The sequence below is a fragment of the Rhodobacter maris genome, assembly GCF_900217815.1.
GTDB lineage: Bacteria > Pseudomonadota > Alphaproteobacteria > Rhodobacterales > Rhodobacteraceae > Rhodobacter > Rhodobacter maris.
Genome location: NZ_OBMT01000008.1, coordinates 1 through 55,495, shown reverse-complemented (window position 1 = coordinate 55,495; position 55,495 = coordinate 1). Strand labels below are relative to the sequence as shown.

Below are 55,495 nucleotides of genomic sequence, written 5' to 3'. Positions count from 1 at the left end.
GGGGTTCGGCCGTATCGAGGTGGCGTCCTTCGTCTCGCCCAAATGGGTGCCGCAGATGGCCGATGGCGCGGAGGTTCTCGCCGGGATCCGCCGGGTGCCGGGCGTGCGCTATACCGCGCTCACCCCCAATCTGCGCGGCTTCGAGGCCGCACGGGCGGCGGGCGTCGACGAAGTGGCGATCTTTGCCTCAGCGTCTGAGGGGTTTTCGCGCGCGAACCTCAATTGTTCGATTGCGGAAAGTCTTGAGCGGTTCGACCCGGTGATGCGGGCTGCGGATGCCGCCGGTATTCCCGTTCGCGGCTATGTTTCGATGGTCACGGACTGCCCGTTCGACGGGCCGACGGCCCCTGCGCAGGTGGCGCGCGTGGTGGCGCATCTGCGGGTGATCGGGTGCCGGGAGGTCAGCTTGGGCGATACGGTCGGCCGTGCCCGGCCGGAAAGCGTGATCGCGATGCTCGCGGCCGTGGTGCAGGAAATGGAGCCCGCGCAGCTGGCCGGGCATTTTCATGACACCGGTGGCCGCGCGCTCGAGAACATCGAGGCAAGCCTCGCTTTTGGCCTGCGGATCTTCGATGCCGCGGTGGGCGGGTTGGGCGGCTGCCCCTATGCGCCCGGCGCCGCCGGCAATGTGGCAAGCGAGCGAGTCGCCGCGCATCTGCAAAAGCTGGGCTATGCAACCGGGATTAATGCGGCGAAGCTGGAGCGGGCCGCAACCTGCGCGCGCGCGCTCAAAGGAGGTTCGGAATGACCGAGACGATCCGGCTGGACCGCGACGGGCGGGGCGTTGTGACGCTCTGGCTTGCGCGCTCAGAAAAGCACAATGCGCTTGATGCGCAGATGATCTCGGAGATCACCCAGGTGATCCGGCATCTCGGTCAGGAGCAAAAGGTGCGGGCAGTCGTGCTGGCCGCGGAGGGGAAAAGCTTCTGCGCGGGGGGCGATCTGCGCTGGATGCAGGCGAATATGACCGCAAGTTCCGAAGAACGCGGCGCCTCGGCGCGGGCGCTGGCGGAGATGCTCGCCGCAGTAGATGCCTGCCCGAAACCGGTGATCGGGCGGGTGCAGGGCAATGCCTTCGGGGGCGGGGTGGGCATGATTTCGGTCTGCGATGTCGCCATTGCGGTGCCCGCGGCACGCTTCGGGCTCACCGAAACGAAGCTCGGCCTGACGCCGGCGACGATTTCTCCTTACGTCGTCGCGCGGATGGGCGCGGCAAAGGCGCGGCGGGTGTTCATGTCGTCGCGGCTCTTCGATGCGGCGGAAGCGGTGGCGCTCGATCTCATCGCGCGGGTGGTTCCGCCCGAGGCGCTCGACGCGGCGATCGAGGCCGAGGTCGCCCCCTATCTGGCCTGCGCGCCCGGCGCCGTGGCAGAGGCAAAAGCGTTGCTGCGCCTGCTTTCTTCACACCCCGACTCGGGCCTTCAGGAGGCGACGATTGCGGCGCTGGTGAAACGTTGGGAAAGCGACGAGGCGCGGGACGGGATCTCTGCTTTCTTCGAACGCACCCCCCCGCCCTGGGCGCTGTGACTCGGGGAAGCTCTTTATAAGCAATATTATTTTCAAAACCGGGTGATTCTGTGCGGTTTCCGCAGCGGCAGGAAGCCGAGACATGATGCCGCATTGCGGCAACAGGATGCCGCGCCCGCAGCCGATGCGAAAAACAGTGTGCATCGGTATACAAATTACGCTTTTCGCCCCGAAAACGGGCTTCGCTCGGTTGACCGGCATATGGGGGAAGGCTATTCCTCGCTGAGCCAGAACCCGCGCGCTTGTCGCGCCCAGAGGGAGCAAATTGATGCACGACGTGACCCTGCCTTCCATGTTGCGCGAATATCTTCCCATCCTCGTTCTGTTGGCCATGGCGATCGCGCTCGGGCTCGTTCTGATCCTCGCGGCGGCAGTGATCGCGGTGCGCAACCCGGACCCGGAAAAGGTCTCGGCCTATGAATGCGGCTTCAACGCCTTCGACGACGCGCGGATGAAGTTCGACGTACGGTTCTATCTGGTGTCGATCCTGTTCATCATCTTCGACCTTGAGGTGGCCTTCCTGTTCCCCTGGGCGGTCTCCTTCGGGGAAATTTCGATGACCGCCTTCTGGTCGATGATGGTGTTTCTGGGCGTGCTGACGGTAGGCTTCGCCTATGAATGGAAGAAGGGGGCGCTGGAATGGGCGTGATGACCGGGCCGAACACGGCCGCAGCCGATATGGACGTGGCCGCCGCGGCGCTCAACCGCGACCTGCAGGACAAGGGCTTCCTGCTCACCACCGCCGAAGACATCATCAACTGGGCGAGGAACGGCTCGCTGCACTGGATGACCTTTGGTCTGGCTTGCTGCGCGGTCGAGATGATGCATACCGCGATGCCGCGCTATGATGTGGAGCGTTACGGCTTTGCGCCGCGCGCCTCGCCCCGCCAATCCGACGTGATGATCGTCGCGGGCACGCTCACCAACAAGATGGCGCCCGCGCTGCGCAAGGTCTACGACCAGATGCCCGAGCCGCGTTACGTGATCTCGATGGGCTCCTGCGCCAATGGCGGCGGCTATTACCACTACAGCTATTCGGTGGTGCGCGGCTGCGACCGGGTCGTCCCGGTCGATATCTACGTGCCCGGCTGCCCGCCCTCGGCAGAGGCGTTGATGTATGGTATCCTGCAGTTGCAGCGCAAGATCCGCCGCACCGGCACGCTGGTGCGCTGAGGAGGACGGAGAATGAGCGAACTGCTGCAAGAACTCGCGGCGCATATCGAGCATCGGCGCGGCGATGATGTCGTGTCGAGCGTGGTGGCACATGGCGAGCTGACCGTGACCGTGACCCCGGCGGGGATCCTGCGGTTTGTCGAATTTCTGCGCGACGATCCGACCTGCCGGTTCTCAACGCTGATCGACATCACCGCGGTGGACTGGCCCGAGCGCCCGGCGCGGTTCGAGGTCGTCTGGCATTTCCTGTCGATGTGGCGCAACCAGCGCATCCGCGTGAAAGCGGCGGTGCGCGAGGATGAGATGTGCCCCTCGATCACCGATGCCTTCTCGGTGGCAAACTGGTATGAGCGCGAGATCTTCGACATGTTCGGGATCCTGTTCTCGGGCCACCCGGATCTGCGCCGTCTGTTGACCGATTACGGCTTCCGCGGCCATCCGCTGCGGAAGGATTTCCCCACCACCGGCTATGTCGAGCTGCGCTATGACGAGATGCTCAAGCGGGTGGTCTACGAGCCGGTGAAGCTGACGCAGGAATACCGGCAATTCGATTTCCTGAGCCCCTGGGAAGGCGCGCATTATGTGCTTCCCGGTGACGAGAAACAGGGCTGAGCCGCGGCAACGCCCGGGCGGTGACGGAGAAAGGTGAGGAGCATGGACGGCGACATCCGGCAGAATACCTACGACGACGGTTCGCATGACGTGCTGACCGGCGAGCAGCGCATCCGCAATTTCAACATCAACTTCGGCCCGCAGCACCCTGCGGCGCACGGGGTGTTGCGGATGGTGCTGGAGCTTGACGGCGAGATCGTCGAACGGGCCGACCCGCATATCGGCCTTTTGCATCGCGGCACCGAAAAGCTGATGGAAAGCCGCACCTATCTGCAGAACACGCCCTATTTCGACCGGCTCGATTATGTGGCGCCGATGAACCAGGAGCATGCCTGGTGCATGGCGATCGAGCGGCTCACCGGCACGCCGGTGCCGCGCCGCGCCTCGCTCATTCGGGTGCTCTTCTCGGAGATCGGGCGGGTTCTGAACCACCTTCTCAACGTCACCACGCAGGCGATGGACGTGGGCGCGCTCACCCCGCCGGTCTGGGGCTTTGAGGAACGCGAGAAGCTGATGATCTTCTACGAACGGGCTTGCGGCGCGCGTCTGCACGCGAACTATTTCCGTCCCGGGGGGGTGCATCAGGATCTGCCCCCCGCCTTGATCGACGACATTGAGGCCTGGGCGCATGAATTCCCGCAAAAGCTCGATGACATCGAGGGGCTGCTGACCGAAAACCGGATCTTCAAGCAGCGCAATGCCGATATCTGCATCATCACCGAGAAAGAAATCACCCAATGGGGCTATTCCGGGGTGATGGTGCGCGGCTCGGGTCTGGCGTGGGATCTGCGGCGCTCGCAACCCTATGAATGCTACGACGAATTTGATTTCAAAGTGGCCGTGGGCAAGAACGGCGACTGCTATGATCGGTATCTTGTGCGGATGGCCGAGATGCGCGAGTCGACCAAGATCATCCTCCAGGCGGTGGAAAAGCTCCGCGCGCCCGAAGGGCAGGGGGATATTCTCGCGCGCGGCAAGATGACGCCGCCGAAGCGGGGCGAGATGAAGACCTCGATGGAAGCGCTGATCCACCACTTCAAGCTCTATACCGAGGGCTTCAAGGTGCCCGCGGGCGAGGTTTATGCCGCCGTCGAGGCGCCCAAGGGCGAGTTCGGCGTCTATCTCGTCTCCGATGGCACCAACAAGCCCTACCGGGCCAAGATCCGCGCCCCGGGCTATGCGCATCTGCATTCGATGGATGCGGTTTCGAAAGGGCACCAACTGGCCGACGTTTCGGCCATCATCGGCACGATGGATATCGTGTTCGGGGAGGTCGACCGCTAATGCTGCGCCGCTTGCATCATGAACAACCCGCGTCTTTCGCCTTCACGCCCGCGAACCGCGCCTGGGCCGAAGCGCAGATGACGAAATACCCCGAGGGTCGCCAGGCCTCGGCAATCATTCCGCTCCTGTTCCGGGCACAAGAACAGGAAGGCTGGCTGACGAAACCCGCGATCGAACATGTCGCCGATATGCTGGGCCTGCCCTATATCCGCGCGCTGGAAGTGGCGACCTTCTACTTCATGTTCCAGCTCGCCCCGGTGGGCTCGGTCGCGCATATTCAGGTCTGCGGCACCACCTCGTGCATGATCTGCGGCGCCGAAGACCTGATTGCGGTTTGCAAACGCAAGATCGCCGCGGAGCCCTTCGCGCTTTCGGCGGATGGCAAGTTCTCCTGGGAAGAGGTCGAATGCCTTGGTGCCTGCGCCAATGCGCCGATGGCACAGATCGGCAAGGATTATTTCGAGGATCTGACCGAGGAAAACCTCGAGACCCTGATCGACGCGCTCGCCACAGGCCAGGCGCCGCGACCGGGCTCGCAAGCGGGGCGGTTCTCGTCGGAACCGGCGGCGGGCCTCACCTCCTGCGCAGAAACCGCGGGCGAGAAGGAAGCGGCGAACGGCTCGGTTGCGCGCGCGCTCGCCTTTGGTGACGGGATCAAGCGCATCGACGGCAGTGAAGTGCCGCTCAGCGCGCCCTGGCAATCCGGCGGGCGGCTCGGCCCGATCGGCATGATGGGCACCCGTCCAATGACGGCCGCGCAACGCGCCGCGGAAAAGGCTGCGGCAGAAAAAGCGGCGGCGGAAAAAGCCGCGTCCGAAAAAGCCGCAGCGGAGAAAGCGGCGGCGGAGAAAGCCGCGGCCGAAAAAGCGGCGGCCGAGAAAGCCGCTGCTGAGCTTGCTGCGGCAGAAAAGGCGCAAGCCGAGCAGCGCGCCGCTGAAAAAGCCGCGGCGGAAAAGGCGGCAGCCGAGCAGGCTGCGGCGGAAAAAGCGGCTGCGGAAAAAGCCTTTGCCGAGAAAGCCGCCGCCGAAGCGGCCGAGGCTGAAGCGATCAGCAAGGCGATGGTGGCCGCGCAGACCGGCACAGCGCTGGAGCCTGAGCCTGCCCCCGAGACGCCCGAACCGGAGATGCCTTCCGAACCGGCTTTCGCGCCCGCGCGCAAAGCCAAAGGCCCGGTGATGGTCGAGGTTGAGGCGGGCGAAGGGGTGCCGCCGCAGGGTCTTGATGCGCCGCGGGGCGGCATGGCCGATGATTTGAAGCAGATCGAGGGGATCGGCCCGGTTCTTGAGCGGATCTGCCACGATCTGGGCGTGTTCCATTTTGACCAGATCGCGCAATGGGGGGCCGAGGAAGTGGCCTGGATGGACACGAACCTGAAAGGGTTCCGCGGCCGCGTCAGCCGTGACAAATGGGTGGCGCAGGCGAAGATTATCGTCGCGGAGGGGCTCGCGCGCTTCCGCGAACGGGCAAGGACCAACGATTACTGAGTGGAAAGACCGGACTGACGACAGACTGAGACAATCAGATCAACACATCGGGCCGGGGTCGGCGTGAGGAGCGCCCTCCCGGTCCGGAATGAGGGAAAGGAAAGGCAAAATGTCGATGAACGACGCTGAATGCCAGACGAAAGCCCGCAAATTGGGAGCAATCCTCGGAGCCGTTGCGTTTTTTGCGCTGTGGCTGCTCGGCTCGACCGGAATCGGTGTTGCCCTTGTGGCCGGTGTGGTTTCCGCACTGATCCTGGCACGCACCGCCTGCTATGTGATGGGCTGTTTGCCCGAACCGAAAGTTCTCAGCCCCGAGGAGGCGCGCGCATTGCGCACGGCCACCCCGGCGGCCCCGCCCGTCGCCGCGAAACCAGCGGCTTCTCCGGCCGCCGCGAAGCCGGTGGCTGCGCCGAGCGCCGCGGTGAAACCCGCGCCAACGCCGCAGCCCGCCCCCACCCCGGCGGCGAAGCCTGCTCCGGCGCCCGCGCCGAAGGCCATGGCCGCTCCGGCTCCGATGGCCGCAAAACCGGCCCCGGCCCCAGCACCGGCGCCGAAACTGGAACCTGCCCCCGCGCCGAGCGCGGCAAAACCTGCGTCGGCTGCGCCGGTCGCGGCGACATCGGTTCCGAAACCGGTGACGCCCGCGGCCAAGCCCGCTGCGCCTGCCGCCCCCGTCGCTGCCGCCAAACCTGCGGAAGCGAAGCCGGTCGAGACGGTCGGCGCGGCCCCCACGGCACCGGTTGCGCCCAAACCCGCTCCGGGCGGAGGGGGGAAGCGGCGCGGCCGCAAGCACTGAGCGCCAGAGCCTCTGGCGCGCAATAAGACCCACCGGGCCGGTCCCGGCACGGTGGGGCGCAAAACCCGGGCTGTGGCCCGGTTCCGGTCGGATCTGATCCGCTCCGGGGGGATATATTCGCATCGGTGCGCCGGTGCGGCACAGGCCGGGCCCCGGCCTGTGCGACAACCGAGGGAGCAGACATGCTGAAAGATCAGGACCGGATCTTCACCAATATCTACGGGATGCACGACCGCTCGCTGAAGGGCGCGATGGCGCGTGGGCACTGGGATGGGACCGCGGCCCTCCTTGCCAATGGCCGGGACTGGATCATCGAGCAGGTCAAGGCCTCGGGTCTGCGCGGCCGCGGCGGCGCTGGCTTCCCGACCGGGCTGAAATGGTCCTTCATGCCCAAGCAATCGGACGGACGGCCCGCCTATCTGGTGATCAACGCCGATGAATCCGAACCCGGCACCTGCAAGGACCGCGAGGTGATGCGCCACGATCCGCATACGCTGATTGAAGGCGCATTGATCGCGGGCTTCGCGATGGGCGCCTGCGCGGCCTATATCTACATTCGCGGCGAATATGTGCGTGAAAAGGAAGCGCTGCAACGCGCCATCGACGAATGCTACGACGCCGGGCTGATCGGCAAGAACGCCTGCAAGTCGGGCTATGATTTCAACGTTTATCTGCATCACGGCGCGGGCGCCTATATCTGTGGCGAGGAAACGGCGCTGCTCGAGAGCCTCGAAGGCAAGAAGGGCATGCCGCGGATGAAACCGCCGTTCCCGGCGGGCTCGGGGCTTTATGGCTGCCCGACCACGGTGAACAACGTCGAGTCGATTGCCGTCGTCCCCACGATCCTGCGCCGCGGCGCGGATTGGTATGCCTCCTTCGGACGGCCGAACAACACCGGCGTCAAGCTCTTCGCCATGTCGGGGCATGTGAACACGCCCTGCGTGATCGAGGAGAGCATGTCGATCTCGATGAAGGAACTGATCGAGAAACATGGCGGCGGCGTGCGCGGCGGCTGGTCCAACCTGAAGGCGGTGATCCCCGGTGGCGCAAGCTGCCCGGTGCTTCCCGCACATCTGTGCGAGGATGCGATCATGGATTACGACGGCATGCGGGAGCTGAAATCGAGCTTCGGCACCGCCTGCCTGATCGTGATGGATCAGCAGACCGATGTGATCAAGGCGATCTGGCGGCTTTCCAAATTCTTCAAGCACGAGAGCTGCGGCCAATGCACACCCTGCCGCGAGGGCACCTCGTGGATGATGCGGGTGATGGACCGTCTCGTGCGGGGCGAGGCCGAGATCGAAGAAATCGACATGCTCTTTGACGTGACGAAACAGGTCGAGGGCCACACGATCTGCGCCTTGGGCGATGCCGCGGCCTGGCCGATCCAGGGGTTGATCCGGCATTACCGCGAGGAGATCGAAGACCGGATCAAGGCGCGCAAGAGCGGGCGCATGGGCGCGATGGCGGCGGAGTGAGCTGAGATGGCAGCGGTTTCGGGCAGCATTGGCAAGATCGGGGGCGGCGCCGCGGCGCTGGCGTTCGGGCTTGTGCCGGCTTTTGCCGAACCGCAGGCCAACAGCCTCGTCCATGAGGGGTATGTCCCCGCGCTTTCGCGCCATATCCGGATGATGGAAGGTGCGTCCGGGGCGGTCGTGGCCTATTTCAACGACATCATGACCGGTGGCGTGGAATGTCCCGAAGGTGCGGTCGGCAACGCGGGCTGCCTCTACTGGGACGGGTTTACCGCCTATTTTGAAGTGACGCTCGAAGGGGTGACAGAGACCGATGCGCTGGAGCTGAAAAAAGGCGTGATCTCGGCGATCGAGGCGGTCTGCCCCTCGGCGAAGGGGCTTGGCCTGAAGGCAAGCGACGTGGCCGAGATGGCGCCGCATTTCTACCGGATCGAGGCATTCTGCCCGGCGATCGAAACGCGGAGGGGCAACTGATGCGCGCTGCCCTCTTGATCCTGCCGCTCGCGGCCTGCGCCAGCCCGCCCGTGGGTTCCGATGCGGTGGGCCCGCTTGCCGCCGTGGCGGGCTATACGGGCAGCTTTGGTCCGCAGAACGAACTGCGGGTGCGCCGGAATGCCCCCCCCTTCAGCTATGACGAGGGGGCGGAAGCGAAACGCGCGGCGCAGGCGCTCTGCCGCGGCGCCGTGGCCTCCGGGCCGGAAGACAATTTCAGGGAGGGGCAATGGATCTTCCCGGGGGGCTGCGCATGAGCCCCGAAACCAGAATTCACCGCGCGGCGCCCTGCCGTGCCCGAGCCAAGTGACGGACGAGACCATGTCGAACAAGCGCAAGATCATCATCGACGGTATCGAGGTCGAGGTCGATCCCAGCCTGACGCTGATTCAGGCCTGCGAGCAGGCCGGGATCGAAGTGCCGCGGTTTTGCTACCACGAACGGCTCTCGATCGCCGGAAACTGCCGCATGTGCCTTGTCGAGGTGGTGGGCGGCCCGCCCAAGCCGACCGCAAGCTGCGCGATGCAGATCAAGGACTTGCGCCCCGGCCCCAATGGCGAGCCGAGCGTGATCAAGACCAATTCGCCGATGGTGAAAAAGGCGCGCGAGGGGGTGATGGAGTTTTTGCTCATCAACCACCCGCTCGACTGCCCGATCTGCGATCAGGGCGGGGAATGTGACTTGCAAGATCAGGCGGTGGCCTATGGCGCCGATTTCTCGCGTTACCGCGAGCCCAAGCGCGCCTCCGAAAACCTCAACCTCGGCCCGCTCGTCGCCACCTGCATGACGCGCTGCATCTCCTGCACGCGCTGCGTGCGCTTCACCTCCGAGGTGGCGGGGATCAGCCAGATGGGCCAGACCGGTCGCGGCGCCGACAGCGAGATCACCAGCTATCTGAACATGACGCTGGACAGCAACCTGCAGGGCAACATCATCGACCTCTGCCCGGTCGGCGCGCTGACCTCGAAACCCTATGCGTTCACCGCGCGCCCGTGGGAGCTGACGAAGACCGAGAGCATCGACGTGATGGATGCACTCGGCTCCAACATCCGCATCGACGCCAAAGGCCGCGAAGTGAAGCGGATCGTGCCGCGCAACCATGACGGCGTGAACGAGGAATGGCTCTCCGACAAGGGCCGCTTCATCTGGGACGGCCTGCGCCGCCAACGCCTTGATACGCCTTACATTCGCGAGAATGGCAAGCTGCGCAAGGCAAGCTGGGGCGAGGCGCTCGCCGCCGCGGCCCGCGCGATGAAGGGCAAGAAGCTGCTCGGCCTTGTCGGCGATCTCGCCTCGACCGAAGCCGCCTTCAGCCTGAAGACCCTGATCGAAGGGCAGGGCGGCAAGGTCGAATGCCGCACCGATGGCGCGCGGCTCCCGATTGGCAACCGCTCTGGTTACGTTGGCAATGTGGCGATCGAGGAGATCGACCGGGCCGAGGAAATCATCCTGATCGGCACCGATCCGCGCACCGAGGCGCCGGTGCTCAATGCCCGCATCCGCAAGGCCTGGGCGCATGGCGCGCTCGTGCGCGTGGTCGGCCCGGCGGTCGATCTGACCTATGACTATGAGCATGTCGGCACCGACCGCGAAAGCCTTGCGCATCTGCAAGCCTCCGAAGGGGCGATCGTGATCGTCGGGCAGGGCGCGGTCTCCGAGGCCGATGGCGATGCGGTGATCGCTCATGCGATGGCGCTTTCGGGGCGGATGCTGATGCTGCATACCGCCGCCGGGCGTGTCGGCGCGATGGATGTGGGCGCCGTGACGAACGGCGGCCTGCTCGCCGCGCTCGAAGACGGCGTCGAGGTGATCTACAATATGGGCGCCGACGAGGTGGAGATTACGCCCGCCGCTGAGGGCGGCCCTTTCGTGATCTATCAGGGCAGCCATGGCGACCGCGGCGCGAGCCGCGCCGACATCATCCTGCCAGGCGCCGCCTACACCGAGGAACACGGGCTTTTCGTCAATACCGAGGGGCGGCCGCAATTGGCCTTCCGCGCCACCTTCCCGCCGGGCGAGGCGAAGGAGAACTGGGCGATCCTGCGCGCGCTTTCGGCCGAGCTTGGTGCCGCGCAGGGCTGGGACAGCCTCGCCGGGCTGCGCCGGGCGATGCTCGCCGCCGTGCCGCATCTGGGCCAGGTCGATCAGGTGGTGGAGAACGCCTGGCAACCGATCGAGCGGCGCGAGATGGGCAAGGCGACGTTCCGGTTGGCGCTTGGCGATTACTACTTCACGAACCCGATCGCGCGGGCTTCGGTGGTGATGGCGGACTGCTCGGCGCTGGTGAAATCGCGCCGCGCGCCTGCGATGGCGGCGGAGTAAACGAGAATGCCGCGTGCCCTGATCCTTGCAGCCTGCGTTCCCGGCCTTCTGGCCGGGCTGGGCGCCTGCGCGCCCGCGGGCGCCGGGGCGGGGGCGGAGATCAGTTACGAGGGGGTCGAGACCCGGCTTCTCGACAATGATCTGGTGGGCTTCGACGTGGCGATTGGGGGCAGCCGCAACCGCGCCCAGGTCACCGCCTATGCCACCTGTGCCGCGGCGCAATATGCGCTGATCCGCGGCTATGGCTTCGCGCGCCATGTGCGCACCAATGTGACGCGCGCGGGCACCGGCCTGAGGGCCGATGCCATCTACCTGATTTCTTCCGCACTGCCCGAAGGGCTGCGGACGATCGATGCAGAAGTGACGGTCGCCGATTGCCGCGAGCGCGGCATTCCGACGGTTTGAAACGATGAGAGCAAGACGGGCTGAGGGACAACATGGCTGAGTTTTTCGCAACATCGCTGGGGACGGCCTTGCTGATGGTCTTGCAGGGCCTCGCGATCATCGCTTTCGTGATGATCGGGCTTCTGTTCCTCGTCTGGGGGGACCGCAAGATCTGGGCCGCCGTGCAGTTGCGCCGCGGCCCGAACGTGGTGGGCGCCTTCGGCCTGCTGCAATCGGTGGCCGATGCCGCGAAATACGTCTTCAAGGAGATCGTGGTTCCGGCGGGCTCGGACAAGTTCGTCTATTTTCTTGCGCCGATGCTGAGCCTCGTGCTCGCGCTTCTCGCCTGGGTCGTCATTCCGTTCAACGACGGCTGGGTGATGGCGGATATCAACGTCGCCGTGCTCTTCGTCTTCGCCGCTTCCTCGCTTGAGGTCTACGGCGTGATCATGGGCGGCTGGGCCTCGAACTCGAAATACCCGTTCCTCGGCTCGTTGCGCTCGGCCGCGCAGATGATCTCCTATGAGGTCTCGATGGGCCTGATCATCATCGGGGTGATCCTGTCCACCGGCTCGATGAACCTCTCCGCCATCGTCGAGGCGCAGCGCGGTTCCTTCGGCCTTCTGAACTGGTACTGGATCCCGCATCTGCCGATGGTGTTCATGTTCTTCATCTCGGCGCTGGCGGAAACCAACCGTCCGCCCTTCGACTTGCCGGAGGCGGAATCCGAACTCGTCGCGGGCTTCATGGTGGAATACAGCTCCACTCCCTATCTGCTCTTCATGGCGGGCGAATATATCGCCATGTGGCTGATGTGTGCGCTCACCACCGTGCTCTTCTTCGGCGGCTGGCTCTCGCCCATCCCCGGCATCCCCGATGGCGCTCTGTGGATGTTCGGCAAGATGGTGCTGGTGTTCTTCGCCTTCGCGATGGTGAAGGCCATCGTGCCGCGCTACCGCTATGACCAGCTGATGCGGATCGGCTGGAAAGTGTTCCTGCCGCTCTCGCTCGGCTGGGTCGTGGTCGTGGCGTTCCTTGCAAAATTCGAACTTTTCGGCGGCTTCTGGGCGCGCTGGGTGATTGGGGGCTGACAGATGCACGATCCGAAACGGGAAACGCTGACGCTGATGCTCGACGGGCGCGAGGTGCGGTTGGTGCCGACGATCATCGAAGGCTACGAGCTTGAGATCGACCGGCGCAACATCACCTCCTTCCTGTCGCATTCGCCGCCGATGCTGCGCGCGGTCGCCGCGCTCGAGGCCCATGGCACGTTTGGGGTGGGCGATCTGGAACTGGCGTCCGACCGCAAGAAATGGGTTCTTTCGGGCGGTTCGGACAAACCGGCGGAGAAAAAGTGATGGCTTTCGATTATGTTCGCGCAGCGAAATATTTCGTCCTGTGGGACTTCATCAAAGGCTTTGCGCTGGGGATGCGCTACTTCGTGGCGCCCAAGCCGACGCTGAACTATCCCCATGAAAAAGGCCCGCTCTCGCCCCGCTTCCGGGGCGAGCATGCGCTGCGCCGTTATCCCAATGGCGAGGAACGCTGCATCGCCTGCAAGCTCTGCGAGGCGATCTGCCCGGCGCAGGCGATCACCATCGACGCCGAGCCGCGGGAAGACGGTTCGCGCCGCACCACGCGCTATGACATCGACATGACGAAATGCATCTACTGCGGCTACTGCCAGGAGGCCTGCCCGGTCGATGCGATCGTCGAGGGGCCGAACTTCGAATATGCCACCGAGACGCGCGAAGAGCTGTTTTACGACAAGGCGAAGCTCCTTGAAAACGGCGCGCGCTGGGAGGCCGAGATCGCCCGCAACATCGAGATGGATGCGCCCTACAGATGACCGCGGATTTCCAGAAGCTTTTCAGCGCGATGCTCGAACAGGGGGCGGAGATGGCCCGGCTGTTCAACCCGGCTTTGGAGAGCTTCAATCCCAAGGCTTTCGAGAAGCTCTTTCCGACCATGCCGGCCGAGATGCTGGAAATGTGGTTTGGCAAGACCTTCAACCGGGACGGGCTCGATGCCCGCACCCGGCTTCTGGTCACGCTGGCCGGGCAGGTGACGCTCGGCGCGCAGGCGGAGGCGCCGATGCGGATGACCATTCGCCACGCGCTTGAGGCTGGCGCGACCGAGCGGGAGATCGCCGAGGTGATCTTCCAGATGAGCATGTTCGGCGGCGTGCCCGCCATGACCAAGGCGCTGGAGATCGCGCGCGAGGTCTTCGACGAGAAATCGGGAGAAAACACATGACGGTGTTCGTATTCGCCTTCTACCTCTTCGCCATGGTGGCGGTGGTGGCCGGGCTGATGGTGGTTCTCTCGAAGAACCCCGTGCATTCGGTGCTCTGGCTCATTCTCACCTTCCTCTCGGCGGCGGGGCTCTTCGTGCTGATGGGGGCAGAGTTCGTCGCCATGCTCCTGATCATCGTCTATGTCGGCGCGGTCGCGGTGCTCTTCCTCTTCGTCGTGATGATGCTCGATGTCGATTTTGCGGCACTGCGCGGGCAGATGGTGCGCTATGCGCCCTTCGGCGCGCTGATCGCGGTGGTGATGCTCGCCGAACTCGGCACCGGCTTTGCCGCCTGGCAGACCGCGGGCAAGGCCGCAGCGCTCCATGCTGCGCCGATTGCCACGGATGTGGAAAACAGCCGCGCGCTCGGCATGATCCTTTATGACCAATACCTCTTCCTCTTCCAGGGCGCGGGGCTGGTGCTCCTCGTGGCGATGATCGGGGCGATCCTGCTCACGTTGCGCCACCGCACCGACATCAAGCGTCAGAACGTGATCGCGCAAATGCACCGTGACCCGGCGCAGGCGCTGGAGATGATCGACGTCAAACCGGGGCAGGGGCTGTGAGAAAAGAACAAGCGAAAACGGGGTCGGGCCCGGAGGGAAAGCGATGACGATCGGATTGGAACATTACCTGAGCGTGGCGGCGATCCTGTTCGTCACCGGCATCTTCGGCATCTTCGTCAACCGCAAGAACGTGATCGTCATCCTGATGTCGATCGAACTCATGCTGCTCGCCGTCAACATCAACTTCGTCGCCTTCTCGACCCATATGGGTGATCTGGTGGGGCAGGTCTTCACCATGTTCGTGCTGACCGTGGCGGCCGCCGAGGCCGCGATCGGCCTTGCGATCCTTGTGGTCTTCTTCCGCAACCGCGGCTCGATCGCGGTCGACGATGTCAACGTGATGAAGGGATAAGGACCGATGACCACGATCATTCTTCTGGCCCCCCTTCTCGGCGCCATCCTCGGCGGCTTCGGCTGGCGCTTCATCGGCGAGAAGGGCGCGATGGTGCTCACCACGGGCCTGCTGTTCCTCTCCTGCCTCATGAGCTGGTATGTGTTCCTGACCCTCGGGCCGGAGACCCAGCATATCCATCTGCTCGACTGGATCCAGTCCGGCACGCTCGACACCGCCTGGGCGATCCGGCTTGATCGGCTCACCGCGATCATGCTGATCGTGGTCACCACCGTCTCCGCCTTCGTGCACCTCTACTCTTGGGGCTACATGGCGCATGACGACAACTGGGGCCACCATGAGAGCTACAAGGCCCGGTTCTTCGCCTATCTGAGCTTCTTCACCTTCGCCATGCTGATGCTGGTGACGGCAGACAACCTCGTTCAGATGTTCTTTGGCTGGGAGGGCGTGGGTCTCGCCTCCTACCTGCTGATCGGCTTTTACTACAAGAAACCCTCGGCCAATGCCGCGGCGATCAAGGCTTTCGTCGTCAACCGGATCGGTGACTTCGGTTTCTCGCTCGGCATCTTCGGGCTTTTCTTCCTGACCGACAGCATCTCGATGGACACGGTCTTTGCGGCCGGGCCGGAGCTTGCGCAGACGCAACTCCACTTCCTCTGGGCTGATTTCAACGCCGCCAACCTGATCGCGATCCTGCTCTTCATCGGCGCGATGGGCAAATCGGCGCAGCTCTTCCTGCACACCTGGCTGCCGGACGCGATGGAAGGCCCGACCCCGGTTTCGGCCCTCATCCACGCCGCGACGATGGTGACGGCGGGGGTGTTCCTCGTCTGCCGGATGTCGCCGATTTTCGAATATGCGCCTGAAGCCAAGATGATGGTGGTGTACGTCGGCGCGGCCACGGCCTTCTTTGCCGCGACCGTGGGGCTTGTGCAAAACGACATCAAGCGCGTGATCGCCTATTCGACCTGCTCGCAGCTCGGCTACATGTTCGTGGCGGCAGGGGTTGGCGTTTACTCCGCGGCGATGTTCCACCTGCTGACGCATGCCTTCTTCAAGGCAATGCTGTTTCTCGGCGCGGGCTCGGTGATCCATGCGATGCACCATGAGCAGGACATGCGCAACTATGGCGGCCTGCGGAAGAAAATTCCCTTCACCTTCGCGATCATGATGATCGGCACTCTGGCCATCACCGGCGTGGGTGTGCCCTTCGTGACGCTTTTCGATGTGCCGCTCGGCTTTGCGGGGTATCTCTCGAAAGACGCGATCATCGAGAGCGCCTTCGCCTCGGGCTCGGGCTTTGCCTTCTGGGCGCTCGTGATCGCGGCGGGGATGACCTCTTTCTACTCCTGGCGGCTCATTTTCCTGACCTTCTACGGCAAGGCGCGCGGCGATCATCATGCCCATGACCATGCCCATGAAAGCCCGCCCGTGATGCTCGTTCCGCTTGGCGCGCTCGCGGTGGGGGCGGTGCTCTCGGGGATGGTGTTCTACCCCTCCTTCTTCGGCGAGAAGGTGAACGCCTTCTTCAACCTGCCGGTGGCCGCTCATGCCACCGAGCACGGCAGCGAGCATGCTGCGGTGGCGCTCGAGCATACTGCGGTTGAACCTTCCGAGGCGATGGAGAACCAGGAAGCGGCTATGGCCGGTACCTCCGGGCACGCCACGGAAGCGCAAACCGCGGAGATCGCCGAGGCGGATCACAGCGCCGATGCGGCCAATCCCGTGGCGGTGGCGCCTCAAGGCGCGATCTTCATGGCGCCCACAAACCATGTGATGCACGAAGCCCATGGCGTGCCCGCCTGGGTCAAGGTTTCGCCCTTCATCGCCATGGTCGCGGGCTTTGCGCTCGCCTGGCTCTACTACATCGCGGCGCCGAGCCTGCCCGCCCGCACCGCCAATGCCGTTCCGGTGCTCTATCGGTTCGTGCTCAACAAATGGTACTTCGACGAGCTTTACGACATGATCTTCGTGAACCCTGCCAAGGCGCTTGGCCGGATGTTGTGGAAAGGCGGTGACGGTGCGGTGATCGATGGTGCGATCAACGGGTTGGCGCTCGGCTGGATCCCGTTCTTCACCCGTGTCGCGGCCCGCGTGCAATCGGGCTACCTGTTCCACTACGCGCTCGCCATGGTGCTCGGCATCGTCGCGCTCATGGCCTGGGTGATGCAGACCGCCGGGGGGATGAACTGATGGAAAACCTCCTTTCGATCATCACCTTCATGCCGCTTGCCGCGGCGCTCATTCTCGCCGTTGTCTCCCGCTCGGGCTCCGAGGCGGCGGATCGCAACGCGAAATGGCTCGCGCTCACCGCCACTTCGGTGACCTTCCTCGTCTCGCTCTTCCTGCTTGCGGGCTTTGATGCCAACGATACGGGGATGCAGTTCGTCGAGGACCGCGACTGGATCATGGGGCTGCATTACAAGCTCGGGGTGGACGGGATCTCGATCCTCTTCGTGCTGCTCACGACCTTCCTGATGCCGCTCACCATCGCCTCGGCCTGGCATGTGGAAAGCCGCGTCAAGGAATACATGATCGCCTTCCTTGTCCTTGAAACGCTGATGATCGGCGTTTTCGTGGCGCTCGATCTCGTGCTCTTCTACCTCTTCTTCGAGGCGGGCCTCATCCCGATGTTCCTGATCATCGGCATCTGGGGCGGCAAGGACCGGATCTACGCCACCTTCAAGTTCTTCCTCTACACCTTCCTCGGCTCGGTGCTGATGCTGGTGGCGATGGTGGCAATGTACATGATGGCCGGCACCACCGACATCGTGCAGCTGATGGCCTTCGACTTCCCGCATGACGATCTGCCCTATCTGCGCTACCTGCTGCCGGGCGGTGTTCAAACGCTCCTGTTCCTCGCCTTTTTCGCCTCCTTCGCGGTCAAAATGCCGATGTGGCCGGTGCACACCTGGCTGCCCGATGCCCACGTTCAGGCGCCGACCGCGGGCTCGGTGGTGCTGGCGGCCGTGCTTCTGAAGATGGGCGGTTACGGTTTCCTGCGGTTCAGCCTGCCGATGTTCCCGGTCGGCTCGGAGGTGATGACGGGCTTTGTCTTCACCCTCTCGGCCATCGCCATCGTCTACACCTCGCTCGTGGCGCTGGCACAGGCAGACATGAAAAAGCTGATCGCCTATTCCTCGGTCGCGCACATGGGATATGTGACGATGGGGATCTTCACCGGCAACCAGCAGGGTATCGACGGCGCGATCTTCCAGATGCTGAGCCACGGCTTCATCTCCGGCGCGCTCTTTCTCTGCGTTGGCGTGATCTATGACCGCATGCACACCCGCGAGATCGATGCTTACGGCGGCCTCGTGAACCGGATGCCGGCCTATGCGCTCGTCTTCATGTTCTTCACCATGGCGAACGTCGGGCTGCCGGGCACCTCGGGCTTCATCGGGGAATTCCTGACGCTGATCGGTATCTTCCAGGTCAACACCTGGGTGGCTTTGTTCGCCACCTCGGGCGTGATCCTTTCGGCGGCCTATGCGCTCTGGCTCTACCGCCGCGTCGTCTTTGGCGAGCTGATCAAGGAAAGCCTGAAGACGATCACCGACATGAGCCTGCGCGAAAAAGCGATCTTCGCGCCGCTCGTCGCGATGACACTGATCCTCGGGATCTATCCGAGCCTTGTGACCGGGTTGATCGGGCCTTCCGTCGCCAATCTGGTGCAAAACTACCATGCCGAGCTGAACGCAGCCGCGGCGCTTGCGGGCAATTGAGGAGAACCTGAGATGACCTCCAACGATTTCTCCCTCGTCCTGCCCGAGTTCCTGCTCGCGCTCTATGCGATGGCGGCGCTCCTCGCCGGGGTCTGGACCGGCAAGGACAAGGTGGCGATGCCGATCCTCTGGGTCACCGTGGGCGTGATGCTGGTACTCGGCCTCACCATCGGCGTGGCGGGCGGCGGTGCTGATACCGCCTTTGGCGGGCTCTTCATCAGTGACGGCTTCGCCCGCTTTGCCAAGGTGATCATCCTCGTCTCGGCGGCGGCGGTGCTGGCGATGAGCGCCGATTACCTGAACCGGCGCGGGCTCTTGCGCTTCGAATTCCCGGTGCTGATCGTGCTGGCCGTCACGGGCATGATGATGATGGTCTCGGCGGGCGATCTGATGTCGCTCTACATCGGGCTCGAGCTGCAATCGCTCGCGCTCTATGTGGTGGCGGCGCTGCGCCGCGATTCCGCGCGCTCCTCCGAGGCGGGCCTGAAATACTTCGTGCTCGGCTCGCTCTCCTCGGGGCTTCTCCTCTACGGCGCCTCGCTTGTTTACGGCTTTGCCGGCACCACCTCTTTCGCGGGCATCATCACCGTCGTCGAGCAGGGCCACCTGCCGATCGGGCTTCTCTTCGGGCTTGTGTTCCTCATAGCGGGGCTCGCCTTCAAGGTCTCGGCCGTGCCCTTCCACATGTGGACGCCCGACGTTTACGAGGGCTCGCCCACGCCGGTCACCGCCTTCTTCGCCACCGCGCCGAAACTTGCCGCGATGGGGCTGATTGCGCGCGTTGTGCATGACGCCTTTGGTCAGGTGCCGGGCGAATGGGGGCAGGTGCTGGGCGCGCTTGCGATCCTGTCGATGTATCTGGGCGCGATTGCCGGGATCGGGCAGCGCAACATCAAGCGGCTGATGGCCTATTCCTCGATCTCGCATATGGGCTTTGCGCTCCTGGGCCTGATGGCGGGCACCGCTGAGGGTGTGCAGGCGATGCTGATCTACATGACGATCTACACCGTGATGAACGTCGGCACCTTCGCCTTCATCCTCTCGATGGAGCGCGATGGCGCCCCGGTGACCGAGATCTCGGCGCTCAACCTCCTTTCGAAGGCCGAACCGCTGAAAGCGCTCGCGCTGATGGTGCTGCTTTTCTCGCTCGCGGGCGTGCCGCCGATGCTTGGCTTCTGGGCCAAGTTCTCGGTGCTCAAGGCCGCGGTCGATGGCGGCTATCTCTGGGTGGCCGTGGCGGCGGTGATCGCCTCGGTGATCGGCGCCTTCTACTACCTGCGCCTCGTCTACTTCATGTATTTCGGCTCCGAGACCGATCCGCTCGATGCCCGCATGCCCGCGGTGCAATGGATCTTGCTTGTCGGGTCTGCGGTCGTGATGGTGGCGGGGTCGTTCAGCCTCTTCGGGCTCGATGGTGCGGCGCAGGCCGCGGCAGCCGCGCTCGTTCACTGAGACCATGTCGGCGGATGCAGACTGGCCCGAGGGGGTGGCACGCCACGTCCTCGGGCAAACCGATTCAACAATGTCCGAAGCCGCAAGGCTCGCGCCGCATCTGAGCGGCCCGGCTTGGGTTTTTGCCCACAGGCAAACCGCGGGGCGGGGCAGGCGGGGGCGCGACTGGATCGCGCCCGAGGGCAATTTTGCCGCCACCTGTGTGTTTCGCCCCGCCGTCGCCCCGCCAACAGCAGCGCTTTATTCCTTCGTGGCGGCGCTGGCGCTCGAAGAGGCGCTGCGCAGGGTCGGCGGACCCGGCCCGGTGCTTTCGATCAAATGGCCCAATGATGTGCTCCTGAACGGCGGCAAGGTCGCGGGGATCTTGCTTGAGAGCGTTTCTGCGGGGGGCGCGGTTGGTCATCTCGCCATCGGCATCGGCGTGAACCTCGCCGCCGCGCCCCCGGTCGGGACGCTTGAGCCGCAAGCCATGTGCGCCGTCTCGCTTTCCGGGGAAACCGGGCTGAACGTCGTGCCGCTCGACTTTTTGCCCCCGCTTGCCTGCGCCTTTGCCCGTCATGCGGCGGTGTTTGAGCGCGACGGTTTCGCCCCCATTCGCGCCGCATGGCTTGCCCGCGCCGCAAGGATCGGGCAAAGGATCACCGCCCGCACCGGAACCGAGAGCCGGGACGGCATTTTCGAGACGATCGACGAGACCGGCGCCTTGATCCTCAACACCGGGGCCACGCGCCACGCCATTTCGGCGGCGGATATCTTCTTTTGAGGGGGCGACATGCTTCTGTGCATCGACTGCGGGAATACCAACACGGTCTTTTCGGTCTGGGACGGCAGCACTTTCCGCGCCACATGGCGCATCGCCACCGATCACCGCCGCACCGCCGATGAATATTTCGTCTGGCTCTCGACGCTGATGGCGCTCAAGGGCCTTGGCGTGGGCGGGCAGATCCGTGAGGCGATCATCTCCTCCACCGCGCCGCGCGTCGTGTTCAACCTGCGCGTGCTCTGCAACCGCTATTTCGATTGCCGCCCGCTCGTTGTCGGCAAGCCCGATTGCGGGCTGCCCGTCGCGCCGCGCGTCGACGAGGGCACGACCGTCGGCCCGGACCGGCTGGTGAACACGGTCGCGGGGTTCGAGCGGCATGGCGGCGACCTGATCGTCGTCGATTTCGGCACGGCCACCACCTTCGACGTGGTCGACACCGACGGTGCCTATATTGGTGGCGTGATCGCGCCGGGTGTGAACCTCAGCCTCGAGGCGCTGCATATGGCGGCGGCGGCGTTGCCGCATGTCGATGTCACAAAACCGCAAGGCGTGATCGGAACGAATACGGTGGCCTGCATACAATCGGGGGTGTATTGGGGCTATATCGGCCTTGTCGAAGGCATTGTGCGGCAGATCCGGATGGAGCGAGACCGCCCGATGAAGGTGATTGCGACGGGCGGGCTTGCGCCGCTCTTCGATCTGGGGTTCGATCTGTTCGACAAGGTCGAGGATGACCTGACCATGCATGGGTTGCGGCTCATCTTCGATTATAACAAGGGGCTTGGGGCGTGAGCGACAGACTGATCTATCTTCCTCTGGGGGGTGCCGGCGAGATCGGCATGAACACCTATGTCTACGGCTACGGGCCGGAGGGGAAGGAACGGCTGATCGTCGTCGATCTGGGCGTGACCTTCCCGGATATGGAGGGCTCTCCCGGGGTCGATCTGATCATGGCCGATGCCGCCTGGCTTGAGGCCAATGTGAACCGGATCGACGGGATCTTCCTCACCCACGGGCATGAGGACCACATCGGCGCGATGGCGCATCTGTGGCCGAAGCTGAAGGCCCCCGTTTACGCCCGCCGCTTCACCGCGCATCTGGCGCAGCTGAAGATGGAAGAGGCGGGGCTCCCCTCGGACATGATCCGCATCGTCGAGCCGCGCCCGAAAGCGGTGGAGATCGGCCCGTTCCGGGTGCAATTCGTGCCCGTCAGCCATTCCATCCCGGAAAGCTCTGCGCTTGTGATCGACACGCCCGCGGGGCGCGTGGTGCATACCGGCGATTTCAAGCTCGATGGCAACCCGGTGGTGGGCGAGCCTTTTGACCCGCTCGAATGGCACGAGATCGCGCATGAAGGCACCGGCGTGAAAGTGCTCTGCTGCGATTCGACAAACGTGTTCACCCATACGCCGGGGCGCTCGGAATCGACGCTGGTGGCGCCGCTCAAGGATCTGATCGCGGCGCAGAAGGGGATGGTGGTGGCCACCACCTTTGCCTCGAACGTGGCGCGGCTGAAGACTTTGGCCGAAGCGGGGCGGGCCGCGGGCCGTTCCGTCTGCCTTTTGGGTCGGGCCATGCGCAAGATGGTTCAGGTGGCCGAGGAGACGAATGTTCTCAAGGGGTTCCCAGCGACGCTGAGCCCCGAGGACGGGGTCGAGGTCGGGCGCGAGAAGCTGATGCTGATTGTCACCGGCAGCCAGGGCGAGCGTCGCGCCGCCACAGCCCAGCTCAGCCGCGGCAAATATCTCGGCTTCGAGATGAAGGAGGGGGATACCTTCCTCTTTTCCTCGAAGACGATCCCGGGCAACGAGCGCTCGGTGATCCGCATCATGAACGCGCTCTCCGAGATGGGGGTTGATGTGGTCGATGACCGCGGCGGGCTCTACCACGTCTCGGGCCATGCAAACCGGCCCGATCTCGATGCCGTCCATGACCTGCTCAGGCCGCAGATCCTCATTCCGATGCATGGCGAGCACCGGCATCTGCGGGAACATGCCAAGATCGCGGCGGCAAAAGGGATTGCCACCGAGGTGGCGACCAATGGCACGATGATCGACCTGACCGGCGTCGCGCCGAAGGTTGTGGAATATATCGAAACCGGGCGTGTCTATCTGGATGGCACGGTGCTGATCGGCGCGCTGGACGGGGTGGTCCGGGACCGGATCCGGATGGCGCTCAATGGCCATGTGCTGATCACGGTGATCATCGACGAGGACGATGCGCCGCTCGGTGATGCCTGGGTGGAGCTGATGGGCCTGCCCGAGCGTGGCAAATCCGGTGGTGATCTGATGCGGATCGTCGAGGACGAGCTGTCGGCTTTTCTCGAGAGCGCGCCCGACAAGGTGATCCGCAACGACGACAAGCTTGACGAGGCCCTGCGGCGGATCGCGCGGCAGGTGGCGATGGAAGAGATCGGCAAAAAGCCCGAAGTGACGGTTGTCGTCAGCCGGTTGATGGCGGAATAAGGGGAACGCTTTGGCCCTGCCAAAGCGCAATACCCTCCCCCGCGCGCCGAGGGGCTCTGATCCTCATCAATCAAGACCGGCGGGGGGCATCCCCCCGCCCGGGGCTCCTCGCGGAAGCGAGACGAGAGGTGTCAGGCGCTTAATGCGCCATCAGGATCGGCACTTCCGCCTGTTCGAGCATGTTGCGCGTGGCGCCACCGAGGATCGCTTCGCGGAAGCGCGAATGGCCATAGGCGCCCATCACCACCATCTGCGCCGAGCTGTCGCGCACATGGCGGTTGATCACATCGGAGATCCGCGGCAGCGTTTTCGCCAGCACCGAAACCTCCACCTTCACCCCGTGCCGCGCCAGCCATTGCGAAAGCTGCCCGCCCGGGTCGGAGCGTTCCGGCCCATGCGCCGGCGGGTCGATCACGGTGATGTCGACGAGTTGCGCGCGTTGCAACAGCGGCAGCGCTTCGCGGATCGCGCTCATCGCCTCGTCCGACTGATTCCAGGCCACCACGACGCGGCGCGGCGTCAGGTTCACCTTTTGCCCGTCGGGCACGATCAGGACCGGCGCCTGCCCCTCGAAAAGGGCTGCCTCGACCGCCGCTTCGAGCTCCTGGCCACGCCCGGAGCCATAGGGATGGCCCATCACCACGATATCGGCAAAGCGCGCGCGCAGCCCCACCACTGTGGCAATGGCGCCGATCTGCGCCACCACCGCTTCGGTGCTCCAGCGGATATCCTCGCGCGAGAGCCGGTCGTTCACGGCCTTTTCCGTCTCGCGAGCCTCATCTTGCGCCCGGTCGAGAACTTCTTGCTGCACAAAAGCCGTTGCTCCGGCATAATAGTACCCAGTCTGGGTCCGATCGACGCCCAGACAGAGCACCTCGAGGTGCGCATCCTCGGCGCGGGCGACCGCCACCGCCGAGTCTATCTGCCCCTGTGTCTGTGAGACTTCCGTCACAATCGTCAAAACCGTCTTATAGGCCATCTCATGCCCCCTGAATCTCGGAATCTCCGTAATACCTAGCGATTCGAAGGGGTTTGCACATTGACGCGGATCAATCCTCACGGATAGTTGTGCTGGGCGTGTCGTCATCGTGCGGCGAAACAACGCACCCTCTTGTCAAGAGTTTGATCGAAATCAAGGCGGGTGTCATACCCTCAAAACACAACAGACAAGTCGAGACGCTGCCGCCCTGACCGACTCGGGTGGGACGGCGGAAAAACAAGACAAAGGGACGCACAATATGTGGGATTATATCAAGCTGATCGCGCTTGGTCTCGCGGCGGCGGTGGCGGCATACGCCGCCAGCCAGGCGCGGGACCTGCCGTATATGGTGAACATGATCGAGGCCATGCTCGCGGCCGCGATCGCGTTCATCTGGGTGCTGCGCACCATGGGGGATCCGAAACCCTCGCAAAACGAGTATTTCGACAGCGTGATCCGCGCGGGTGTCATCGCCACGACCTTCTGGGGTGTGGTCGGTTTCCTCGTCGCCGTGATCATCGCCTTCCAGCTCGCCTTTCCGCAACTGAATATCGAGCTCGGTAACGGGATGTTCAACTTCGGCCGGATGCGGCCGCTGCACACCTCGGCGGTGATTTTCGCCTTCGGGGGCAACGCGCTGATCGCTTCGGCCTTCTACGTGGTGCAACGCACCTCGGCGGCGCGGCTCTTTGGCGGCTCGGCGCTCGGCTGGTTCGTGTTCTGGGGCTGGCAGCTGATGATCGTGATGGCCGCCTCCTCCTATCTGCTCGGCGGCTCGCAGGGCAAGGAATATGCCGAACCGACCTGGCATATCGACGTGTGGATCACCGTTGTCTGGGTGGCCTACCTGCTCGCCTTCCTCGGCACGATCTTCAAGCGCAAAGAACCCCACATCTACGTGGCGAACTGGTTCTACCTCTCCTTCATCGTGACGATCGCGATGCTGCACCTGATCAACAACCTCGCCATCCCGGTGTCGATCTTCGGCTCGAAATCGGTCGCGGTGATGTCGGGCGTGCAGGATGCGATGACGCAATGGTGGTATGGCCACAACGCGGTGGGCTTCTTCCTGACCGCGGGCTTCCTTGGCATGATGTACTATTTCGTGCCCAAGCAAGCGGAACGCCCGGTCTATTCCTACAAGCTCTCGATCGTGCACTTCTGGGCGCTGATCTTCCTCTACATCTGGGCCGGTCCGCACCACCTGCACTATACCGCGCTGCCTGACTGGGCCTCGACGCTCGGCATGGTGATGTCGGTGATCCTGTGGATGCCGTCCTGGGGGGGCATGATCAACGGTCTGATGACGCTCTCGGGCGCCTGGGACAAACTCCGCACCGATCCGGTGATCCGCATGATGGTGGTGTCCATCGGCTTCTACGGCATGTCGACCTTCGAAGGCCCGATGATGTCGATCAAGGCGGTGAACTCGCTCTCGCACTACACCGACTGGACCATTGGCCACGTGCACTCCGGTGCGCTCGGCTGGAACGGCATGATCACCTTCGGCACGCTCTACTTCCTGACGCCGCGGCTCTGGGGTCGGTCTGGCCTCTACTCGCTGAAACTCGTGAGCTGGCACTTCTGGCTCGCCACCATCGGGATCGTGCTCTACGCCGCCTCGATGTGGGTGTCGGGGATCATGCAGGGCCTGATGTGGCGTGAAGTGGACAGCCAGGGCTTCCTCGTGAACGCCTTTGCCGACACCGTCGCGGCGATGCATCCGATGTTCGTGGTGCGTGGTCTGGGCGGGGTGCTCTACCTCACCGGCGGCATCATCATGGCCTACAACCTCTGGGCCACCGTGGCGAAGCAACCGAAGACCACTTCCGCTTCGATTGCGGTTCCGGCGGAATAAGGAGAGACGCAGATGGCAATTCTGGACAAACACCACGTTCTGGAAAAGAACGCGACGCTGCTGCTGATCTTCTCCTTCCTCGTCGTCACCATCGGCGGGATCGTCGAGATCGCGCCGCTGTTCTACCTCGAAAACACGATCGAGAAGGTGGACGGGATGCGTCCCTACACGCCGCTCGAACTCACCGGCCGCGATATCTACATCCGCGAGGGCTGCTATGTCTGCCACTCGCAGATGATCCGGCCGATGCGCGACGAGGTGGAACGCTACGGTCACTATTCGCTTGCGGCGGAGTCGATGTACGACCACCCGTTCCAGTGGGGCTCGAAGCGGACGGGGCCCGACCTCGCCCGCGTCGGCGGCCGCTATTCGGATGCGTGGCATGTCGAACACCTGACGAACCCGCAATCGGTGGTGCCGGAATCGGTGATGCCGAGCTACAGCTACCTGTCGCATGTGCCGCTCGATAACACCTACATCGAGGACCGTCTGAGCACGGACGCTCTCGTGGGGGTGCCCTATACTTCGGAGATGATCGCGACCGCGAAAGCCGATTTCGTCGCTCAGGCGAACCCGGACGAAGACAGCGAGTCGCTCGTCGAGCATTACGGCGAGAAAGTGAACATCCGCAATTTCGACGGCCAGCCCGGCCTCACCGAAATGGATGCGCTGATCGCCTATCTGCAGGTTCTGGGGACCATGGTCGACTTCTCGACCTTCCAGCCCGTGGCCAGTCGCTGAGGAGAGCGGGGATGGACTATCATATCTTGCGTGAATTCGCCGACAGCTGGGCGGCGGCAGCGATGCTGATCGTCTTCATCGGAGCCGTGGTCTGGGCGTTCCGCCCCGGCGCGCGGGGCACTCACGCCGATACCGCGAACATCCCTTTCCGGCATGAAGACAAACCCGCCGATCCCGGCGCGGGCAGAGCCCCGCGCCCGGACGACGGCGCCACGCGGTAAGGAGGCGTGGAGATGAGCAAAAAACCGACGACCAAAAAAGAGGTGCAGACCACGGGTCACCAGTGGGATGGCATCGAGGAACTGAACACGCCGCTGCCGCGCTGGTGGCTGTGGACCTTCTACATCTGCATCATCTGGGGTGTGGCCTATTCGATCGCGATGCCGGCCTGGCCGATCTTCGCTTCGGGGGCGACGCCGGGGATTCTCGGCTCCTCGACCCGCGCCGATGTTCAAGCCGAGATCGACAAGTTCGCGGCGATGAACAAGGCGGTGGAAGAGAAGCTGGTGGCGACCGATCTGACCGAGATCGCGAAAGATCCGGAACTCGTCGATTACACCCGCAATGCGGGGGGCGCGGTGTTCCGCACCTGGTGTGCGCAATGCCATGGCGCGGGGGCGGGCGGCAACGCCGGCTTTCCGAGCCTGATCGACAGCGACTGGCTGCATGGCGGCACGATCGAACAGATCTATACCGACATCCAGCACGGGATCCGCGATCCGAACGACCCGGACACCAACCCCTCTGCCCAGATGCCCGCGCATCTGGACGACGAGTTGCTCGAACCCGAGCAGATCGCCGATGTGGTGCAATATGTGCTGCAGATTTCGGGGCAGGAGGCGGATGCCGAGAAGGCTTCGGCCGGGGCGGAAGTCTTTGCCGACAACTGCACCGCCTGCCATGGCGAAGATGCCAAGGGCATGCATGAGACCGGCGCGCCGAACCTCACCGACGCGATCTGGCTTTATGGCGGCGACGCGGCGACGATCACCAAAACGGTCGAACATGGTCGCGCCGGTGTGATGCCCTCCTGGAGCTACGGCTCTTCGGAAGGCACCGCGCGCTTGAGCGAAGTGCAGATCCGCGCCGTGGCGTCCTACGTCCACAGCCTCGGCGGCGGCGAGTAATCTCTTGATATTCGGGGCAGCTTCCGGGCTGCCCCGATGTGCACCGACGCCCCGTCCTGTTCGCGCGTTTCTTGGGGCGTCGGTGTTTTACGCTTGCCCTCCACCTCTGGGCCCTTGCGACATTCCGTCCCATGTGGCACTCAGGCGCGGCACGATGACAGCCCCGGCGCATTCGTGTATCGCAAACCTGTCTTTGCATGCACATATCGAAATTTGCGCATCGAGGCATCCTCCCGGACCCGATGCAGCGGCCCGGACGCAAGCGACATGCCAACGGAGATGAACCCGTGAGCTCCACCGAACCGACTGACGACGCGCCGCTTTATGCCGCGCGCGAACCCGTTTTTCCGAAACGAATTTCCGGCAAGTTCCGTTCCCTGAAATGGATCCTGATGGCGCTGATGCTTGGCATCTACTACGTGCTGCCGCTGATCCGCTACAACCGCGGCCCGGCGCTGCCCGATCAGGCGGTGCTTCTCGATCTTGCGAATCGTCGCTTCTTCTTTTTCGGGCTCGAGATCTGGCCGCATGAGTTCTACTTCGTCGCGGGCCTGCTGATCATGGCCGGGCTCGGGCTCTTCCTTTTCACCTCGGCGCTCGGCCGGGTATGGTGCGGCTATGCCTGCCCGCAGACGGTCTGGACCGATCTTTACATTCTCGTCGAGCGTTGGGTTGAAGGGGATCGCAACAACCGCATCCGGCTGCACCGCCAGCCCTGGAATGCCGAAAAGATCCGCAAGCGGCTCACCAAATGGGGTCTCTGGCTCTTGATCGGCCTCGCCACCGGCGGCGCCTGGGTGTTCTATTTCACCGATGCGCCGACGCTGGTACATGACCTCTTCACCGGCGAGGCTTCGCCCGTTGCCTACACGACGATCGCGGTGGCCACCGCCACCACTTTCGCCTTCGGCGGCTTCGCGCGCGAGCAGATGTGCATCTATGCCTGCCCCTGGCCGCGGATTCAGGCAGCGATGATGGATGAAGACACGATCACCATTGCCTACCGCGAATGGCGCGGCGAGCCGCGCGGCAAGCTGCACAAGGGGCAGGTGGCCGAGGGGCAGGGGGATTGCATCGATTGCATGGCCTGTTTCAACGTCTGCCCGATGGGGATCGACATCCGCAACGGCCAGCAGCTGGAATGCATCACCTGCGGGCTCTGCATCGACGCCTGCAACGAGATCATGGACAAGATCGGCAAGCCGCGTGGCCTTGTCGGCTATATGGCGTTGAAGGACGAGGCGAACGAGCGCGCCGGCAACAAGGTGACGAATATCTGGAAGCATGTGCTGCGGCCCCGCACGCTGCTTTATTTCACCCTCTGGGGCGGGATCGGCGTTGCGCTTGTTGTCGCGCTGGTGATGCGCTCGCCGCTGGACTTCAACGTCACGCCGAACCGCGACCCGCTCTATGTGCTTCAGCCCGACGGCACGATCCGCAACATCTACACCATGCGGATCCGCAACAAGCATGGCGAGACGGTCGAATACCGGATCTCGGCCACCACAGAGGATGCCGCGGAGACACAGGCGTTGAAGCTGACACTTGAGGGGCAGGAGGGCGATACCGTCACCGTTCCCGCCGATCAGCTTTACAATCAGCGTCTTTATCTCGATGCTGGTCCCGGGTCGAAACTGGCCGGAACCAACCGCACCGACATCCGGATCTGGGTCGAGCAGGTTGGCGAGGGCGAGCCCGTGCAGGACTCGGCCAACACGGTGTTCAACGGCAAGGGCAAGTGAGATGGCAAAACCTCTGACCGGGCGCAAGGTTCTGGCGATGTTCGTGGGCTTTTTCGGTCTGATCATCGCGGTCAACGTGACGATGGCCTATAACGCCATCAAGACCTTCCCCGGCCTTGAGGTGGCCAATTCATACGTCGCCTCGCAGACCTTCGATATCGACCGCGACGCGCAGGAGCGGCTCGGCTGGACGGTTGCGCCGCGCTATGAAAACGGCGTTCTCACCATCGCCATTCACGACCGGGCGGGCGCGCCCGCCCCGGTCGCGGATCTGGATATTCTCGTCGGCCGCACCACCATGTCGGCCGACGACCAGAAACCCGAGATGATGCTGACCGATGGCGTTTTTGCCGCGCCGATGGCGCTCGCGCCCGGCGCCTGGCTGATCCATCTCACCGCAAAAGCCGCCGATGGCACGCTCTTCCGCCAGAGGCTCGATTTCTTCGTCGAGGGCTGAGCCCAGATGACTGTTGCCCCCCTCGCGCCCGCGCGCCAAGCGCCCGAATATGATCTCGCCGCGGAGGCGGGCGAGGACCATGTTTCTGCCTCTGCCTGCCCGGCCTGCCTGGCCGCGCCCTCGGCGGAAGACCTCGCCAGATCGGGCGATATCAAGGGCGCGCGGATCATGCTCTCGTTGCCCACAGCGCATTGCGCCGTTTGCATCACCGATGTCGAGCGCGAGATGGAGGCCACCCCCGGCGTGCGCTCGGCGCGAGTAAACCTGACGCTCAAGCGGGTTTCGGTCGATGCCGAGGCGGGGGTGGCGGCGGAAGACCTGATCGCCCGGCTCGACCGCATCGGCTATGAAGCCTATGAGCTTGACCCCGGCATGCTTTCGGCCACCGAGACCGACAAGCGCGGTCGTGACCTTCTGATGCGGATCGGCGTGGCTGGTTTCGCGATGATGAACATCATGCTTCTGTCGATCGCTGTTTGGTCGGGGGCAGAGGCCGCCACGCGCGACATGTTCCACTGGATCTCGGCGGCGATTGCGCTGCCCACCGTCGTTTTTGCCGGCAAGCCGTTCTTTGCCTCCGCTTGGGGCGCGCTGCGCCATGGCCGGCTCAACATGGATGTGCCGATCTCGCTCGCCCTCGTGCTGGCCTCCGGGATCTCGATCTTCGAGACCATGCACCACGGCCATCACGCCTATTTCGACGCGGCGGTGATGCTCGCCTTCTTCCTCCTTGTCGGGCGTTATCTCGATTACCGCACCCGCGCCGTGGCGCGCTCTGCCGCCGAGGAGCTTGCCGCGCTGGAAGTGCCGCGCGCGACGCTCTGGCGGGGCGGGGTGGAGCAGGTGGTGCCGGTGGCCGATCTGCGCCCCGGTGACCTGATCCGGCTGCGCCCGGGCGGGCGTATCCCGGCCGATGGCGAGGTGATCGAGGGCAGCTCTGAGACTGACCGTTCGCTTTTGACCGGCGAGACGCTCCCCGTTTACGTCGGCCCCGGCACGATGCTCTCGGCGGGCGAGGTGAACCTCACCGGCCCGCTCACCTTGCGCGTGACAGCGGCGGGGAAAGACAGCTCGCTTCATCGCATGGCCGACCTTGTCGCCATGGCCGAGAGCGCCAAGACCCGCTACACGACCTTGGCCGAACGTGCCGCGCGGCTCTATTCGCCGCTCGTGCATCTGCTCTCCTTTTCGGCCTTCGGCTTCTGGCTCTGGGCGAGCGGGGGAGATCTGCGCCTTGCCGTCAACATCGCGGCTTCGGTGCTGATCATCACCTGCCCCTGCGCGCTCGGCCTTGCCGTGCCCGCCGTGGTGACCGCGGCGAGCGGCAAGCTTTTCCGCAAGGGGCTGCTGATCAAGGACGGCACCGCGCTTGAGCGGCTTGCCGAGGTGGACACTGTCGTTTTCGACAAGACCGGCACGCTGACGATGGGCGCGCCGGTGCCCGAAAACCTTGCCAATTTCGACACCGAGACATTGTCGATTGCCGCGGCGTTGGCCGCGGCTTCGGCGCATCCGCTCGCCAAGGCGCTGCACGGCGCGGCCTTGGCGCAAGGCATTGTGCCCGCGCGGCTTGATGCGCTGCGCGAAGTGCCGGGCTTTGGCGTCGAGGGGCGGCTTGGGGCGCGCCTGCTGCGGCTGGGCCGGTCGGACTGGGTTGGCGCGATGCCCGCAGAAACCACCGCGACCCATCTGCGCATCGGCACGGAGGCTTCTGTTTCCTTCCGCTTCACCGATCATCTGCGCCCCGGTGCCGCCGAGGCGGTGGCGCTTTTGCAGGCGCAGGGCAAAGAGGTGCTTCTCGTTTCCGGCGATGTCGAGGCGGCGGTGGCGGCGCTCGCACAGCGGCTCGGCATTCGCGACTGGCGCTCTGGCACGCTGCCCGCCGAAAAGGCGGCGCTCGTGGCCGAACGGATGGGGCAGGGCGCGCGGGTGCTGATGGTGGGCGACGGGCTCAACGACACCGCCGCTCTTGCCGCAGCCCATGTCTCGATCTCTCCCGCCTCTGCGCTCGATGCGGCCCGCACCGCCTCCGACATCGTGCTTTTGGGTCAGGATCTGGCGCCGGTCGGCGACGCGCTGCGCATCGCGCACCAAGCCCGCGCCCGGATCAAGCAGAATTTCGCGGTCTCGGCGCTTTACAACGTCGTCGCTGTGCCGCTCGCGCTCGTAGGCTTTGCCACGCCGCTCATGGCTGCGCTTGCGATGTCGGCCTCGTCGATCACCGTGTCGCTCAATTCGCTGCGGCTGCGCTAAGGAGACCGTCCATGTCGGTGCTGACTTATCTCATTCCGATCTCGCTGTTTTTGGGGGGCTTCGGCCTTGTCGCCTTCATCTGGGCGCTGAAGAACCGTCAATATGAAGACCCGAAGGGCGATGCCGAGCGCATCCTCTCGGGCCAGTATGACGATCACCCCAAGGCCTGAATGCGCTGACATCTCAAAGATACAAAAGGCCCGGGCGCGTTGCCCGGGCCTTTTGTATTGAAGCGGGGCAGGGCGTCAGGGCCCGATCACCGAGCAGGTGACCGATCTGGCCGCAAGACGGGCGCAGGCAAGGTCCGCATCGGCGCGGGTCAGGCCCACAAACAGCGCCTCATGCCCGGTGGGGCGCGCGGCAACCTTGCGCAGCCCCTCGCCAAGTGCGGTGCTTTCCATCAAGGCTGTTTTCAGAAGCGCTTGTTCGGCGGCGTATTGGGAATTGTATTTGCCGAGGCTGACGCCATATTGCCGCCCCCCGGCACTCGAGGCGCGGGCCACCACCTCGCGGCGGGCCTGCGGCGCGGGAGCGGGCGGGCCGAGCGCGGCAAGGATCACCGTGTCGTTGCGGTGACGGCGGTCCATCGCCAGTGTTTCGGGTTGCGGGGTCGCGGTCTGGATGAAGATCGGTGCGCCGGCATCGGTATCGCCCTGTTCGATCACGCCCTCATCCATCATCGCCAGCGTTTCGGGCTGCGGGCTCGTCACCTGCGCCAGGGTCACCGGCGGTTCCGGCCCGGCCAGATCCTCGTCCGGATCGGCACTGGCGATCTCCACCTCGGGAGCTGGCGCGGCAGGTTTCGCCGCCGGCCGCGCGCTCGCCGTGTTGGCCGCGGCGACGGTCACCGCGGGGGCAGCCGAAACCGGGACGGTTACAACCGGGGCGGCGGCGGCAAGCGCCACGGCGGCCGCGATGGCATCGGCATCGATCTGCGGCATGGCGACCGGTTCGGGGGCCGCAGCCAGCGCCACCGGGGCCGGGCGGGCAAGCGGGCGCGGGCTGCGGGCAAGCCCGGCGATGCGCGCCTCTTCGCCTTCATCGGGAGCGTCGGGAGTGGCGCCGACTTGCGGCCCGGCAATATCGTTTGCCGCACTGGCCAGCAGCATCGGCGGTTCGGGTTTTTCGGTGCGGGCGCGATCGGGGGCGCGGGCGAAGCCGAGATCCAGAAGTTCGGCCACTTTCGCATTGCGGCTTGCGGTCGACGTGCCGCCGAAGACCACCGCGATGATGCGCTTGTTGCCGCGCTTGGCTGAGGCGACGAGGTTGAAGCCCGCGGGTACGGTATAGCCCGTCTTGATGCCGTCGGCACCCTCGTAAGCGTCGAGGAAGCGGCGGTTGGTATTGGCCACGCGCATCACCCCCGCATCGGCGGTGCGGCGCGAGAACAGGTTATAGTACTGCGGGAAATCGTAGAGAACATGCCGCCCGAGGATCGCCATGTCATGCGCGGTCGAAAGGTGACCGGCACGGGTGAGACCGTTGGCGTTCTTGAACGTGGTGTTCTTCATGCCGAGCTGCTTGGCTGTCGCGGTCATGCGGGCGGCAAAATTCGCCTCGTTGCCGCCGATGTAATCGCCAAGCGCCGCGGCGGCGTCGTTTGCGGATTTGATCGCGGCGCCGCGGATCAAATAACGCACGGCGATCTTCTGCCCCGTTTTCAGCCCGAGGCGCGAGGGCGCCTGACCGGCCGCATTGGCGGAGACCGTCACCATCGTGTTGAGGCTGAGCCGACCGGACTCGATCTCCTGAAAAGTGATGTAAAGCGTCATCATCTTGGTGAGCGAGGCGGGATGGAGCCTTGTGTCGGCGTTTTGCTGATAGAGCACCTCGCCGGTGCGCGCGTCCATCACATAGGCGGCAAAAGGCGCCGCCCAGAGCGCCACCGGCGCCATAATGAGAAGAATTACCGCTAGCCCTGAACGGACCCAGCACGAAAGCCTGGTCACGGCACTGCCCTTGATCTGCCTCTGGATACCCCCTTTTATCCCGGGGGCTTAGAACAAGCCTAACACGGCTTTCACGCGCTGAAAACCATCAAGATTCAAAGGGTTCAATTGCGGCCTTAAGGCAACGGATCAGGGGTTGATACTATATGTTGCGGGCGTAAGCGATGACCCCTCATCCTGTAGTGTTGGTTGCACCTTTCCGCGTGGTCAAAGAGAGCAGACGCGTGCCTCGGGACGTTCATCCTATTCTTGTGATCAGGGCCTCGAGCCCCCCCAGGTCCGTGAGTTCCGCGAAGCGTGGATGGCCTTCGGGGCGCGGCGCGTGTTCGAGCGCCCAGGTCATCTCATGGGGCACATGCACGCCCCATCCGCCCGCCTCGAGCATCGGCAGCACGTCGGACTTGAGCGAATTGCCCACCATCATCGCCTCGGCCGGCCCGGTGCCATGGCGGGAGAACACGCGCGCGTAAGTCTCTGCGTGTTTGTCGGAGACGATCTCGACCGCGTCGAAAAGCTCCCCGAGCCCCGATTGCGCAAGCTTGCGTTCCTGATCGAGCAGATCGCCCTTCGTCACCAAAACGAGTCGGAACTGGCCCGAAAGCGCCTCCACCGCGCGGCGCGCCGCGGGCAGGAGTTCGATCGGATGGGCGAGCATCTCGCGCCCCGCGGCCAGGATTTCGCCGATCACCGTTGCGGGCACCCGACCCTCGCTCACCTCGATCGCGGTCTCGATCATCGACAGCGTGAACCCCTTCACGCCAAAGCCATAGGCGCCGACATTGCGCTTCTCTGCGGCAAGCAAGCTCTCATGCAGATGTGCGGGCTCCGCATGGCCTGCGAGCATCTCCTCGAACCGCGCCTGGGTGAGGCGGAAGAACCGCTCGTTGTGCCACAGCGTGTCATCGGCATCGAAGCCGATCGTGGTCAGTGCCATGCTGCCTCCTTGGCCCGCGCACGGCTGTGACCGGCGCCGCGGCAGCCTGCCGCGAGGGCTGCCGTTTGGCAACTGTTCCGCAAAGGCTTTTTTTCTGACACCATGTTCCTATATTGCGCCCCATGCGCAACGATTCCCTGCCCCCGGAGGACCCCGTGCTTCACCCCCTTATGGCCAGCGCCGGAGATGATGGCGAGTCCGAGGGCGATGCCGGGCTTGCCACCAAGACCAAGACCCGCACGCAGCGCCCGCCGATGTACAAGGTGCTGCTTCTGAACGACGATTACACACCGATGGAATTCGTCGTGCATATTCTCGAGCGGTTCTTCGGCATGACCCATGCCCAGGCCTTCGAGATCATGCTGACGGTGCACAAGAAGGGGCTTGCCGTTGTGGGCGTCTATTCCTTCGAGGTGGCCGAGACCAAGGTGGGCCAGGTGATGGATTTCGCCCGCCGCCACCAGCATCCGCTGCAATGCACGATGGAAAAGGAGTGAGGGCGCCCGCCCTCTGAGCCCGTCATGAGCCAGTCCCGCCTGTCGCTTGCGCTTGACGCGCCGGCTGCCCTGCCACCCGAGGGGCGCATTGCCCTGTTCCGCCCCACGGCGGAAACTGACCTTTCCGCGCTGCCCAAAGCGCGGCTCCATGTCCTTCAAGGCTTCCGCCCCGATCACGATGCGCTGCGCGCGCGCGGCTTCGAGGTGTCGGCCGAGGGGCAGGGGGCCTATGCGGCCGCCGTGGTCTTCGTGCCGCGCGCCAAGGCCGAGGCGCGCGCGCTTCTGGCCGCCGCCTGTGAAGCGGTTCTGCCCGGCGGGCCGGTCTTCGTCGATGGCCAGAAGACCGACGGGATCGACTCGATCCTGAAGGATCTGCGCGCCCGGATCGCTGTCACCGACCCGATCGCCAAGGCGCATGGAAAGATCTTTTCCTTTACCGCCGCGCCCGGCGCGCTGGCGGGATGGGAGGCGCAGCCGATCACGCCAGCGCCGGGGTTCACCACGCGCCCCGGCGTGTTTTCGGCCGAGGGCGTCGATCGCGGCTCGGCGCTTCTGGCCGCCTGCCTGCCCGAGCATCTGCCCGCCCGCGTGGTCGATCTTGGCGCCGGCTGGGGCTGGCTCTCGGCGCAGATCCTCGCGCGGCCCGGCGTCGAACGGCTCGATCTGGTGGAGGCCGAGGCCGCCGCGCTCGAGTGCGCGCGCCAGAACGTGACCGACCCGCGCGCAGTGTTCCATTGGGCCGATGCGCGCGCCTTCGCGCCCGATCCGCGGCCGCTTTGCGTGGTGATGAACCCGCCCTTCCACACCACCCGCGCCGCCGATCCGGCACTCGGCGCCGCCTTCATCCGCGCCGCGGCGGGCATGCTATCGCTCTCGGGCAGTCTTTGGATGGTGGCGAACCGGCATCTGCCCTATGAGGCGGTGCTGCGCGAGCGCTTTCACGAGGTGACCGAGATCACGCCCCCCTCCGGGCGCGATGGCGCCTTCCGTATCTTCCATGCCGCCCGGCCGATTGCCCATGCCGCGAAGACCCCGGCCGCCCCCGCCGCCGAACCCGCGAAACCCCGTCGCGTCGTGCGTGCCCGGCGCTGAGAGCGCCGCCCCGACCAGCCAAAGGAGCCTTCATGACGCTCGCCATTTCCGGCAAGACCGCTATTGTCACCGGTGCCGCCAACGGCATCGGCCTCGCCATCGCGCGCCATTTCCTCGACCGCGGCGCGCATGTGATTTGCGCCGATATCGACGAGGCGCGGCTGCAGGCCGAATGGGGCGATGCGGCGCGTGACGAAAACGGCCCGGTGCGGCTCTTCACCGGCAATCTCTGTGAAAAGCTCACCGCCGCCAATCTGCTTTCGGCCGCGGTCGATGCCTTCGAACGGATCGATGTTCTGGTCAATGCCGCGCGCGTCTTTGCGCCGACCCCCGATCCGCTCGATTATTCCGATACCGGGCTCGATGAGATGCTGGCGCAGAACATGAAATCGAGCCTGAGGCTCGCGCAGATGACGGCAAAGCGGATGATCGCCCAGGCAGAGAAGGAAGAGCGGACAACGGGGGAGCTTGGTTCTATCATCAACGTCTCGACCCTTGCCGGTTGCCGCAACCAGCCGCAACTGCTCAACTATTCCATCGCCTGCGCCGCGCAGGACCAGGCGACACGGGCGCTGGCCGTGGCGCTGGCGCCGCACCGGATCCGGGTCAACGGGGTGGCCTTCGCCTCGCTGATGAGCGCCTCTCTGCAAGTGGCGCTGAAGGAAAACACGCCCTGGCGCGGCGCGATTGCCGAGGGCACGCCGCTCGGCCGGATCGCCGCCGCCTCCGAGCTTGTCGACACGGTGCAATATCTCGCCTCGCCGGGCGCGGGCTTCGTGACGGGCCAGATCGTCACTATCGACGGCGGGCGGGGCCTGCTCGATCCGGTCTGCGTGCCCGCCTATTGATCATTCGGGATAGGTGGCCTTGCAGGCCGCCACCGCATTTTCGGCCGCGGGCGTGAGCGCCTTGATCTTTGCGCGCAGGCCGTCGCGCTTGCGCGCCTCGGTGGCGGGGTCGATGGCCACCTGACGGGTGCGGGTGACCGAATAATCCTCAAGGCACATGCGCGATTTCTCGATCACCGTGCCGTCGGCGCGGGTGATGCGATCCTGCCCGCAGACCTCCCAGCGCGTCATCGGCACCTCGTATTCCTCATAGGCATAGCCACGTGCCAGGTTCCCCTCGACTTCTCCGAGCAACGATTGCAGGTTGCGCAACTCGCGGGTCTCGCGGTGGATGCAGCGTTCCTGCGGCGTGCCGCAGGCAGCAAGGGCAATGAGGGCGAAAAGGGCGAGCTGGCGCATCGGGGCCTCCTGATTTGGCGCATTCTCGACTGCGGCGGCGCAGTTGACAAGCGGGGGAGGGGGCGCGGCCCCCTGTTGCGTGCCGTGACTCCCCCGGGATATTGGGGCAAAGTCGAAGGGCCAGTATTTTGCGCCGCGGTGCAGTCTGGGCTTTCTTTTTGGGCGGAAGGGGCGTAGAAGCCGCGCTTTCCGCCATATGAAAGCGCCCCCATGACCGAGTTTCCCCATCTTCCCGCAGCGCTCGCACAGGCGCTGGTCGCGCGAGGCTATGAAGCCCTCACGCCGGTGCAGGAGGCGGTGACAAAACCCGAGATCGCGGGGCGCGACCTGCTCGTTTCTGCGCAGACGGGGTCAGGCAAGACCGTGGCCTTCGGCCTGGCGATGGCGGGCGAGTTGATCGGCGAGTCCGGGATTTCGCCTTACCCCGATCTGCCGCGCGCGCTTGTGGTGGCGCCGACGCGCGAGCTGGCGATGCAGGTGAGCCGCGAGCTGGGCTGGCTTTATGCCGGCGCGGGGGCGGTGATCGCGGGCGCCGTGGGCGGCATGGATGCGCGCGCCGAGCGCCGCGCGCTCGAGCGCGGCGCGCATATCGTTGTCGGCACGCCGGGGCGGATTTGCGACCATATCCGGCGCGGCGCGCTTGATCTGGCCGCGCTTTCAGCGGTGGTGCTCGACGAGGCCGACGAGATGCTCGACCTCGGCTTCCGCGAAGACCTCGAATTCATTCTGGAATCGGCGCCCGAGAGCCGTCGCACGCTGATGTTCTCGGCCACCGTGCCGCGCGAGATCGAGCGGCTGGCGGGCACGTTCCAGCGCGAGGCGGAGCGGATCTCCACCATCACCGCGCGCGAAAGCCATGCCGATATCGACTACCGCGCCTTTCTGGTGGACAGGGGCGACCGCGAGAATGCGATCGTCAACCTCTTGCGCTTTCATGAGGCCGAACGCGCGATCGTGTTCTGCTCGACCCGCGCGGCTGTTGCCCATCTCACCGGGCGGCTGCTGAACCGCGGCTTCTCGGTCGTCGCGCTGTCGGGGGAACTCACACAGGACGAACGCTCGCGTGCGCTGCAGATGATGCGCGACGGGCGGGCGCGGGTGTGCATTGCCACCGATGTGGCGGCGCGCGGCATCGACCTGCCGGGGCTTGAACTGGTGATCCATGCCGATCTGCCGATGAACCGCGAGGGGCTTTTGCACCGGTCGGGCCGGACCGGTCGGGCCGGGCGCAAGGGGCTTTCGGCGATTGTCGTGCCGGTGAACATTCGCGCCAAGGCCGAACGGCTGATCCGTGAGGCGGGAGTGGCGGTCACCTGGGATACCGCGCCCACGCCCGAGGCGATTCTCGCGCGCGACGAAGAGCGGATGCTGACCGAGCCCGGCCTCACCGAGCCGGTGACGGCCGAGGAATTCGACGCTGTCGAGCGGTTGCTGGCGGCGTTTCCGGCCAAGCAACTGGCGGCAGCGGTGCTGCGCCAGTTCCGCGCCGCGCGCACCCCGCCCGAAGATATCGTGCCGATGACGGTGGGCGAGGGGCCGAAGCCGCGGGCGCGCGAAGAATTTGGCGCTGCGCGCTGGTATCGGCTCTCGATGGGGCATGACCAATGGGTCGATCCGAAATGGCTCTTGCCGATGCTGTGCCGTGCGGGGGACCTGACGCGCCGCGACATCGGCATGATCCGGGTGATGCAGGACGCGACCTTCGTGCAGATCCATGAAAGCATGGCGGCGCGGTTCGAGGCGGGGCTCGGGCCCGACCGGGTGATGGAGGGCAAATGCACCGTCGAGACGCTGCCGGGCATGCCCGAGGGGCTCGACCGTCCGGCGCCGAAGCCCGCGCGCTGGGGCAACAAGGGGGGCGAGCGCGCCGAGCGCAAGCCCTACGAGAAAAAGCCTTATGCCGCGCGCAGCTATGGGGACAAACCGGCCCCGAAGCCGCATCGCAAGGGCCCGCCGCGCGAGGAGCGTGCCGAGGGTGAGGCGCGCTTCGAGCCCGCCGAGCGCCCGGCCCGCAAACCCGATGGCGCGGCGCCCAAGGGCCGCAAGGCCGCGCCCTGGGCGCGCGAAGGGGGCCATGGTGCCGCGGCAAAGGACGGCAAGCCGAAGGCGAAATATGGCGCGAAGCCGGGGCCCGGGCCGAAACCCGGCAAGCCCGGACCGAAAAAGCCGCGCAAGGCCTGAAAACCGACATAAGAAAAGGGGGCCTTGCGGCCCCCTTTTGCTTTGGTCTCCCAACCGCAGCTTACCCCTTGCGGATGGTTTCCATCAGCAGCGTGACGTTTTCCGGGTCGGCCTCGGGGGTGATGCCATGGCCGAGGTTGAAGATATGCGGCCCGTTCTTGAACGCCGCCACCACCTTCTGCGTCGCCTCGACCAGCGCCTGCCCGCCCGTCACCATATAGGACGGGTCGAGGTTGCCCTGCACGCAGCCGTCTTTTTGCACATTCGCGGCGGCCCATTCGGGCGAGACCGAATTGTCGATCGCCACGCAATCGGCGCCGGTCTTTTTCGCAAAGCCGATGTAGCCCTCGCCCGCCTCGCGCGGGAAGGCGATGACCGGCAGGCCGGGGAAGCGGGCTTTCAGCTCGGCGGTGATGCGCTTGGCCGGTGCGACCGCGAAATCTTCGAAATCCTGCCCTTTGAGCGAGCCCGCCCAGCTGTCGAAGAGCTTGACGACTTCGCAGCCCGCTTCGACCTGTTTGGAGAGATATTCGATCGTCGCATCGGTGACCGCATCGATCAGCGCCGAGAAGGCGGCGCGGTCGGTGTCTTTGAACTTGTGCGCAGCGGCCTGATCTTTCGAGCCACGGCCCGCGATCATGTAGGTCGCCACGGTCCAGGGCATGCCGGCAAAGCCGATGAAGGTGGTTTCCTTCGGCAGCTCGCGCGAGAGGATCTTGCAGGTCTCATAGACCGGGGCGAGCTTGTCGTGGATGTCATCCTTGCCCTTGAGCGCCTTCACGCCCTCCATCGAGGTGACGGTGGACATGCGCGGCCCTTCGCCGGTTTCGAACCAGAGGTCGAGCCCGAGCGCTTGCGGCAAAAGCAGGATATCGGCAAACAGGATCGCCGCGTCAAAGCCATAGCGGCGGATCGGTTGCAGCGTCACTTCCGCCGCCAGATCGGGCGTGTAGCACAGCGAAAGGAAGTCGCCCGCCTGCGCGCGCGTGGCCCGGTATTCGGGCAGATAGCGGCCCGCCTGCCGCATCAGCCAAACCGGGGGCGTGGGAAGAACTTCACCCTTGAGGGCGCGCAGCATCGTCTTGTCGGTCATGGAGGCCTCCTTACTTGCTCTCTTTCATCGTCCCCTGCGGCTGAATGTCAAGTCTTGTTGACACTTGTAAAGCTTGCGCGGGCAATCTGACGCGGATATGCCAAGCGTATGGAACAGATGCCCTCGCCCAAAGCCCCGCTGAAGATCGGCACCCGCGGCAGCCCTCTGGCGCTCGCGCAAGCCTTTGAGACCCGTTCGCGGCTCATGGCCGCGCATGATCTGCCCGAAGACGCCTTCGAGATCGTCGTGATCAAGACCTCGGGCGACAACGCGGCCCTGATCGCCGCCGACAAGCCTCTGAAAGAGGTGGGGGGCAAAGGCCTCTTCACCAAAGAGATCGAAGAGGCGATGATCTCCGGCGGCATCGATATTGCCGTGCATTCCATGAAGGACATGCCGACGGTGCAGCCTGAGGGACTGATCCTCAACTGCTACCTGCCGCGCGAAGACACCCGCGACGCCTTCGTTTCGCTGAAATACGACTCGCTGGATGCCCTGCCCGAGGGCGCTGTGGTCGGCACCTCTTCGCTTCGTCGTCGCGCGCAGCTCGCCTATCGCCGCCCCGATCTGAAGATGGTCGAGTTCCGCGGCAACGTGCAGACCCGGATGAAAAAACTGCAAGACGGCGTGGCCGATGCCACCTTCCTTGCGCGCGCCGGCCTGAACCGTCTGGGCATGTCGGATGTGGCGAAATCCTCGATCGAGCCCGAAGACATGCTGCCCGCCGTGGCGCAGGGTTGCATCGGCATCGAGCGCCGGATCGCTGACGAACGTTGCGCCGAACTGCTCTTGCCCTTGATGGATGGCCCCTCGGGGCTGCGGCTCGCCTGCGAACGCGCCTTCCTGCGCACGCTCGATGGCTCGTGCGAGACCCCGATTGCGGGTCTGTCGATCATCGATGGCGACGAGATCTGGCTGCGCGGCGAGATCCTGCGCCCCGATGGTTCGGAAGCGATCGCCGATGCGATTCGCGGCCCTGCCACCGATGGTGAACGGCTGGGCGAGGAACTCGCCAAGCGTATGCTGGCAGCAGCGCCCGCTGATTTCTTCAGTTGGCGGTGCTGAACCGCTGAGCCCTTCTAGACACCGGGCCGGGAAGAAGCGCAGACTTCTTTCCGGCCCTTCCATATCGTGCGGAACTGCGATGGACCTGATCGCCAAGCTTGCCGAAATTCTCGGCCCTGACCACGTGCTCACCGGCGCCGACGCTGCGCGTTTCGGCCGCGAATGGACCGGTCATTACCGCTGGACCCCGCTCGCCGTGGTGCGCCCCGCACACACCGCAGAAGTGGCCGCCGTGCTGCGTCTCGCCCATCTGACCGGCACGAAAGTGGTGCCGGTGGCAGGCAATACCGGGCTGAATGGCGGAACCTATGCCGAAGGGGCGCTGATGCTTTCGCTCGCGCGGCTCAACAAGGTGCGCGAGATCAACGTGCAGGCGCGAACCGTTGTGGCCGAGGCGGGCGTGGTGCTCGAAACGCTCCACGATCTTGCCGGGGGGCACGGGCTCGCCTTCCCGCTTACCTTCGGCTCTAAGGGGTCCGCGATGGTGGGGGGTTTTTTGTCCACCAATGCGGGGGGGTCGAATGTGGTGCGTTACGGATCGGCGCGCGCACTCTGCCTCGGGCTGGAAGTGGTGCTGGCCGACGGGCGGATCTGGCACGGACTGACCGGTCTGCACAAGGACAACACCGGCTATGATCTGCGCGATCTGGTCATCGGCGCCGAGGGGACGCTCGGCATCATCACCGCCGCGGTGCTCAGGCTCACCCCGGCGCCCACGGCCTATGCCACCGCGCTTGTCGGGCTTGAGACTCTGGCCGATGCGCTTGCTCTCCTCAATGCGATTCAGGCGGCCACCGGCGGTGCGGTCGAGGCGTTCGAGTTCATGCCCGAACGCTATATGGACCGGCTCGCCTCCGCCCGCCCGGGGCTGGCCTGCCCGTTCCCGCCCGCGCCGGTGAACCTGCTCGTCGAAATCGCCAGCACCACGCCCACCGATACCGGCGCGGCGATCGATCCCGTGTCCCGGCTCGAAGCGCTTTTGGGGGCGGCGCTAGCCGCGGGGCGGATTCAGGATGCGGTGATCGCGCAATCCACTGCGCAGCGCAGCAAGCTCTGGGAGATGCGCGAATCAGCCGCCGAAATCACCTTCACCACGCCCGATATCGTCGATTGCGACATTGCCTTGCCGCTCGACCGGCTGGAGACGTTTCTCGTGCGGATGACACCGCGTCTTGCGGCACTCGATCCGGAGGCCGAAGAACTGGTGATCGGCCATCTGGGAGATGGCAATCTGCATTACACCGCCTATCCTTCGCGCTCCGATCCGGCGCTTGGCGCGGCGATCCGGGCGGCGGTGACCGAAGAAGCCGTCGCACTTGGCGGCAGTTTCTCGGCCGAGCACGGGGTGGGGATCTCGAAACGCGCAACGATGGCCGCGCACAAGGATCCGGTGGCGCTCGAGATGATGGCGGCGATCAAGACGGCGCTCGATCCGAAGGGGATCCTGAACCCCGGCAAGGTGCTGCCGTAAGCTCTTGAACTTCGCGCGGCTGCGGCGCATGGATCGCGGCATCATGACGCTCTCCACGCCCTTCCGCCCGCTGATGCGGCTCCCTGCGCTGCGCCTTGCCGCGGTGCTTCTTGTGCTCTTCGGTGCCCATGCGGCGACGCTCGCGCCCTATGTCTCCTCGCTCGCGGTGACCCGCTTCGGGCTCTCTGATCGCGCGTTTTCCGGGCTTCTCGTCGCGGCAGCCTGTGTCGCCGTTTCGGCCTCGGTGATTTTCGGCATCCGCGCCGATCAGCGCGCCAACCGTCGCCAGATCGCGCTGACCGCGATTGGCGCGCTCACCTTCGGCACAGCGCTCGTGACGCTGTTTCCGACCACGCCGGTCTTCGTGCTGGCGCATGCGCTCTTGCTGCCGATCTCGGGGGCGATCTTCGGTCAGGTCTTCGCGCTCGCGCGCCTTGCCGCCTCGACCTGCCCGCCCGAGGAACGCCCGGCGGTGCTTTCCACCCTGCGCGCGCTGTTCGCGCTGCCCTGGGTCGTGGTGTTGCCGATCTGGTCGGTGGTGTTTCGTACCGGCACGCCGCTCACCGTGGTCTATCCGGCCTGTCTTGTCTTCGCCGGGCTGATGCTGGCGTTGACCTGGCTTTTCTGGCCGCGCGACGGGGCGACGGCCTGGGCCGATGCGCCCTCGGGGCTGAGCTTCCGCGCCGCTTTGCGCGAGATCTCCCATCCCGCAGTGCTGGTGCGAGTGCTCGCACTCGGCACGATCAACGGCGCAGTGATGCTTTATATGGTCGTCGTCGGCCTTGTGTTCGCGCAGATCCCGTTCCGTGGCCCCTCCGACACGGCGCTTTATGCGGGCATCATGGCGGGGCTTGAGGTGCCCTTCATGCTGGCGCTACCCTTCGTGATTAGCCGCATCCGCCAGACCTGGCTGATCTTCATCGGCGCGGTGCTTTACGCCATCCACCTTGCCGGCATCCCGATCCTCGCCGAAAGCCCCGCGGTCTGGGCGCTTACGCTCTCGGGCGCGATCGGTGGTGCGATCGTGCTGACCCAGCCGATGGCCTATTTGCAGGAGTTGATGGCAGAGCGCCCCGGCGCGGGGGCCTCGCTCATGGCGCTGCAAAAGCTCGCGGGCGACGGTGTCTCCGCAGCGGTCTTCGCCATCGGCGCGGCGCTTGCGGGCTATGGGCTCGCGGCTTTCCTCGGCGCCGGGCTCAGCCTTCTGGGCGCGGGGCTCCTTGTCGCGCTCGACCGGCGCCGCTGATCAGCGCGCGGGGTTCGCCTGCGCGAGCACTTCCAGCACTTTCGGGCCGAGCGCCTCGACCACGAGTTTCACCCCCGCCGCGGAAGGGTGAATGCCATCGGCCTGCATCAGCCCCGCGCTTGCCCGTTCCTCGGGCGTCTTTGCCGCGATGGGGGCGAGCAGGTTCTCCACCACCACGGCCTCGTATGTCGCGCCGAGTTCCGGCCAGATCGCGTTGAATTTCATCTGATAGTCCGCGCCGTAATTCCCCGGCACAGCGAGTCCCACGAGCGCCACGGGCAGCCCCTTTGCCGTCACTTCGGCGAGCATCGCATCGAGGTTTGCGCGTGCCTGTTCGGGCGGCTGGCCGCGCAGCATGTCATTGCCGCCAAGCTCGATCATCACCGCGTCCACCTCGGGCGTGAGCGACCAGGAAAGGCGCGCCCGCCCGCCCGAAGTCGTATCGCCGGAGACGCCCGCATTGATCACCGTCACTTCGGCACCATGGGCGTTCAGCCAGCTCTCGAGCTGCGGGACCAGCCCGTCTTCCGGGGGGAGCCCGTAGCCCTGCGTGAGGCTGTCGCCCACCGCCAACAGGGTGAGCGGTTCCGCCATTGCCCCCGAAAGCGTGAGCGAAAACGTTGCAAACCCCGCGACCAATACCTTGCCCGGGGCGCGCAAGACCCCATATCCCTTTGAAACGACTGACAGGCAGGTTTGCATGACCGACACGGTTCTCTCCCTCAAGGATGCACGGTTGACGCTTGCGGGAAACGCGGGCCCGGTCGAGATCCTGCGCGGCATCACGCTCGACATCACAAAGGGGGAAAGCGTGGGGCTGGTGGGGCCTTCGGGCTCGGGCAAGTCGTCGCTCCTGATGCTGATGGGCGGGCTTGAGCGCGCCACTGGGGGGCAGGTCACGGCGCTGGGCCGGGATCTCACCGCGCTGGGCGAGGATGATCTGGCGCGCTTCCGTAGAGGGAATATGGGCATCGTGTTCCAGTCTTTCCACCTTGTTCCGACGATGACGGCGCTCGAAAACGTCGCTTTGCCGCTCGAAATTGCGGGGGCGGCGGATGCGCAGGCACGGGCGAAGGCGGAGCTGGACCGGGTCGGGCTCGGCCATCGCCACGGCCATTACCCGGCCGAGATGTCGGGCGGCGAGCAGCAGCGCGTGGCGCTGGCGCGCGCCGTGGCGCCGCGCCCGGCGATTTTGCTCGCCGATGAGCCGACCGGCAACCTTGATGCCAAGAACGGCGCCGCGATCATCGATCTGCTCTTTGACCTTCAGGCGCAGACCGGGGCGACGCTGGTGCTTGTCACCCATGCGCCCGATCTGGCGGCGCGGTGCGGGCGGCTCGTGCATCTGGCGGATGGCGTTCTGGCCGAAGGGGCACCGGCATGAGGCTTGCGCTGCGCATCGCGCGCGCCGAATTGCGGGGCGGCCTGAACGGCTTTCGCATCTTCCTGCTGTGCCTGATGCTGGGTGTTGCCGCGATTGCTGCGGTGGGCGAAGTGCGTGAGGCGATCAAGGCCGGGCTCGCCTCCGAAGGCGCGGTGATGCTCGGCGGTCAGGCGGAATTCGGCTTTAGCTATCGCCGTGCCAGCGCGGAGGAGCGCCGCTGGATCTCTGATCATGCGGCGCGAGTCTCCGAAATCGTCGATCTGCGCTCGATGGCCACAACCGAAGACGGTGGTGAGACCGCGCTGACCCAGCTCAAGGCCGTCGACGGGGGGTGGCCGCTTCTGGGTGCGGCCATGCTGGACCCGCCCGTCGGGGTCGAAGCACTCGCCGGCGTGGATGGAACGCCCGGTGCCTTTCTAGACCCGGTGCTTGCCGACCGGCTCGGACTGAAGGTGGGGGACCGGTTCAAGCTCGGTGGTGAAACCTTCGTATTGATGGCGCGGTTGATGCGCGAACCCGATGCGGCGAGCGCGGGCATGTCCTTTGGCGCGCGCTCGGTGGTGGCGCTTGCCGCGCTTGAGGGCACGCCGCTTCTGGCGCCGGGCACACTTTATGAAACGAAATATCGGGTTCTGCTGCCGGAGGGGACCAGCGTCGCGGCGCTCCAATCTGCGGCGCGCGCGCGGTTCAAGGGCGCGGGCATGAAATGGGCCGATGAAACCCGCGCCGCCCCCTCGGTCGAGCGGTTCACCGATCGGCTCGGCTCTTTCCTCGTGCTTGTCGGTCTTGCGGGGCTTGCGGTCGGCGGGGTTGGCATCTTTGCCACGGTGCAGGCCTGGATCACGCGCAAATCCGCCACCATCGCCACGCTGCGCGCGCTTGGCGCCTCGGGCGCCACGATCCGCGCGGCCTTCCTGATCCAGCTCGCCGCGCTCACGCTTCTGGGCGTCAGTGCCGGGCTTGTCTTCGGCGCGGGGGCTGTATTGGCCTTCGCGGGGCCGATCGCTGCGGTGATGCCGGTGCCGGTCGAGGTCACGCTGACGGCCCGCCCGCTGATCGAAGCGGCCCTTTATGGTGCGTTGACGGCGGCGATCTTCGCGCTCTGGCCTTTGGCAAAGCTGAGTGAATTGCGCGCCGCAACGCTTTACCGTGAAAGTGAAGCCAACCGTCGCGGCCTGCCGCCCAGAGGCACGCTCGTTCTGATCGCCGTGCTGACCGCGGCGCTGGTGCTGGCGGCGGTGCTGTTCTCGGGCCTCGTGATGCTGACGCTTTCAACACTCGGAGGCGTGGCCGTGGCGCTCGCCCTGCTTGCGCTTGCCGCCATGGGCATCCGCAAGCTTGCCCGTCACCTTGCCCCCCGCACGTGCCGCCGCCCTGCACTTCATGCCGCACTCGCCGCCATCGGGGCGCGCCGTTCGGAAGCGACGGCGGTGATCCTTGCGCTCGGTCTTGGCCTTTCGGTGCTCTCCGCCGTGGCGCAGGTGCAAAGCGGGCTCAGGGGCGCCATCGCCGAGGAACTTCCACGCGAGGCCCCCGCCTTTTTCCTCCTCGACATCCCGCCGCCCGAACGCGCTGCGCTCGTGGCGCGGCTGATGGGGCAGGAAGGCGTGAGCCGCGTCGACACCGTGCCGATGCTGCGCGGCATCGTCACCGAAATCAACGGGACCGAAGCGCGCAAAGTGGCTGGCGAGCACTGGGTTTTGCGGGGCGACCGGGGCGTGACCTTCGCCGAGACCCCGCGCGAGCCGCTGACTGCCGGGCAATGGTGGCCGCAGGATTATGCCGGCCCGCCCCTGGTTTCCGTGTCGGCCAAGGAAGGGGAGGAGCTGGGGCTCAAGCTCGGCGACAGGCTCACCGTCAACATCCTCGGGCGCGACATCATTGCCAGCATCTCCTCCTTCCGCAATGTCGATTTCTCGACCATGGGGATCGGCTTCGTGCTCACCTTCGACCCGGCCGCACTCGCGGGCGCGCCCCATACCGACCTGGCCACCGTCTATGCGCCGCCTGCAGCCGAGGCGGAGCTGTTGCGGCTGATGGCGCGGGAATTTCCGACCGTGACCGCGGTGCCGGTGCGCGAGGCGCTGGCGCGGGTGAGCGAGGCGCTCGGTGCGATTGCCACGGCGGTTTCTGTCGCGGCCTCGGTAACGTTGTTGACCGGCTTTGCCGTGCTTTTGGGAGCGGCTGCGGCGGGAGAAGAGGCGCGGGCGCGCGAAGCCGCCCTTCTGAAAGTGCTCGGCGGCACGCGCGGGCTCATTCTGCGCTCTTTCGCCCTGCGCGCCGCGATTCTCGGGGCCGCGGCAGGAGGGATCGCTGTCGGCGTCGGGGCGCTCGCCGGATGGGCGGTGCTTACGCTGGTGATGGAGAGCAGCTTCCGCTTCGATCTGCTCGCGGCCGGGCTGGTGATTGCGGGCGGTATGGCGGCGGTACTGATTGCGGGCACGCTTTTCGCGCTTGGCCCGCTCGCGGCGCGCCCGGCCCGGGTGCTGCGCTCTGCCGAATAAAGACCCCGCCGGAAAAGGGCGGGGCAGGTGGCGCATGAGGGATCGGGTCAGACGCTCCTGACCTGGTCGAGGATGCCGCGCCGTTTGGCCTCGTAATAATAGCCGCGCGCATACCACATGACTGCGGCGGCTTCATTGCCATCGGCACAAAGCCAGGCGCCGCGCAGATATTTGACGCCATAGCGCAGGTTCATATCCGCCTCGAGCAGCTTCTCGGGGGCTCCCGAGAAACCCATGCCACGCGCCGTTTGCGGCAGGATCTGCATCAGCCCGTAATAGGGGCCGTTGCGCGCGCCGGGGTTGTAGCCGCTCTCGCGCTGCACGACGCGATGCACGAGGCTGCGCGGCACTTCGTAATGATCAGCCCAGGTGTTGATCTTGTGGCGCAGTTCGGGCGTTTCCCCGGCGTGCAGATCAATCCCGTCGGGCGGGCTCTTCGAGGACATTCTGGCATTGCCACAGGCCGAAAGGCCGGTCAGCGCGGCGGCGCCGAGCAGAAGGGAACGGCGAGAAAGCATTGTGCCTCCGGGCATCGGTTCTGGACTTCACGGGCTCGTTTCACCCCTGATACAGAGCCGTGAAGGCCCGGGCAAAAAGATTTTCCCTCACGCGAGCGCGATGGGCGGAGCCTTGCCGATGACCCGAGGGCAGGGGCCGGGCTCAGCCGGCGGCGCGGCGCAGCCGGAGCGCGTTGGTGACCACGAAAACCGAAGAAAGCGACATCGCGCCCGCCGCAAGCATCGGCGAGAGGCCGGGGCCACCGAAGGGAACAAGGGCGCCCATCGCTACAGGAATCAATGCGGTGTTATAAGCGAAGGCCCAGAACAGGTTTTGGCGGATATTGCGCATCACCGCGCGCGAAAGCGTCACCGCCCGTGCTGCGCCGCGCGGATCGGCGCCGGTGATTACCACTTCGGCCGCCTCGATGGCCACATCGGTGCCCGAGCCGAGCGCAAGGCCGACATCGGCGGCCGCGAGGGCGGGGGCATCATTGATGCCATCGCCCACGAAAGCCACCGCGCCGCGGGCCTTGAGGGCTGTGATCGCCTCCACCTTGCCTGCGGGGAGCACCCCGGCCGTGACCTCCGTGATGCCGAGCCCGCGCGCGACAGCCTCGGCCGTGGCCTGCGCATCCCCAGAGATCATCGTGACCGCGACGCCCGCGCGCCCGAGCGCGGCGACGGCTTCGGCGGCATGGGGTTTGGGCGGGTCAGACAGGGCGAGCACGGCGACCGGGGTTCCGTCGAGCGCCAGAAGCACCGGCGTTTTGCCTTCTTGCGCAAAGGCTCCGGCCGCGTCGTTCAGGGGAGTGGTATCGATGCCCGCCTCGCGGAGCGCGGCCAAGTTGCCCAGCAGGATCTGCCGCCCCTCGACCTCGGCCGAAAGGCCCCGTCCGGGGGTGGCGGTGACCTTGCGGGCACGGGCAGGCGGAAGCCCGCGCGCTTTGGCGGCGGCGAGGATCGCATGGGCGAGCGGATGTTCGGAGCGCGACTCGGCGCCCGCGGCAAGACGCAAGATCTCGTTTTCGGGCATCTGCGCCGCGCGGAAAAGCCCGGTCAGCGCCGGGCGGCCCTCGGTGAGCGTGCCGGTCTTGTCGAAGGCGACGGTCTGGATCTCGGCGAGCCGTTGCAGCGCGTCACCGCGGCGGAAGAGAAGGCCCAGTTCCGCACCGCGCCCGGTGCCGACGAGAATCGAGACCGGCGTGGCCAACCCCATCGCGCAGGGGCAGGCAATGATCATCACCGAAATTGCGGCGACGAGCGCAGCGGAAAGGCCCTGTCCGAGGCTGAACCAGATCAGGAAGGTGACAGTGGAAAGGGCCATCACCGCGGGCACGAAGACGCGGGTGACCTTGTCAACGAGCGCCTGCACCGGGAGTTTCTGGCCCTGCGCCTCCTCCACCAGCGCGATGATGCGGGCCAGCACGGTATCGGTGCCGGTGGCGGTGACACGGAAGAGAAGGGCCGAGGTGCCGTTCACTGTGCCGCCGGTGACGGCGCTGCCCGGCACTTTTTCTACCGGGACGGGCTCGCCGGTAAGCATGCTCTCATCGACGAAACCGGAACCTTCGGTGACGACGCCATCCACCGCGATGCGCGCGCCGGGCGCCAGTTCGACCAGATCGCCGGAGGCGAGTTCCTCGATGGGCAGCTCGATGACCGTGCCGTCCCGCAGCACCCGCGCGGTGGCGGGGCGCAGCCCGATCAGGCGGGAGATCGCCGCGCCTGCCTGCCCCTTGGCGCGGGCTTCGAGCCAGCGCCCGAGCAGGATCAGCGTCACGATCACCGCGGCTGCCTCGAAATAGACGTCGAAACTGCCCGGTGGCAGCAAGGCGGGCGTGAGCACGACCATTGCCGAATAGAGATAAGCTGCGCCAGCGCCAAGCGCGACGAGCGAATTCATCTCCGGGGCGAGGCGGAGGAGGGCGGGCAGGCCGAGGCGGAAGAACATCCGCCCCGGAAAGACCAGCACGAGCGTGGTAAACAGGAACTGGATTTCCTGCATGCCGCCTTCGCCCAGGATCCGCGCCAGCGCATGATGGAGCGGCGGGTAAAGATGCGGTCCCATCGCGAGGAAGAAGACCGGCGCAGTGAGCAGCGCCGCGAGCAGGAAATGGGTGCCCAGCACCCGCACCTCGTTGGCCTGACGCTGTGCCATCGGTTCGGGCGCGGTCCCGGCGCTTGCGACGCGCGCCGGGTAGCCCGCCTCGGTCACCACCTGGGCAAGCTCGGAAGGAGCGATCGCCCCCTGCGCATAACGCACCGTGGCGGTGTGGGTGGCGAGGTTGACAGCAGCCGAGAGCACGCCGGATGTGGCGGCGAGGGCGCGTTCCACCCGGCCCGAGCAACTTGCACAGCTCATCCCCTCGATCGTCAGCCGTGTCTCGGCTTCCGCGGCCGGGTATCCCGCCCGTTCGAGGGCCGCGGCGAGTGTTGCCGCGCTCGCGGGGGCGGCGAACTCGACCCGCACCGCGCGCGCGACCAGATTGGCGCTGGCCCCGGTCACGCCCGGTTCGGCCGCGAGCGCCCGTTCCACCCGGCCGGTGCAGGCGCCGCAATGCATTCCCTCGACAATGAATTTCGTGCTGGCCATGGGACACTCCTTTGACCTTCACTTGCGCCGGGACGGACGAAGGTCAAGGTTGCGAAATATTCCTGATCTTGAATTCGATGCGGGCGAGTGGTAGCTGGAAAGGCGTGTTAACGTTCTCTTTGCAACAACCGGAGCCTTCTCATGACTCTCGACCGCGCCGTTCTCGTATTCGCCGGTATCATGGTGCTTGTCAGCGTGATCCTGACTTGGACCGTTTCCATCTATTTCCTGTGGTTTACCGTATTCATCGGGGTGAACCTGATCCAGTCGGCCTTCACCGGTTTCTGCCCGGCGGCGATGGTGCTGGGCAAGATCGGCTTCAAGACCGGTTGTGCCTTCGAGGCAAAGTAACGAGTTCCGAAGAGATCCTGGCGGGGGAGTTGCCCCCACCAGGCCGTTTTGGCTCTGCCGAAACGGAAGGGTCTTCCACAGCCTTCGCGCAGAGCTGGAAGGAAGAGATCACTCCGCCTCGTCCATCGGCGCGGCATTCAAAAGCGCATAGCCAGATGCGCCGAGCCGGTCGTAAAGACCGATCTGGGTTTCCAGAAAATCCACATGCCCTTCTTCGTCGGTGATCAAGGCGTCGAAAATGTTCTTCGACACCACGTCGCCCACTTCCGCGCAATATTCTCGCGCCTCGCGATAGAGGGTGATCGCATCATGCTCCGCCGCCAGATCGCATTCGAGCGTTTCGCGCGGGCCCTCGCCGATCCGGAGCGGGTCAAGCTTTTGCAGATTCGGATGCCCCTCAAGGAACAGGATCCGCGCGATCAGCTTGTCGGCATGCCCCATTTCCTCGATCGATTCCTCGCGGCTTTTTTTGGCCATCTTCATCAGGCCCCAGTCTTCCTGCAGCCGGAAATGCACCCAGTATTGCGAAATCGCCGTCAGCTCGGAGCGCAGAGCTGCATTCAGGTAATCAATGACCTTCGCGTCGCCTTTCATGCCGTATCCTCTCCTGTGTCATCGGATCCGCAGGTTGCGCAGCTCGGCCGGAACCTCTGCTGCCTCTGCTGGAACCGCAAGATTGGCATTTCTCTGCATCGTGGCAAGGAAAAGCGGCATGCAGGTGCCGCAATCGGCGCGTTTGCCGAGTGCGCGATAGATCTTGCCCGGCGTGATGAGGGAAAAACGGTCAGATGCCCGCATCCAGTCGATGGCGGCATGGATATCGCGGTCGGTGATATGCTGACAGTGACAGATGATCATCGCGGGCTCCTTGTCCGAAAAACATGAGCAAAAGAGTCGAAAAAGTCAATCCGAGTCTTTTGCTCAAGGATCCGGGGCGCTCTGTCGCAACCCCGGTCCGGCGGCCGCGCCCCCGTTTCCTTCGGCCGCAAGTTGCGTTAGGAAGGCGCCGACGGAAAGACCAAAGAGAAAGGCTCGCAATGTCCGTTTCCATGCTTTCCACTTTCATCAAGCCGATGCATCCCGAGGGGGCGAAATTCGTCGGAATCGGGGCTGCGCTGACGCTGGTGCTGTTCCTGATCTGGGCGCCGCTCGGCTGGATCGGCACCGGGCTGACGATCTGGGTCTATTATTTCTTTCGCGATCCGCCCCGCGTGACGCCCACGCGCGAAGGTCTCATGGTGTCGCCTGCCGACGGGGTGGTGTCGCTTCTCGAGCCCGTAGTGCCGCCCGCCGAGCTCGGCCTCGGCGATCAACCGCTGATGCGGGTCTCGGTTTTCATGTCGGTGTTCAACTGCCATGTGAACCGTTTGCCGATGGCGGGGCGGATCACCAGGATCGCCTATCACGAGGGGCTGTTCCTGAATGCCTCGCTCGACAAGGCCTCGACCGATAACGAGCGCAATGGCATCGCGGTCGAAACCGCCGACGGGCTGCGCTATGGCGTCGTGCAGATCGCCGGGCTGGTCGCGCGGCGGATCGTCAGTTTCGTACAAGAGGGGGCGGTGCTGAAAACCGGCGAGCGCTTCGGGCTCATTCGGTTCGGCTCGCGGCTCGACATCTATCTGCCGGAAGGGGTGGACCCGATGGTCTGCATCGGGCAGACAATGATTGCAGGCGAGACGGTGATCGCCGATCTCCTGAGCCGCGAGGGTCCGCGGCTTGGCCGCAGGGACTGAATATTCCATGAATACCCCAGTGATCCGGGACGACCGATGAGCCTTGAGCCGCAAGACCGCGAACGCATGCCGTTCCTGATGCTTCTTCCCAATCTGGTGACGCTGGCGGGGATGTGCCTCGGGCTTACCTCGATCCGTTTTGCGATGGTGGGTAAATTCGAGACGGCAGTGCTGCTGCTGCTCTTCTCCGCCGCGATCGACGGGCTCGACGGGCTGATCGCGCGTCGGCTCAAGGCCACATCCGAATTTGGCGCCGAGCTCGACAGCCTGTCCGACTTTCTCTGTTTCGGGGTGGCGCCTGGCGTACTCGTTTACCGCTTCGCGATGGGAGAGGGGAACGCGCTCGGCTGGGTCTTCGTGCTCGTCTATGCCGCGGCGGCCTGCCTCAGGCTCGCGCGCTTCAATGTGATGCGTGGCGAGGATGGCGGGAGCACGACCCATTTTACCGGCGTTCCGGCCCCGGCAGGGGCGCTTCTGGCGCTTTTGCCGGTGTTCCTGAGTTTCGAGGGCTGGGTGGATGCGCGCGCGGTGCCGATGCTGGCGGCGATCTGGCTCGGGGTCGTGGGGCTTTTGATGATCTCGCGGCTGCGCACTTTCTCGCCGAAGTCTCTCAAGCTCAAGGGGTTGGGCGTGGTGGCCACGCTGATGGGGACGGTGATCGGCGTCGGTCTTCTGCTCACGAAGCTCTGGCTGTTCCTGATCGTCGTCGATCTGATCTATATCGCCGTTCTGCTGCCGGGGGTCTGGCGGATGCGCGGGCGAATCCTGCGTTGAGCCTGCAAGAGAGCGGAATTGGGGCCGGGGTGGAGCGATCCATCCCGGTTTTTTCATGCGCCGCGTCTGTCGGTGCCGGGGGAAAGACGGAATCACGGGGCTGTTCGCCGGCGCGACTCGGCAGAATCGCCGCAACGCATCGAGATTCGGCGCGAAATCTTCCCCGAAAGGGCGATCGAACACAGCCCCCGGTCGTGTTCTGGACCTGGCGCGTTTTCAGATTGCCCAAGTTTTCCTCAGGAAAACGAAGCCTAACGAAGAAAAATGACGATTTCGCAAAAATCCCTCTTGCGGCCCCCGATCGAGATGCGTAGAACACCCCTCACCGAAGCGGCACACACCGCAGCGGGACGCGGACCGGCGCCAACGAAAGGCGGCGCAGCAAAGCGGGAAGAATGACTGAGGTTAAACGGCCTGAAACGCCATAGTAAGAATGGCGCTTCTGGTTTGTTTTTGCCTCCTGCTCTTTGACATTGATGGATATCTGAAGAGATATGTGGGCGGTTTGGGCGCGAAAGCGACTGCGGACCGAGACATATCGGCGCTCTAGCTTC

At 65.2% G+C, this 55,495-nt stretch carries 56 protein-coding genes (1 of these 56 cut by a window edge); 44 read left to right on the top strand and 12 right to left on the bottom strand.

Annotated elements, in window-relative coordinates:
* The 7 genes from CRO22_RS11785 to nuoE all read left to right on the top strand — a co-directional run.
* Positions 1-748, top strand: partial view of a hydroxymethylglutaryl-CoA lyase gene (locus CRO22_RS11785; protein WP_097070451.1) — the 3' portion only. Its footprint begins 113 nt before the window's first position; only the last 748 of its 861 coding nucleotides appear in the window; the start codon falls outside the window, past its left edge; its stop codon occupies positions 746-748.
* Positions 745-1,527 carry a crotonase/enoyl-CoA hydratase family protein gene (locus CRO22_RS11780; RefSeq protein WP_097070360.1) on the top strand — a complete coding sequence of 261 codons (783 nt, stop codon included), beginning with the start codon at positions 745-747 and terminating at the stop codon, positions 1,525-1,527. Before CRO22_RS11785 ends, CRO22_RS11780 begins: the two co-directional genes overlap by 4 nt.
* Positions 1,528-1,810: 283 nt before the next feature.
* On the top strand, positions 1,811-2,176 hold the full coding sequence (locus CRO22_RS11775) for an NADH-quinone oxidoreductase subunit A (protein ID WP_097070450.1): 366 nt from the start codon (positions 1,811-1,813) through the stop codon (positions 2,174-2,176).
* A complete protein-coding gene (locus tag CRO22_RS11770; RefSeq protein ID WP_097070359.1) occupies positions 2,167-2,700 on the top strand; it encodes a NuoB/complex I 20 kDa subunit family protein in 534 nt (177 codons plus the stop codon). Before CRO22_RS11775 ends, CRO22_RS11770 begins: the two co-directional genes overlap by 10 nt.
* 12 nt (positions 2,701-2,712) lie before the next feature.
* Complete coding sequence (locus tag CRO22_RS11765) at positions 2,713-3,312, top strand: NADH-quinone oxidoreductase subunit C (RefSeq protein WP_097070358.1); 600 nt, start codon at positions 2,713-2,715, stop codon at positions 3,310-3,312.
* 42 nt (positions 3,313-3,354) lie between these two features.
* Positions 3,355-4,596 carry an NADH-quinone oxidoreductase subunit D gene (locus CRO22_RS11760; protein ID WP_097070357.1) on the top strand — a complete coding sequence of 414 codons (1,242 nt, stop codon included), beginning with the start codon at positions 3,355-3,357 and terminating at the stop codon, positions 4,594-4,596.
* Positions 4,596-6,080 (top strand): NADH-quinone oxidoreductase subunit NuoE, encoded by a 1,485-nt coding sequence (gene nuoE / locus CRO22_RS11755; RefSeq protein ID WP_097070356.1) that lies wholly within the window; start codon positions 4,596-4,598, stop codon positions 6,078-6,080. Before CRO22_RS11760 ends, nuoE begins: the two co-directional genes overlap by 1 nt.
* 270 nt (positions 6,081-6,350) lie before the next feature.
* On the opposite strand, the gene CRO22_RS11750 is transcribed toward nuoE, so the two are convergent.
* Positions 6,351-6,830 (bottom strand): hypothetical protein, encoded by a 480-nt coding sequence (locus CRO22_RS11750; RefSeq protein ID WP_097070355.1) that lies wholly within the window; start codon positions 6,828-6,830, stop codon positions 6,351-6,353.
* Between the two features lie 228 nt (positions 6,831-7,058).
* Between CRO22_RS11750 and nuoF the strand changes: the two genes are divergently transcribed.
* The 17 genes from nuoF to CRO22_RS11665 all read left to right on the top strand — a co-directional run bounded on the left by nuoF (position 7,059) and on the right by CRO22_RS11665 (position 23,167).
* Positions 7,059-8,354 carry an NADH-quinone oxidoreductase subunit NuoF gene (nuoF, locus tag CRO22_RS11745; protein ID WP_097070354.1) on the top strand — a complete coding sequence of 432 codons (1,296 nt, stop codon included), beginning with the start codon at positions 7,059-7,061 and terminating at the stop codon, positions 8,352-8,354.
* Positions 8,355-8,360: 6 nt separating this feature from the next.
* The gene (locus CRO22_RS11740; RefSeq protein WP_097070353.1) at positions 8,361-8,825 is read left to right on the top strand and encodes a hypothetical protein; all 465 of its coding nucleotides are present in this window, start codon (positions 8,361-8,363) and stop codon (positions 8,823-8,825) included.
* Positions 8,825-9,100: a hypothetical protein gene (locus tag CRO22_RS11735; RefSeq protein WP_097070352.1), complete on the top strand. Its 276-nt coding sequence runs from the start codon at positions 8,825-8,827 to the stop codon at positions 9,098-9,100. Before CRO22_RS11740 ends, CRO22_RS11735 begins: the two co-directional genes overlap by 1 nt.
* Positions 9,101-9,164: 64 nt before the next feature.
* Entirely contained in the window at positions 9,165-11,165 is a 2,001-nt protein-coding gene (gene nuoG / locus CRO22_RS11730; RefSeq protein ID WP_097070351.1) for an NADH-quinone oxidoreductase subunit NuoG, read from the top strand.
* A gap of 6 nt (positions 11,166-11,171) precedes the next feature.
* The gene (locus CRO22_RS11725) at positions 11,172-11,570 is read left to right on the top strand and encodes a hypothetical protein (RefSeq protein WP_097070350.1); all 399 of its coding nucleotides are present in this window, start codon (positions 11,172-11,174) and stop codon (positions 11,568-11,570) included.
* A gap of 32 nt (positions 11,571-11,602) precedes the next feature.
* Positions 11,603-12,640 (top strand): NADH-quinone oxidoreductase subunit NuoH, encoded by a 1,038-nt coding sequence (gene nuoH / locus CRO22_RS11720; RefSeq protein ID WP_097070349.1) that lies wholly within the window; start codon positions 11,603-11,605, stop codon positions 12,638-12,640.
* A 3-nt stretch (positions 12,641-12,643) separates the two neighbouring features.
* Positions 12,644-12,907 (top strand): hypothetical protein, encoded by a 264-nt coding sequence (locus CRO22_RS11715; protein WP_097070348.1) that lies wholly within the window; start codon positions 12,644-12,646, stop codon positions 12,905-12,907.
* Positions 12,907-13,398: an NADH-quinone oxidoreductase subunit NuoI gene (nuoI, locus tag CRO22_RS11710; protein WP_097070347.1), complete on the top strand. Its 492-nt coding sequence runs from the start codon at positions 12,907-12,909 to the stop codon at positions 13,396-13,398. Before CRO22_RS11715 ends, nuoI begins: the two co-directional genes overlap by 1 nt.
* Positions 13,395-13,805, top strand: a complete 411-nt coding sequence (locus tag CRO22_RS11705; protein ID WP_097070346.1) for a carboxymuconolactone decarboxylase family protein — start codon at positions 13,395-13,397, stop codon at positions 13,803-13,805. The genes nuoI and CRO22_RS11705 overlap by 4 nt, the downstream gene beginning before the upstream one ends.
* A complete protein-coding gene (locus CRO22_RS11700) occupies positions 13,802-14,410 on the top strand; it encodes an NADH-quinone oxidoreductase subunit J (RefSeq protein WP_176518628.1) in 609 nt (202 codons plus the stop codon). The genes CRO22_RS11705 and CRO22_RS11700 overlap by 4 nt, the downstream gene beginning before the upstream one ends.
* A 43-nt stretch (positions 14,411-14,453) precedes the next feature.
* Positions 14,454-14,762, top strand: a complete 309-nt coding sequence (nuoK, locus tag CRO22_RS11695) for an NADH-quinone oxidoreductase subunit NuoK (protein ID WP_097070345.1) — start codon at positions 14,454-14,456, stop codon at positions 14,760-14,762.
* A gap of 6 nt (positions 14,763-14,768) precedes the next feature.
* Positions 14,769-16,955, top strand: a complete 2,187-nt coding sequence (gene nuoL, locus CRO22_RS11690; RefSeq protein ID WP_097070344.1) for an NADH-quinone oxidoreductase subunit L — start codon at positions 14,769-14,771, stop codon at positions 16,953-16,955.
* Positions 16,955-18,487 carry an NADH-quinone oxidoreductase subunit M gene (locus CRO22_RS11685; protein ID WP_097070343.1) on the top strand — a complete coding sequence of 511 codons (1,533 nt, stop codon included), beginning with the start codon at positions 16,955-16,957 and terminating at the stop codon, positions 18,485-18,487. Before nuoL ends, CRO22_RS11685 begins: the two co-directional genes overlap by 1 nt.
* 12 nt (positions 18,488-18,499) lie before the next feature.
* The gene (nuoN, locus tag CRO22_RS11680; protein WP_097070342.1) at positions 18,500-19,939 is read left to right on the top strand and encodes an NADH-quinone oxidoreductase subunit NuoN; all 1,440 of its coding nucleotides are present in this window, start codon (positions 18,500-18,502) and stop codon (positions 19,937-19,939) included.
* 4 nt (positions 19,940-19,943) lie between these two features.
* Positions 19,944-20,702: a biotin--[acetyl-CoA-carboxylase] ligase gene (locus CRO22_RS11675; protein ID WP_097070341.1), complete on the top strand. Its 759-nt coding sequence runs from the start codon at positions 19,944-19,946 to the stop codon at positions 20,700-20,702.
* A 9-nt stretch (positions 20,703-20,711) separates the two neighbouring features.
* Positions 20,712-21,494: a type III pantothenate kinase gene (locus CRO22_RS11670; protein WP_097070340.1), complete on the top strand. Its 783-nt coding sequence runs from the start codon at positions 20,712-20,714 to the stop codon at positions 21,492-21,494.
* 47 nt (positions 21,495-21,541) lie between these two features.
* Complete coding sequence (locus tag CRO22_RS11665; protein WP_097070448.1) at positions 21,542-23,167, top strand: ribonuclease J; 1,626 nt, start codon at positions 21,542-21,544, stop codon at positions 23,165-23,167.
* Positions 23,168-23,306: 139 nt separating this feature from the next.
* Here the strand turns inward: CRO22_RS11665 and CRO22_RS11660 are convergent, their stop codons facing one another.
* Positions 23,307-24,146, bottom strand: coding sequence for a universal stress protein (locus CRO22_RS11660; RefSeq protein WP_097070339.1), 840 nt, complete (start codon positions 24,144-24,146; stop codon positions 23,307-23,309).
* 259 nt (positions 24,147-24,405) lie between these two features.
* Here CRO22_RS11660 and ccoN point away from each other — a divergent pair, with 259 nt between their 5' ends.
* From ccoN to ccoS, 8 genes are all read left to right on the top strand, one after another.
* Positions 24,406-26,004 (top strand): cytochrome-c oxidase, cbb3-type subunit I, encoded by a 1,599-nt coding sequence (gene ccoN, locus CRO22_RS11655; protein WP_097070338.1) that lies wholly within the window; start codon positions 24,406-24,408, stop codon positions 26,002-26,004.
* Positions 26,005-26,016: 12 nt separating this feature from the next.
* A complete protein-coding gene (gene ccoO, locus CRO22_RS11650) occupies positions 26,017-26,745 on the top strand; it encodes a cytochrome-c oxidase, cbb3-type subunit II (RefSeq protein ID WP_097070337.1) in 729 nt (242 codons plus the stop codon).
* Positions 26,746-26,756: 11 nt separating this feature from the next.
* Positions 26,757-26,966, top strand: coding sequence for a cbb3-type cytochrome oxidase subunit 3 (locus CRO22_RS11645; RefSeq protein ID WP_097070336.1), 210 nt, complete (start codon positions 26,757-26,759; stop codon positions 26,964-26,966).
* A gap of 12 nt (positions 26,967-26,978) precedes the next feature.
* On the top strand, positions 26,979-27,872 hold the full coding sequence (ccoP, locus tag CRO22_RS11640) for a cytochrome-c oxidase, cbb3-type subunit III (RefSeq protein WP_097070335.1): 894 nt from the start codon (positions 26,979-26,981) through the stop codon (positions 27,870-27,872).
* 287 nt (positions 27,873-28,159) lie between these two features.
* Positions 28,160-29,614: a cytochrome c oxidase accessory protein CcoG gene (ccoG, locus tag CRO22_RS11635; protein WP_245860960.1), complete on the top strand. Its 1,455-nt coding sequence runs from the start codon at positions 28,160-28,162 to the stop codon at positions 29,612-29,614.
* Between the two features lies 1 nt (position 29,615).
* On the top strand, positions 29,616-30,071 hold the full coding sequence (locus tag CRO22_RS11630; RefSeq protein ID WP_097070333.1) for a FixH family protein: 456 nt from the start codon (positions 29,616-29,618) through the stop codon (positions 30,069-30,071).
* Between the two features lie 6 nt (positions 30,072-30,077).
* Entirely contained in the window at positions 30,078-32,324 is a 2,247-nt protein-coding gene (locus CRO22_RS11625; protein ID WP_097070332.1) for a heavy metal translocating P-type ATPase, read from the top strand.
* Between the two features lie 11 nt (positions 32,325-32,335).
* Positions 32,336-32,494, top strand: coding sequence for a cbb3-type cytochrome oxidase assembly protein CcoS (ccoS, locus tag CRO22_RS11620; protein WP_097070331.1), 159 nt, complete (start codon positions 32,336-32,338; stop codon positions 32,492-32,494).
* Between the two features lie 75 nt (positions 32,495-32,569).
* On the opposite strand, the gene CRO22_RS11615 is transcribed toward ccoS, so the two are convergent.
* Positions 32,570-34,273: a D-alanyl-D-alanine carboxypeptidase family protein gene (locus CRO22_RS11615; protein ID WP_245860959.1), complete on the bottom strand. Its 1,704-nt coding sequence runs from the start codon at positions 34,271-34,273 to the stop codon at positions 32,570-32,572.
* Between the two features lie 238 nt (positions 34,274-34,511).
* Complete coding sequence (locus tag CRO22_RS11610; protein ID WP_097070329.1) at positions 34,512-35,207, bottom strand: HAD family hydrolase; 696 nt, start codon at positions 35,205-35,207, stop codon at positions 34,512-34,514.
* A gap of 170 nt (positions 35,208-35,377) precedes the next feature.
* Here CRO22_RS11610 and clpS point away from each other — a divergent pair, with 170 nt between their 5' ends.
* The 3 genes from clpS to CRO22_RS11595 are packed head-to-tail and all read left to right on the top strand — an operon-like array spanning position 35,378 to position 37,644.
* Positions 35,378-35,704 carry an ATP-dependent Clp protease adapter ClpS gene (gene clpS, locus CRO22_RS11605; protein ID WP_097070328.1) on the top strand — a complete coding sequence of 109 codons (327 nt, stop codon included), beginning with the start codon at positions 35,378-35,380 and terminating at the stop codon, positions 35,702-35,704.
* A 24-nt stretch (positions 35,705-35,728) separates the two neighbouring features.
* Complete coding sequence (locus tag CRO22_RS11600; RefSeq protein ID WP_097070327.1) at positions 35,729-36,796, top strand: class I SAM-dependent methyltransferase; 1,068 nt, start codon at positions 35,729-35,731, stop codon at positions 36,794-36,796.
* A gap of 32 nt (positions 36,797-36,828) precedes the next feature.
* The gene (locus CRO22_RS11595; protein WP_097070326.1) at positions 36,829-37,644 is read left to right on the top strand and encodes an SDR family NAD(P)-dependent oxidoreductase; all 816 of its coding nucleotides are present in this window, start codon (positions 36,829-36,831) and stop codon (positions 37,642-37,644) included.
* On the opposite strand, the gene CRO22_RS11590 is transcribed toward CRO22_RS11595, so the two are convergent.
* Complete coding sequence (locus tag CRO22_RS11590; protein WP_097070325.1) at positions 37,645-38,043, bottom strand: hypothetical protein; 399 nt, start codon at positions 38,041-38,043, stop codon at positions 37,645-37,647.
* A 210-nt stretch (positions 38,044-38,253) separates the two neighbouring features.
* Here CRO22_RS11590 and CRO22_RS11585 point away from each other — a divergent pair, with 210 nt between their 5' ends.
* On the top strand, positions 38,254-40,224 hold the full coding sequence (locus tag CRO22_RS11585) for a DEAD/DEAH box helicase (protein WP_097070324.1): 1,971 nt from the start codon (positions 38,254-38,256) through the stop codon (positions 40,222-40,224).
* Between the two features lie 61 nt (positions 40,225-40,285).
* On the opposite strand, the gene hemE is transcribed toward CRO22_RS11585, so the two are convergent.
* A complete protein-coding gene (hemE, locus tag CRO22_RS11580) occupies positions 40,286-41,317 on the bottom strand; it encodes a uroporphyrinogen decarboxylase (protein ID WP_097070323.1) in 1,032 nt (343 codons plus the stop codon).
* Positions 41,318-41,434: 117 nt separating this feature from the next.
* On the opposite strand from hemE, the gene hemC reads away from it, so the two are divergent.
* The 3 genes from hemC to CRO22_RS11565 all read left to right on the top strand — a co-directional run bounded on the left by hemC (position 41,435) and on the right by CRO22_RS11565 (position 45,099).
* Positions 41,435-42,382, top strand: coding sequence for a hydroxymethylbilane synthase (gene hemC / locus CRO22_RS11575; protein WP_176518631.1), 948 nt, complete (start codon positions 41,435-41,437; stop codon positions 42,380-42,382).
* A 79-nt stretch (positions 42,383-42,461) separates the two neighbouring features.
* Positions 42,462-43,853, top strand: a complete 1,392-nt coding sequence (locus CRO22_RS11570; protein WP_097070321.1) for an FAD-binding oxidoreductase — start codon at positions 42,462-42,464, stop codon at positions 43,851-43,853.
* 28 nt (positions 43,854-43,881) lie between these two features.
* Positions 43,882-45,099: a hypothetical protein gene (locus CRO22_RS11565; RefSeq protein WP_141399442.1), complete on the top strand. Its 1,218-nt coding sequence runs from the start codon at positions 43,882-43,884 to the stop codon at positions 45,097-45,099.
* Here CRO22_RS11565 and CRO22_RS11560 read toward each other — a convergent pair whose 3' ends face one another.
* On the bottom strand, positions 45,100-45,801 hold the full coding sequence (locus CRO22_RS11560; RefSeq protein WP_097070319.1) for an arylesterase: 702 nt from the start codon (positions 45,799-45,801) through the stop codon (positions 45,100-45,102).
* Between CRO22_RS11560 and CRO22_RS11555 the strand changes: the two genes are divergently transcribed.
* Both CRO22_RS11555 and CRO22_RS11550 read left to right on the top strand, forming a co-directional pair.
* A complete protein-coding gene (locus CRO22_RS11555; RefSeq protein WP_097070318.1) occupies positions 45,800-46,483 on the top strand; it encodes an ABC transporter ATP-binding protein in 684 nt (227 codons plus the stop codon). The two genes, CRO22_RS11560 and CRO22_RS11555, sit on opposite strands and share 2 nt — an antisense overlap.
* Complete coding sequence (locus CRO22_RS11550) at positions 46,480-48,987, top strand: ABC transporter permease (RefSeq protein ID WP_097070317.1); 2,508 nt, start codon at positions 46,480-46,482, stop codon at positions 48,985-48,987. The genes CRO22_RS11555 and CRO22_RS11550 overlap by 4 nt, the downstream gene beginning before the upstream one ends.
* Positions 48,988-49,034: 47 nt before the next feature.
* On the opposite strand, the gene CRO22_RS11545 is transcribed toward CRO22_RS11550, so the two are convergent.
* Both CRO22_RS11545 and CRO22_RS11540 read right to left on the bottom strand, forming a co-directional pair.
* Positions 49,035-49,505 carry a transglycosylase SLT domain-containing protein gene (locus CRO22_RS11545; RefSeq protein WP_097070316.1) on the bottom strand — a complete coding sequence of 157 codons (471 nt, stop codon included), beginning with the start codon at positions 49,503-49,505 and terminating at the stop codon, positions 49,035-49,037.
* Positions 49,506-49,647: 142 nt separating this feature from the next.
* Positions 49,648-52,080, bottom strand: coding sequence for a heavy metal translocating P-type ATPase (locus CRO22_RS11540; protein WP_097070315.1), 2,433 nt, complete (start codon positions 52,078-52,080; stop codon positions 49,648-49,650).
* A 141-nt stretch (positions 52,081-52,221) separates the two neighbouring features.
* Here CRO22_RS11540 and CRO22_RS11535 point away from each other — a divergent pair, with 141 nt between their 5' ends.
* Complete coding sequence (locus CRO22_RS11535) at positions 52,222-52,431, top strand: YgaP family membrane protein (protein ID WP_097070314.1); 210 nt, start codon at positions 52,222-52,224, stop codon at positions 52,429-52,431.
* Between the two features lie 108 nt (positions 52,432-52,539).
* Here CRO22_RS11535 and bfr read toward each other — a convergent pair whose 3' ends face one another.
* Both bfr and CRO22_RS11525 read right to left on the bottom strand, forming a co-directional pair.
* Positions 52,540-53,025 (bottom strand): bacterioferritin, encoded by a 486-nt coding sequence (gene bfr / locus CRO22_RS11530; RefSeq protein ID WP_097070313.1) that lies wholly within the window; start codon positions 53,023-53,025, stop codon positions 52,540-52,542.
* An 18-nt stretch (positions 53,026-53,043) separates the two neighbouring features.
* Positions 53,044-53,289: a (2Fe-2S)-binding protein gene (locus CRO22_RS11525; protein ID WP_097070312.1), complete on the bottom strand. Its 246-nt coding sequence runs from the start codon at positions 53,287-53,289 to the stop codon at positions 53,044-53,046.
* Between the two features lie 23 nt (positions 53,290-53,312).
* Here CRO22_RS11525 and CRO22_RS11520 point away from each other — a divergent pair, with 23 nt between their 5' ends.
* Both CRO22_RS11520 and pssA read left to right on the top strand, forming a co-directional pair.
* The gene (locus CRO22_RS11520; protein ID WP_097070311.1) at positions 53,313-54,167 is read left to right on the top strand and encodes a phosphatidylserine decarboxylase; all 855 of its coding nucleotides are present in this window, start codon (positions 53,313-53,315) and stop codon (positions 54,165-54,167) included.
* 36 nt (positions 54,168-54,203) lie between these two features.
* Entirely contained in the window at positions 54,204-54,941 is a 738-nt protein-coding gene (pssA, locus tag CRO22_RS11515) for a CDP-diacylglycerol--serine O-phosphatidyltransferase (protein ID WP_097070310.1), read from the top strand.
* A 322-nt stretch (positions 54,942-55,263) separates the two neighbouring features.
* Here pssA and CRO22_RS19055 read toward each other — a convergent pair.
* Positions 55,264-55,495: hypothetical protein (locus tag CRO22_RS19055; RefSeq protein WP_217991892.1), on the bottom strand; the 232-nt coding region annotated here is incomplete at its 5' end.

Excerpts from the sequence above, each read along its gene's own strand:
- CRO22_RS11780 (WP_097070360.1), top strand. The coding sequence starts at position 745 with ATGACCGAGACGATCCGGCTGGACCGCGACGGGCGGGGCGTTGTGACG.
- CRO22_RS11770 (WP_097070359.1), top strand. The coding sequence starts at position 2,167 with ATGGGCGTGATGACCGGGCCGAACACGGCCGCAGCCGATATGGACGTG.
- CRO22_RS11765 (WP_097070358.1), top strand. The coding sequence starts at position 2,713 with ATGAGCGAACTGCTGCAAGAACTCGCGGCGCATATCGAGCATCGGCGC.
- CRO22_RS11760 (WP_097070357.1), top strand. The coding sequence starts at position 3,355 with ATGGACGGCGACATCCGGCAGAATACCTACGACGACGGTTCGCATGAC.
- nuoE (WP_097070356.1), top strand. The coding sequence starts at position 4,596 with ATGCTGCGCCGCTTGCATCATGAACAACCCGCGTCTTTCGCCTTCACG.
- nuoF (WP_097070354.1), top strand. The coding sequence starts at position 7,059 with ATGCTGAAAGATCAGGACCGGATCTTCACCAATATCTACGGGATGCAC.
- CRO22_RS11740 (WP_097070353.1), top strand. The coding sequence starts at position 8,361 with ATGGCAGCGGTTTCGGGCAGCATTGGCAAGATCGGGGGCGGCGCCGCG.
- CRO22_RS11735 (WP_097070352.1), top strand. The coding sequence starts at position 8,825 with ATGCGCGCTGCCCTCTTGATCCTGCCGCTCGCGGCCTGCGCCAGCCCG.
- nuoG (WP_097070351.1), top strand. The coding sequence starts at position 9,165 with ATGTCGAACAAGCGCAAGATCATCATCGACGGTATCGAGGTCGAGGTC.
- CRO22_RS11725 (WP_097070350.1), top strand. The coding sequence starts at position 11,172 with ATGCCGCGTGCCCTGATCCTTGCAGCCTGCGTTCCCGGCCTTCTGGCC.
- nuoH (WP_097070349.1), top strand. The coding sequence starts at position 11,603 with ATGGCTGAGTTTTTCGCAACATCGCTGGGGACGGCCTTGCTGATGGTC.
- CRO22_RS11715 (WP_097070348.1), top strand. The coding sequence starts at position 12,644 with ATGCACGATCCGAAACGGGAAACGCTGACGCTGATGCTCGACGGGCGC.
- nuoI (WP_097070347.1), top strand. The coding sequence starts at position 12,907 with ATGGCTTTCGATTATGTTCGCGCAGCGAAATATTTCGTCCTGTGGGAC.
- CRO22_RS11705 (WP_097070346.1), top strand. The coding sequence starts at position 13,395 with ATGACCGCGGATTTCCAGAAGCTTTTCAGCGCGATGCTCGAACAGGGG.
- CRO22_RS11700 (WP_176518628.1), top strand. The coding sequence starts at position 13,802 with ATGACGGTGTTCGTATTCGCCTTCTACCTCTTCGCCATGGTGGCGGTG.
- nuoK (WP_097070345.1), top strand. The coding sequence starts at position 14,454 with ATGACGATCGGATTGGAACATTACCTGAGCGTGGCGGCGATCCTGTTC.
- nuoL (WP_097070344.1), top strand. The coding sequence starts at position 14,769 with ATGACCACGATCATTCTTCTGGCCCCCCTTCTCGGCGCCATCCTCGGC.
- CRO22_RS11685 (WP_097070343.1), top strand. The coding sequence starts at position 16,955 with ATGGAAAACCTCCTTTCGATCATCACCTTCATGCCGCTTGCCGCGGCG.
- nuoN (WP_097070342.1), top strand. The coding sequence starts at position 18,500 with ATGACCTCCAACGATTTCTCCCTCGTCCTGCCCGAGTTCCTGCTCGCG.
- CRO22_RS11675 (WP_097070341.1), top strand. The coding sequence starts at position 19,944 with ATGTCGGCGGATGCAGACTGGCCCGAGGGGGTGGCACGCCACGTCCTC.
- CRO22_RS11670 (WP_097070340.1), top strand. The coding sequence starts at position 20,712 with ATGCTTCTGTGCATCGACTGCGGGAATACCAACACGGTCTTTTCGGTC.
- CRO22_RS11665 (WP_097070448.1), top strand. The coding sequence starts at position 21,542 with ATGAACACCTATGTCTACGGCTACGGGCCGGAGGGGAAGGAACGGCTG.
- CRO22_RS11660 (WP_097070339.1), bottom strand. The coding sequence starts at position 24,146 with ATGGCCTATAAGACGGTTTTGACGATTGTGACGGAAGTCTCACAGACA.
- ccoN (WP_097070338.1), top strand. The coding sequence starts at position 24,406 with ATGTGGGATTATATCAAGCTGATCGCGCTTGGTCTCGCGGCGGCGGTG.
- ccoO (WP_097070337.1), top strand. The coding sequence starts at position 26,017 with ATGGCAATTCTGGACAAACACCACGTTCTGGAAAAGAACGCGACGCTG.
- CRO22_RS11645 (WP_097070336.1), top strand. The coding sequence starts at position 26,757 with ATGGACTATCATATCTTGCGTGAATTCGCCGACAGCTGGGCGGCGGCA.
- ccoP (WP_097070335.1), top strand. The coding sequence starts at position 26,979 with ATGAGCAAAAAACCGACGACCAAAAAAGAGGTGCAGACCACGGGTCAC.
- CRO22_RS11630 (WP_097070333.1), top strand. The coding sequence starts at position 29,616 with ATGGCAAAACCTCTGACCGGGCGCAAGGTTCTGGCGATGTTCGTGGGC.
- CRO22_RS11625 (WP_097070332.1), top strand. The coding sequence starts at position 30,078 with ATGACTGTTGCCCCCCTCGCGCCCGCGCGCCAAGCGCCCGAATATGAT.
- ccoS (WP_097070331.1), top strand. The coding sequence starts at position 32,336 with ATGTCGGTGCTGACTTATCTCATTCCGATCTCGCTGTTTTTGGGGGGC.
- CRO22_RS11610 (WP_097070329.1), bottom strand. The coding sequence starts at position 35,207 with ATGGCACTGACCACGATCGGCTTCGATGCCGATGACACGCTGTGGCAC.
- clpS (WP_097070328.1), top strand. The coding sequence starts at position 35,378 with ATGGCCAGCGCCGGAGATGATGGCGAGTCCGAGGGCGATGCCGGGCTT.
- CRO22_RS11600 (WP_097070327.1), top strand. The coding sequence starts at position 35,729 with ATGAGCCAGTCCCGCCTGTCGCTTGCGCTTGACGCGCCGGCTGCCCTG.
- CRO22_RS11595 (WP_097070326.1), top strand. The coding sequence starts at position 36,829 with ATGACGCTCGCCATTTCCGGCAAGACCGCTATTGTCACCGGTGCCGCC.
- CRO22_RS11590 (WP_097070325.1), bottom strand. The coding sequence starts at position 38,043 with ATGCGCCAGCTCGCCCTTTTCGCCCTCATTGCCCTTGCTGCCTGCGGC.
- CRO22_RS11585 (WP_097070324.1), top strand. The coding sequence starts at position 38,254 with ATGACCGAGTTTCCCCATCTTCCCGCAGCGCTCGCACAGGCGCTGGTC.
- hemE (WP_097070323.1), bottom strand. The coding sequence starts at position 41,317 with ATGACCGACAAGACGATGCTGCGCGCCCTCAAGGGTGAAGTTCTTCCC.
- hemC (WP_176518631.1), top strand. The coding sequence starts at position 41,435 with ATGCCCTCGCCCAAAGCCCCGCTGAAGATCGGCACCCGCGGCAGCCCT.
- CRO22_RS11570 (WP_097070321.1), top strand. The coding sequence starts at position 42,462 with ATGGACCTGATCGCCAAGCTTGCCGAAATTCTCGGCCCTGACCACGTG.
- CRO22_RS11565 (WP_141399442.1), top strand. The coding sequence starts at position 43,882 with ATGGATCGCGGCATCATGACGCTCTCCACGCCCTTCCGCCCGCTGATG.
- CRO22_RS11555 (WP_097070318.1), top strand. The coding sequence starts at position 45,800 with ATGACCGACACGGTTCTCTCCCTCAAGGATGCACGGTTGACGCTTGCG.
- CRO22_RS11560 (WP_097070319.1), bottom strand. The coding sequence starts at position 45,801 with ATGCAAACCTGCCTGTCAGTCGTTTCAAAGGGATATGGGGTCTTGCGC.
- CRO22_RS11550 (WP_097070317.1), top strand. The coding sequence starts at position 46,480 with ATGAGGCTTGCGCTGCGCATCGCGCGCGCCGAATTGCGGGGCGGCCTG.
- CRO22_RS11545 (WP_097070316.1), bottom strand. The coding sequence starts at position 49,505 with ATGCTTTCTCGCCGTTCCCTTCTGCTCGGCGCCGCCGCGCTGACCGGC.
- CRO22_RS11540 (WP_097070315.1), bottom strand. The coding sequence starts at position 52,080 with ATGGCCAGCACGAAATTCATTGTCGAGGGAATGCATTGCGGCGCCTGC.
- CRO22_RS11535 (WP_097070314.1), top strand. The coding sequence starts at position 52,222 with ATGACTCTCGACCGCGCCGTTCTCGTATTCGCCGGTATCATGGTGCTT.
- bfr (WP_097070313.1), bottom strand. The coding sequence starts at position 53,025 with ATGAAAGGCGACGCGAAGGTCATTGATTACCTGAATGCAGCTCTGCGC.
- CRO22_RS11525 (WP_097070312.1), bottom strand. The coding sequence starts at position 53,289 with ATGATCATCTGTCACTGTCAGCATATCACCGACCGCGATATCCATGCC.
- CRO22_RS11520 (WP_097070311.1), top strand. The coding sequence starts at position 53,313 with ATGAGCAAAAGAGTCGAAAAAGTCAATCCGAGTCTTTTGCTCAAGGAT.
- pssA (WP_097070310.1), top strand. The coding sequence starts at position 54,204 with ATGAGCCTTGAGCCGCAAGACCGCGAACGCATGCCGTTCCTGATGCTT.